Here is a 56148-nt window from a genome sequence, read left to right on the forward strand (position 1 = left end):
GGACGACGAATGATGACGGATGAGATCGACAAGCGCGCGAAGAATTTTCGCCGCGATGGCGCTCACCAGACCGCTTCGCTGTTGCGCCACGCCGGCAGTTCTCGCACACGGTCGAACCACGCCAGCAGATGCGGGTAGTCGTCCAGCGGCAGGCGCGCCCGCTCGCGGTACATCTTCTCCAGGCGATCACGCCGATCGTCGGCACGAAGTGCTGGCAGGCCCAGAACATCCAGCGGTTCACGTCGGCGCGCGCCAGCGGGTCGAGCGGGTAGACGGTCTGGCCCGGCTTGCGCCTCGGGCGAAGGCAGCGGGCAACTTCTAGCGGAGGCGGCGGGAATCGAACCCGCCGCCTGGCACTCCCAGAGCGGGCCCGGAGGAATCTCGTGGGCGCCTGGCGGTAGCGTCCTGGCCTTCTGGGGCGGCGCTCATCCTCAGGCCTTGAGCCGGAGGCGACCCATGAAGTCGAGCTTGCCGATGGGCGTCCCGCGTGAGCGCAGGATGTCGTAGGCGGTCGTGGCGTGGAAATAGAAGTTGGGAAGCGAGAATGAGAGCAGGAACTCCTCCGCGGTGAAGATCCTCGCTCCACGCGGCGTGTTGAAGACGACCTCCTGGCCTTCCCTTGCGTCGATCGCCTCGGCGGGGATGGCCTCGAGCTCGGCGCAGGCGTCCTTCACGAGTTGTTGAAGTTCCTCATAGGTGTGAGCCGGGCGCTGGCCGGGCATGTTGAGCGCGCCGCTCCGGATCGCCTCGATGGCCCCGGTCGAATGGAAGGCGATGGATTGGACCTGGAAGCGGAACGGACGCATGTCCGGCGCGAGCTGGTGCTCGACGATCTCTTCCGGATTGACGCCGCTCTCGCGGGCGTGGGCGAGCCCCTTGTCCAGCACGCCGGACATGGCCCGGAGCGTCTGCAGATAGGTCGGAATGCTTGCGTCGTAGAGTCGGATGGCCATGGCTGTTTCCCCTTCGCCCTCTCCTGAGGCGCAAGGCGGCGAATCTACTCAGGCCGGTCGGCAGTGGCCAATCGCGTCAGGGCGCGAAGTTCTGGGCGAGCACCTCAAGCGGAGCCCGCGGCCATGGGGGCATGCTTCCACGCGCCTGGCGTTGAAGGAACTGCGCGAGCGTACCGTGCCTTCGTCGCGGCGTTCCGAGAGGCGGCGGCTCGGTGGAGGCGGGGAGACTTCTCGGCGCGCTTTCCTCTCTACTCCTTCCCGTCGCGTGTCGTGCCGGGTCGCGTCGCTCGAATTCTTTGACACCCTCTCGGGGCTCATCGGCGACGTGACGGCCGAGGACCTGCGGAAGGTGTGGGAGCACTCCCCGCTGGCCTTTATGTCGGAAATTCTTTCCCTGAAATCCTTGCAGGAGGACGACGACGGCACCTCCTGGCGCCCCCGGGTGTCACTGGTGTCGCCGCTGGTGGACGTGTACCGCACCAGTAAGAGGTGGAAGCTGTAGCTCCGAGTCCCCGGCCTTGGCGAGGAGCCGGTGCAGTCGCTCAGGCCGGGGCGCCGTGTCGTTCATCCAATTCTTCGGCGCGGCGCTGCCACAGGGGACCTGATCCACCGCCTCCCCGCTTGGGTGATTCAGACCTCCTCGAACCGGGCACCCGTCACGCCCAGTCGTTGCATCGCCTCCTTGATGCTTTCCGAGACGATGAGGGCAATCTCCCATCCCCAGGGACGGAAGATCCGGGCGCCTCCGACCTGTGTGGGAGCGATTCTCAAGCCGTACACGGAGAAGTATCGCCCGGTCTTCTCTGGAACTCCGTCTTCGGGCGTCCAGTAATTGACCTCTTCGCAAGCAGCATCATCGATGCACTTCACGATTCGCAGCACATTCAAAAGGCAATATTGCTCGGGATGTGTCTCAACGTTCGCCGGGATGAGCTGGACATCGGCTGGTGCCAGCTCGGCCAGGACCGAGGCCACCTTTGTGTGAACGACCGGCGCTGTATTCGCCAGGGAGAAGTCTAGCGCTCTTCCGGGCTGGAGGAAGGGAACTCGAACAGGCCCGCTGACGCGAAGTGGATGACCCGCGAGAAATACGCCACTCAGCGGCTGGCCCGTCCGTTCATCGGTCGGGGTTCCCAGTATCCATCCACCAGGGACATTCACGTCGTCCATCAGCTGGAAGTAGCGCATTCGCTGGGTGTTCCTATCTTGCTGCTGGAGTCGTAATCCACTGGTTCAGCTTTGTTCCAGGAGTCGAGCACTCCACGCCCAACCGCCCAAGCGCTCTCGTGAGTCGTTCACGGCATTGCGCCACGCCGACGCAGTCATCCGTCGCGAGCATCAGTGCGTCACGAATCTGCCGATGGTACTGCTCGGGATGCGGGCCCCTGTGGCCTTTGACCTTCACCAGGTTGGCAGGGTCGTTCAACGTCATTCCCGCCTTTTCGAAGATCTGTCGGAACCTTGGCGTCCACGGTCCTCCACGGGCGTCGGACATTTCATTCTTATCGGTCGCGATGTGATGGAGGTCTCCGTCCTCCTCCTCGCGCTTGGCGGACTTGGGGGCAGGGGACTTGCTGGCCAGCTCGACTTCCGCCTTGACCTGTTCGGCCGCGCGACCGACTTCCTGGAGTTGCTCTTCCAGCACCCGTTTCTGACGGGATTCGTAGAGCCTGGGATCGTCATCGCTCTGGATGGTGACTAGCGAGAGGAAGATGACCCCCACCCTCCCGAGCACCGAGACCGTGCCTCGGGCCGCCGTAACCTCGCCTTCGGCGGCGAGCGCCTTGGTGCTTGCCGCGGCGCTCGCTTCGGCGGTGGCCAGTGTCCGTCCTGTCTGTGCGACGAGCTGGTCGTAGTCCGCCAGGGCCTTCTCCGCGCCCGCGAGCTTGTCGCTGAGCAGGGCCCACTGCTCCGGCGTGAGCTGGCCACGGGTCGCCGTCAATGCCGCCTTCGCATGGGCCAAACGAGTGGCGATCTCCGCGCTCGTGTCGCCGTAGGTGGGGCTTGCTCCGAGGAGAAGCGCGGCCACCGCGAGCCATGTTCCGATTGCCTTCGCCAACATTCCGGCCTCCTCGTCGTTCTCGAGCGTAGCCGCTCAGTGGGGCTCGGAGCCATTCATCGCCATCGTCCAAGCTGGTGACAGGAGGGCGCGGTGAGCCTGCCCCGGCGCAGGAGGAGACCGAGCCCCACCTCACGCCCCACGGCCTCGTCTACCGGGAGGGCACCGGGCTGGTGTGGGTTCCCAACCTCGCGCCCTGAGGGCGACCCGGGTGGGGCGCGACGAGCGCGGTGAGGAGCGTCTGCGCGAGCCAGGCCTCATACTCCTCGGGGGTGAAGCCGCCTTCGAGCACGAGGAGCCGGTAGACGTCGCGGCTCGTGTACATCCACAAGAGGCGGCGGGCCTTCTCGAGCGAGAGGCCTTCCCGCGCCCTGCCCGCCTCGAAGAGGCGACGGACACGCGCTTCCTGAAGTGCGAAGCGCTTCTCCTCCAGCGTGGCTTCCAGACGCCGGAGCGCGAGTGAGAAGCTGGAGGCCCCCCGAAGCAATCCGAGCTCGGCGGCCTCGCCCTCGTAGATGCTTCGCGCCACGGAGGCCGTCATTCGAATCTGTTCCACGGGATCCACTTCCGCGTCGAGTCGCCCGCTCGCGGCCTGGTAGGCCTGCCCGAAGAGTGCCTCCTGGGTCAGGGCCATCAGGAGCCCTTCCTTCGATTTGAACAGCGCGTAGACCGACGAGCTCGAGACGCCCGCGCGCTCGGCGATTCCAGAGATGGTCACCGCATCGATTCCGCGGCGCGCGAAGAGCGTCCTGGCCGCGTCGAGGACGCGAGACCGGGTGGCGGCCGCTGCATCGTCCCGCTTGGGCGACGCGTAGGCCCGTTTGCGTCGGGTTGCCATATTGGATGGAGTAGACTATATCGAATTCAACATGACCACCCTCGCCGCTCGAGTCGCCGTCGTGGCAGCCGCCGTCGCGCTTCTGTCCCTGCTGCTGCTCCACGTGCTGCGACCGGACCTCGCGCCGGCGTCCCACATGATCAGTGAGTACGCGATCGGCCCTTACGGGGTCGTGATGGGGGTCTCGTTCGGGGCCTTTGCCCTGGCCAGCCTGGCGCTCCTCGTGGCGCTCGTAGGTCCGGCACGGGGTTGGCTCGGCCGGCTGGGGCTCGTCTGCCTCTTTCTGACCGCCGTCGGGCTCGCGCTGGGAGGCGCCTTCCCCATGGACCCGACGACGGCGGATCAGTCCAAGATGTCCTTCTCCGGAAGGATGCACGGCGTGGGGTTCATGATCGGCGTGCCGGGTGAGCTGCTGGCCGTGCTCCTCGTGTCGCTCGCGCTGCGGCGACAGGCGCCCTGGTCCGGGACGCGCCTGCTCCCGTGGGCCGCCGCCGTCTGGTTGAGCATCGCGATCATGGTTCCCCTGCTCATGCAGTTCCGCTACTTCGGGATTCCCAACCGGACGTTCATGCTGGCGTACGGCCTCTGGGTGATTCTCGCCGCGCGGCCACTGACGCGAACGCCCCAGGTCGTGGCTCGGAACGCTACCGGGTGAACGTCACAGCTCGCGCCGAACCCCGGATGGAGAGATCCGTCTCCGCCTCGTCCGAGCACTAGCGGCCGAAGATGGCCTCGGGCTTGTCGAGGCCGCGCGCCTTGGCCAGCGGCAGGAGGATGTCCTCGGGAGGATCATCGGCGGTGAGCAGCAGGGCGCGCACCGCCGTCTCCACCACGTCCTCGGCGCTGGGGCGCACCATGCCCCGGCGCGCGTCCTCCACCTTGCGCTGGCGGTAGACGTCGAAGCGCTCCTTCACGCGCGTGGCGATGGCCACCATGGCCTTGTCGCCCGCCTCCACCCGGAGCTCCGCCTCGCTGCGCAGCTGCACCGGATCCGCCAGCACGCCCACCTTGTCGTAGGCCTTGTTGGCCGAGTCCTCGTGCATCGCCGCGTAGTCCTCGGTGCGCGGCGAGGCGGCGACGGCGTCCTTGGCCAGGTCCACCAGCCGCTCGGTGACGCTGGCGGTGATGGCGAGCCGGTGCAGCTCCACGTCATACGGGTATTCGCTATAGACGGGCTCCTCCACCGTGAGGGGCTCGCGGTAGTAGGCGTCCCGGCCGCGCTGCACCTCGCGCCGCTGGGCCTCGGCGCCCTCCTGGGCGGCCTCCAGCCGGCGCTCCAGCTCCTGCGCGGCGGCGGCCCGCTGCGACAGCGAGCCCTCCTCCCCATCACACTGCGTGTTGCAGCGCGCGGGGTTGCACTCCTGCGGCACCTGCCCGGGCTTGCCCTGGGAGACGGCGCGGGAGCACTCGGACAGGGCGGTGGCACACACCTTGCGCTCGCGCTCGCGGCAGCGGAAGGCCACCTCGCGCGCCTGCACCAGCTCGTCCTGCTTGCGCAGGTAGTCGCGCAGCACGCCCGACAGCTTGCGCTCCACGTCCTCCAGCTTGCGCTCCTGCTCCAGCAGCGCCGTCTCCAGCTCCACCCGGCGCGGGTTGGGCACGGCCTTGTTCGTCACCAGGTAGCGCTGCGTGCGCTGCGCCTGCTCCACGGACTTGTCCGGCCGCACCCGCTCCAGCGCCAGGCCCAGGCGCACGCCCTCGTGGTTCTTCGGCGCCTCGGTGGTGATGACGCGGATGGGCACCTCCTGCGGCAACAGCGCCGACAGCCGCCCGGGCGACAGCCGCTGCACCACGTCCGGCGCCTCCGCCTTGTCCTCCGCGGGCCCGGCCACCACCAGGAAGGCGATCTCATCCTGAAGCTTGCGGCGCACCGCCTCGGCGCGCTCGCGGGCGGGCGTGGCCCCTACCCGCTCCTGGTCCGCGCGCACGTACGCCAGCAGCGCGTTGCCGTGCTTGCCCTCCTCCTCCAGCCGCTGCGCCGTGGTGAACCACCGCCGCGCCCACGCCGTCTGCACCGCATCCACGACCTTGCGCGCCTCGGCGTGCGTGGCGTCCACCGCCAGCACCGCGTCGAGCTCGGCCCGCGCTTCCTGCAGCCGCTCCTCCTTCAACGCCTTCCGCGCCACCTCCACCCGCGCGTCCAGCGTCTGGGTGAGGAGCGCACGGGCCGGATCGTTCTCACCGTCCAGCTCGAGCGCGCGCACCAGCAGCGGCGTGGCCGCGGCCAGGTCGCCCCCGGAGTGCTTCGCCTGCGCGGCCTGGAACACCTCGGCGCTCCACTGCTTGCGCATGGCGCGCAGCTTCACGCGCACCTCCGAGTCCCCCGGCTCCACGGCCAGGGCACGCTGGTAGGCGGCCTCCGCCTCCGCCCACTTGTGCTCGGTGGTGAGCTGGTCGCCTTCCTTCACCGCGCGGGAGAAGGCCGAGCAGCCCGCGAAGGCGAGCAGGGCGAAGAGGGAGAAGGCAATCAGTCCCAGACGGCGGGACGGAGACGATGAGGGGGCGGGCATCGAACGCACGGCCCCATCTTCGGGGAAAGCCGCGCCTGGATGAAGAGATGATTGAAAGTCCGCTTACCAGGCGAGCAGTCTCTGGCAACGGACGGGTCACGACGCTAGAAGCAGGTTCCACCCAACGAGGTGACCCATGTCCGTGCGCATCCGGCTGTACTCGGATTTCGTCTGACCGTTCTGCTTCATCGCGGAGCGGAGCAGCCTGGTCAGGTTGCAAGAAGAGTACGACGTCGAGGTGGAGTGGAAGGGCTTCGAGCTGAACCCGGAGACGCCCCGGGGTGGCGTCTCCCTGGACCGGCTCTTTCCGGGCCGGGGAGAGATGATGCGGGCCCACGCCGAGCAGTTCGGCCGGAGCTTCGGTGTGTCGCTGAAGGTGCCCGCGCGCATGTCCAACACGCGCCGGGTGCTCGCGCTGACGGAGTGGGCGAAGGATCAGGGACGCTTCCAGGCCTTCCACGGCGCGGCCATGGAGGCCTACTGGCAGCGGGGTGAGGACCTCGAGGACCCGGACGTGCTCGCCCGCCTGGCGGAGGAGGCGGGCCTGTCCGGCGAGGGAGCACGCGGCGCCATGGACGCGCCCGAGTACCAGGCCCGCGTGGACACGCTGCGGGACGAAGGCCAACGCGACAGCGTGCGCGGCATCCCCACCTTCTTCATCGGGAATACCCGCGTGGTGGGCTGCCAGCCGTACGAAGTCCTCGTCCAGGCCGTCCAGCAGGCGGGAGCCGGGCGCAGGCGGTGAAGCGCTCGCTCGCCCGGCTGTTGTTCACCCGGAGCGCGCCCCCGCGCTCCCGATTCCCGCTCGGGAATGACGCGACGCACCAGTGGGTATGAATCCAGTCTCCAAGAGGGGGGCCCATATCCGAGAGGGAGTTTCAGCGAATGGCCTGCTCGCCACCGAAGCCAAATCCCACCGAGCTCCGCCTGCCCATGTGGGCGGACCACCATCACGTCGAGGACTACCGCAACGTCCACTGCCGCCACTACGCGATGTGCATCGACGCGGCGGTGCGTGAGGACTGGGAGGGCTTCTCCTGCCAGAAGTGCCCCCTGTTCCACAATGACGCCGCGCCTCGCGCGGAGCAGTACGCGTACGATCAGCCAGCGGACAACGGCCGGCCGTAGTCCCGAAACCGAGCGTCTCTCCTCTGGATGCCCCCCCGGGTGTGTGCCAGCACACGGGCCCACCCGGGTGTGCGTGCACCGGAGCACGCGGGGCTTGTTCCCCCGGACACTGGCCTCCAGACGCATGTAGGTCCCCCTGGCCTTTCGGCAACCGCGACAGCAACTTGACGCGTCATCACGTGCGGACCACCCGCGGGGGGCGCGATGCTGCGACAGCTGCTTCTGTCCGAAACCGGAGCTCGAGCCGACGGTGCGATGCGGACCCTGCCCGGCGCATTCGCCCTGCTCACCGAGGAGTTTCCCACCATCACCGTCCAGCCCCCGGACGCTGCCAGCGACGCGAACGTGTTGCGGCTGGATGCCCAGGAGTGGCGCGCTCCCGGCTTCGACCCGTTCGACTGGGACGAGCGCGTCTTCGGCGCGTCCACCGGGGACGGGGAGGGACACGGTCTCGCCCTGCACCTCACGGGCACGCCACCCGAGGCGCTCGCCGGCACCGCGCTGGAGATCCTCACCCGCTACCAGGGCCTCGTCGGCCGCCGCAACGCCGAGTCCGAGGGGCCCCTCTTCGACGCCATCCTCGCGCGGCACCTGGCGCTGCACGACATGAGCAAGCCGCTCGTCGTCGCGGACCACCGGCACGCGCTGGACACGTGGCAGTGGGTGCTGAGGCTCGCGCCGCACGCCGACCTGGCCCTCCAGGCCGCGGCCCTCTTCCATGACGTGGAGCGCCTGCTGTCCGAGGCGGACAAGCGCGTGGAGCACCACGCCCGGGACTACCAGGCCTTCAAGGACGCCCACGCGGCCCGGGGCGCGGACGTGGCCTGTGGGCTGCTCGCGGAGGTGGGCGTCGACGCGGGCACCCGCGAGCGCGTGCGCTGGCTCATCGGCCGCCACGAGAGGCCCGAGGACGACGTGTGCCTCGCGCTCCTCAACGACGCGGACGCCCTCTCCTTCTTCTCGCTCAACGCCTCCGGCTTCGCCCGCTACTTCCCGCTCGAGCACACCCGCCGCAAGGTGGTCTACACGCTCCGGCGGCTGCGCCCCAGCCAGCGCTGGCGGCTCGCGCGCATCCGGCTCGCTCCCCAGGTGCGGCGCCTCCTCGAAGAGGCCATCGGAGCCATCACCCTCCCCAACACGCAGCAGGAGTCGGCATGAAGTTGGTGATCTTCGGCCTCACGGTCAGTTCCTCGTGGGGCAATGGCCACGCCACCCTCTGGCGCGGGCTCATCTCCGCCCTCACCGCCCGTGGGCACCGCGTGGTCTTCTTCGAGAGGGATCAGCCCTTCTACGCCTCGCACCGGGACCTGCTCGCGCTGCCCCGGGGCGCGGAGCTCATCCTCTACGCCTCGTGGGAGGAGGCGCAGCCGCACGCGCGCCGGCACCTGCGGGACGCGGACGTGGGCATGGTGACGTCCTACTGCGCGGATGGAATCGAAGCGGGCCGCCTCGTGCTGGGCTCGAACGTGCCGGTGAAGTCCTTCTACGACATGGACACGCCCGTCACGCTGGAGCGGGCCGAGCGCGGGGAGCGCGTCGAGTACATCGGCCCGGAGGGCCTGGGGGACTACGACATCGTCCTGAGCTACACGGGTGGCGAGGCCCTCACGGGGCTGCGGCGGCTCTTCGGCGCGCGCCACGCCGTGCCCCTCTATGGCAGCGTGGATCCGCGGGTGCACTACCCGGTGCCGCCGAAGGAGCACTACCAGGGGCACCTGTCGTACCTGGGCACCTACGCCGCCAACCGGCAACAGGCGCTGGAGCGCTTCTTCCTGGAGCCCGCGCGGCGCATGCCCGAGCGGCGCTTCATCATCGGCGGCGCGCAGTACCCGCGGGACTTCGCGTGGACGGACAACCTCTACTTCGTCCAGCACCTGCCGCCCTCGGAGCACCCGTCCTTCTATTGTTCATCCGCGCTCACCCTCAACGTCACCCGTGCCCCCATGGCCGCCATGGGCTGGTGCCCATCGGGCCGCCTCTTCGAGGCCGCGGCGTGCGGCACCCCGGTGCTCAGTGACGCGTGGGAGGGCCTGGCTTCGTTCTTCCGACCGGGCGAGGAGATCCTCATCGCGCATTCCACCGAGGATGCCGTGGAGGCGCTCTCCCTGTCGCCGGAGGAGCTGGCCCGGATGGGCCGACGTGCCCGGGAGCGAGCGCTCACCGAGCACACCGCGGAACGACGCGCGGAGGAGCTGGTGGTGTTGTTGGACGGAGCGCGCGTCTCGAACCATGTGAGGAACTGAGACATGTGGGGACTCATACCTGCGGCGGGAATCGGCAGCCGCATCCAGCCGCTCGCCTTCTCCAAGGAACTGCTCCCCGTGGGAGGCCGTTACGACGGCAAGACGGAGCGGCCTCGCGCCGTGAGCGAATACCTGGTGGATCGCATGCTGCTCGCGGGGGCGGACAAGATCTGCTTCGTCATCTCCCCGGGCAAGTCGGACATCATCGAGTACTACGGCGGCAGGGTGGGCGGAGCGATGGTGTGCTACGCCGTGCAGCCGGAGCCGCTGGGGCTGTGTGATTCGCTCTTCCGCGCCCTGCCCCTCATCCACCCGGACGAGGAGGTGGTGATCGGCCTGCCGGACACCGTCTGGTTCCCCGAGAATGGCCTGTGCAAGCTGCCGGAGGGAGGGCTGTCGTTCCTGTGCTTCCCGGTGGCGCGCCCCGAGCTGTTCGACGCGGTGGTGGCGGACAAGGACGGCACGGTGCGGGAGATCCAGGTGAAGCAGGAGGGCGCCACCAGCCATTGGATCTGGGGGGCCTTCAAGATGACCGGCGCCATCATGCGCGAGTTGCACGAGCTGTGGCTCACACGCGAGCCGAGGGACCCGTACATGGGCACGTTGGTGAACGAGTGGCTGGCGCGAGGCGGCAAGGCCCATGCGGTGCGAGCGGGCGAATCCTACGTGGACGTGGGGACGCTCAACGGTTACCGGGAGGCCATCCAGTTGCTCGGCACCCGTCCGGTCCGCACCACGGTCCTGGACGAGAGCGCCACCACGCCCACCCTGCAGTAAGAGCATCCCCTCTCCCTCTGGGAGAGGGTCAGGGTGAGGGTCTACGGTCGTTTCAGAAGGTAAGGACGGGGAAGGGAGGGGGCGGTGGAAAGAGTTCCGGGAAGGAGGTGCACACATGCGACCTCCTGACGAGTCACCCTGGCTGGAGGAGCAGCAGGCAGAGGACACACGCACCGTGGCGGAGGTCCTCGGGCCGCTGCTACCGCCGCAGGCCCTGCATGGCTCCACATTGATCGTGGCCGCGCACCCGGAGGATGAGGTGCGGGGAGCCGCGTGGCTGCTGCGCCGCAGCCCCGGCTGTCACGTCGTCCACGTCACCGACGGAGCACCCAGGGACATGTCGTCGATCCGGCGCGAGGCCTATGCGCGCCTGCGTGAGGAGGAGTCCTTCGCCGCGCTGGCGCTCGCCGGAGTGCCTCGGCACCACCTGCTCTCGTTGGGGGCGATGGACCAGGAAGCGGCGCTGGACCTCGTCACCCTCACCGAGTACCTCATGGCGCTGTTGAAGGCGCTGCGTCCGGCACTCCTCGTTGTCCATCCGTACGAGGGTGGCCACCCGGATCACGATGCCGCCGCCTTCATCTCGCACGCCGCCGTGGCGCTGATGGCGAGGACGGGACGCACGCCTCCGGCACTGCTGGAGATGGCGTCCTACCACCGCCGCCAGGGGGAGCTCGTCACCGGCGAGTTCCTCCCCGCGCCGGACGGCAGTCCGGTGGCCACGGTGTCCCTCACCGGGTCCGAGCGCGCCCGCAAGCAGCGGATGCTCGCGTGCTACGCATCGGAGGCGAGGGAGCTGGAGTCGTTCCCGATGAAGCAGGAGCGCTACCGGGCCGCGCCCCGCTACGACTTCACCCGTCCGCCACACGAGGGGATGCTTCAATACGAGACCAACGTCTGGAGGATGACGGGCACACGCTGGCGGGAGCTGGCCCGGCAGGCCCTGGAGAGACTGAAGCTGCCGGAGGTTCCATGGCACTGAGCTCCGATCTGGGAACGCCCCGGCTCCAACGGGTCCGGGCCCCCGCGCCCCTCGAGGTGGAAGAGGTCGTCTCCCCGCGTGGCCTGGAGCAGCTTCGAGGCGAGTGGCGCTGGTTGTGGGCCCGCTGTCCCGGGGCCACCACCTTCCAGCGGCCGGAGTGGCTGCTGCCCTGGTACCGGCACTTCGGTCAGGGCTTCTCTCCTCGACCTCCCTGGGTGGTGACGCTGCGGAGCGAGGGCCGGCTGGTGGGGCTCGCGCCACTGGCCGTTCGCGAGGAGCAGGGCGCGCGCGTGGTGAGGCTGCTCGGCGAGGGCCTCTCCGACTCACTCGATGTGCTGATGGATCCGTCCCTGGCCCCGCGGGGTGTGCGGACCCTGTTCGACTGGCTCGCCCGGAATGACGATCGCTGGGACCTGTGCGTCTTCGAGCAGCTCCGGGAGGACTCGCCCCTGCTGGGCACCCCCGTGCCCGCGGGCTGGGGCGAGCACAGCGAGGCGCGAGAGGCCTGTCCCCAGACGGTCCTTCCCTGGGCGGCGGGGAGACGGCTCGCGGCCATCCTGAGCCAGGCGCGTCGCCGCCTGGAGCAGCTGGGCCCGGTGCGCATCGAGGAGGCGAACGAGGGCAACCTGGACACGATGATGGACTCGCTGTTCCGGCTGCGGGGAGTGGAGGATGCCACGCTCCAGGCCTTCCATCGGGAGGTGGCGCGCGGCCTGCTCGCCGCGCGAGCCCTGCGCCTCTACGCCCTGCACGTGAATGAGCGGCCGGTGTCCGTCTTCCACGGCTTCCAGGACGGAGCGCACGTCCGCTATCACCTCGGTGGAGTCGCTCCGGACTTCGAGCGCTACCACGTGGGCAACCTGTTGATCGCGCATGCGCTGGAGGAGGCGGCGCGCTCCGGGGCAACGGTGTTCGACTTCCCGCGTGGCCCCGAGCCCTCCAGGTACCTCTGGGGCGTGAAGGAGACACGCAACCACCGGCGCAGCGTGTGGCACGGCCCCGAGACGAAGATGTGAAGAGACTTCGGGCCCCGGACTCCACACCCATCCGGGGCCCTCTTCTTTCAACGGCCCGTCTCAGCGATTCGTGCCGCCACCCGAGTCGGCACCGGTGTCACCGCCCGTCGAGCCCGAGCCCGTGCCGCCGCTGCCCGCGCCGCCACTGCCCGTGCCGCGCCCCATGTCCTCCTGCTCGCCCGTGTTGTCCATGTCGTTCAGGCTGCCGCCGCTCCCCGAGCCGCCCACGTCACCCGCGCCCTGCGAGCTCCCCGAACCACCGGTCATGCTCCCGGAGCCGCCAGCACCACCACCCTGGGAGCCTCCCTGCATGCCCGCGCCGCCCGTCCCTCCCTGCTGACCCGTCCCTCCCTGCTGGCCCGCGCCGCCCTGCCCACCGCCGCCCTTGCACCCCGCCCCGAAGAGCAGAGCCGCCGCCATCGCTCCAACGAACATGGTCTTCATGTGCCGCATGATCCTTCCTCCCGTGGGACTGCTACCTGGAGGCTAGGGGCCCATCACGCGCCGCGGCATTGGACTCCCGGTTCAGGAGAGGGGCTCGGCGGGGAGTCGGCCCACCCTGCTGACGAGCCGCCGCCACTCACCGGGCCCATCCGCTCGTGGAAGGGCCGTCTCCCCCGCCAGCAGGATCTGGGGTCTGCTTCCCAAGCGGAGAAGCACCTGTCCCACCGGACGGGATTGACCTGGCGGACAGGTGCCTTTCCCGCTGTCTCGTCAACAGATTGTCCGCATGCGGCTCTCCACTGCGCAGTCCCGGCGAGGAACACGTCCATGACCCTGGCGATGCGAATCGAACGTGAGCAGCAGCAGTCGCACCCCGCTCCCCGTCGGAGATGGGTGACGGTGGCGGCGGATGGGAGTGGCTGGTACGTCCGGCTCGAAGGCAATCACCGGGTCGACCGTTACCCCAACGTCACACAGGCCATCCACCGGGGGCGGAAGCTGGCGCACCAGCACAAGCCCTCGGGCCTCGTCGTCCAGTACCTGGATGGAGAGGAGGAAGAACTCCAGTACGAGAGCGCGACCCATCCCTGAAGACCCCGTCACGGGGCCGTGAGGACCTTTCACTACCCGACGTCCCGAGCCCCCATGTAACCGGTGGGGGCACGTGCCAGAACGCCGGGGGCTGCCCATCTTCCGTGCCGTGCAGGAGCGACGCGTCGAGAACTGGGTGGAGTTGCAGGACGCGCTCTTCGCGGGCTCGTGGAACGAGACCCTCAAGCGCTTCCGCCCCACCCTCGCCTTCCGGGGCATGCCGGACTCGGGCCATGACCTGGCCACCAGCCTCAACCGGCGTGGCGGCAACTACTCCCGACAGGAACACGTCATGCTGCGCGCCTTCCGCAAGTACGCGCGCGGCACCACCAACCCCAGCGAGTCCATCTGGGATTGGCTGTCGCTCGCCCAGCACCACGGGCTGCCCACGCGCCTGCTGGACTGGACCTTCAGCCCCTACGTGGCGCTGCACTTCCTCACGGAGAATCCGGAGCAGTACGGCGTGGACGGTGTGGTGTGGTGCGTGGACTACCGCGAGACGAACCGGCTCCTGCCCCGCCCCCTCAAGGCCCAGCTCCACGAAGAGGGCGCCGACGTCTTCAGCGCGGAGATGCTCGCCGAGGTGGCCGGCAACCTCGCCACCTTCGACCGGCTCTCCCGCAGCCCCTTCGTGCTCTTCTTCGAGCCGCCCTCCATCGACGAGCGCATCGTCAACCAGTTCGCCCTCTTCTCGGTGATGAACGACGCCTCGGCGCGGCTGGACGAGTTCCTCGAGCGGCAGAAGAAAGGCGTGCGCCGGCTCATCGTCCCCGCACGCCTCAAGCAGGAGGTGCGGGACAAGCTCGACCAGGCCAACATCACCGAGCGTGTGCTCTTCCCGGGCCTGGACGGGCTCTCCCGCTGGCTGCGGCGCTACTACAACCCGCAGCCCCCCGGCGCCCCTCATCCGCACTAATGGCTGGAGTGGGCCTCCGTCTGTCCGGGCATCCGCTGGTACGGGGTCGCGCGTCCCTCTCGCGCCACGCGCTTGTCGCTGATCCTGCTGATGCCACCGAGAATGATGGTGAGCGCGATGACGAGGAAGAAGAACACGAGGACAGCGAAGAAAAACCCCATGGCGAACATGTCACCCATCGAGCGACCTCCTTTCGCCTCAAGGTAGGGCCGCTGTGGGAGCCCGTGCATGCCCCCTCTCCCTCTGGGAGAGGGCTGGGGTGAGGGTCTGCCTCCCCGCCCGCCCTCCATCCATTGACCGGGCTTGCCGTCTCTCCCGGACCACCAGACCTTGAGTCTCGAATCCAACACACCCATCGCATCGGAGGACGCACGGCATGCCTCGCAAACCCCAGGAAGAGAACCCCACGATGCACGGCGACGCCAAGATGAGCGAGGAGACCCGCAAGGAGGTCTTCGGCAAGTCGGAGAAGGAGAGCGCCCCCGAGGAAGCCGAGGGCAGGCAGCGCGAGTTCAGCGGGCCCTCCGAGGCCAACAGCAAGGACAGCTCGGGGAGCGACAAGCACAGCTGACCCGGGACTCGGGAGGTGGGTGCACGGCGCGGCCCCCTCCCTTCCGGATTCAACCCCCTTCACCAGAGACCCTCACCCCAGCCCTCTCCCGGAGGGAGAGGGAGTGAGCTCGTGCAACAGCCAGTCTCGCACCACGGTGAAGACGCGCTCGGCGGCCTCGTCCAACACGTGCCCCGCTCCCGGAATGAGCTCCAGCACCTTCTTCCCTCGCGCCCTCTCGTGGATGGACCGTGAGCAGCTCGGCGGTAGCACTGTGTCCGACGTGCCGTGGATGAGCAGCAGCGAGCGCGGCGGCAGCTCCGATACGGCCTCGGCCCCGTAGCTCTGCGATGACAGTCCCACCACCGTCGTCACCCAGGGCGACTGCACTCCGGCGGCGATCATCACCGCCCCGCCGAATGAGTGCCCCACCAGCGCCACCCGCTCCAGCCCGTGCTCCACCAGGAACTCCACCCCCGCGAGCACGTCTTGCACCGACTCCGCCAGGTTCGTCGGGTTCCGGTACTTCAGCCGCAGCGTGGACAGGCCCTGCCGCAGCAGCTCCTCTCCCAGCCGCGGGTACAGCCCGAGCGCTGGCGTGTCGAAGCCCCCGCCCACTCCTCCGGCCAGCAAGACGCCCGCCTTCGCTCCGATGGCCTCGTACAGCAGTACATCCACCGCGCCCCGCCTCGTGCGCAACGTATGTGACCGCGGCGCCATACCCACCCCGTCTTGCGGCGTCTCCATCTTGGCTCCGCTCCTGCTCTCGTCCCTCCCCCTTGCACCTAGGGTGGACATGAGCGGCGGGCCGGGAAGGCGTGCGATATCGGGCGGGAGAGCGAAGGGTAGACCCTCACCCTGACCCTCTCCCAGAGGGAGAGGGGATGGACACGGTGGGAATTCGCGAGGGCTCAGGTCTTCGGCGGATGGCGCGGCAGGTTCAGCCAGAAGCAGGTGCCCTCCGCCTCCGTGGAGCGCACCTGCAACGATCCCCCGTGCGCCTTCACGATTTCATGCGTGATGTAGAGCCCCAGCCCCAACCCCGAGCGCGCGCCCGAGCGCGCGCCATCCCGCCCGCGCACGAACGGGTCGAAGATGTGCGGCAACCGCTCCGCGGGAATGGGTGAGCCCCAGTTGTGCACCTCCACCCGCACCCCGTCTCCCTCGTCGCGCGCCAGCACCCGCACCACGCAGTCCTCCGGCGAGTACTGCACCGCGTTGCCCACCAGGTTCGACGCGGCCTGGGCGATCCGGTCCGCGTCCCACTCGCCCCATCCGGTGCCCGACACACCCAGCTCGAAGCGCCGTTGTGGATGCGCTACCTCCAGTTCCTCCACCACCTGCCGCAGCACGTCGTGCACGTTCATCCACGTGCGCTGCAGCGGATAGCCCCCGCCCAGCCGCGTCCGGGTGAAGTCCAGGATGTCGGAGATCATCCGCGCCATCCGGTCCGCGGAGATGGAGATGCGGTTGACGGCCTTGCGCTGGGGCTCGGACAGGCCCCCGTAGCGCAGCAGCAGCGCCGCGTTGCCGGAGATGGCCTGCAGCGGATTGCGCAGGTCGTGCCCGAGGATGCCCAGGAACTGCTCGCGGAACACCGCCGTCTGCCGCGCGGCCTCCTCGCGCTTGAGCCCCTCCTCCGCCCGCTTGCGCTCGATGGCGTAGCGCAGCGCGCGCACCAGCAGCGGCCCCGTCACCTGGCCCTTCACCAGGTAGTCCTGCGCGCCCGCGTGCACCGCCTTCATCGACAGCTGCTCGTCATCCGTGCCGGTGAGCACCACCAGCGGCAGCATGGGCGCCGCCTGCAACATCCGCTCGATGTTGGACAGCCCCTGCCCATCCGGCAGCGACAGGTCCAACAGCACCACGTCCACCCCCGGCTCGCTCACCACCGCGAGCGCCTCCGCCATGCGCGTCACGTGGCGCACCTCGAAGCGCACGGACGGCACCTCCTTCAGTTCCTCCTGCAGGAGCCGGGCGTCCCCGGGGTTGTCTTCCACCAGCAGCAGCCGCAACGGCTGTCCCTCGTTCTGGGTCATGGCTGGCTCACTCCGCCGAGGGCAGCCGCACCACCGACAACCAGAAGTCGTCGATGGAACGCACCACCGAGATGAACTGATCCAGGTCCACCGGCTTGGTGATGTAGCAGTTGGCGTGCAGGTCGTACGTCCGCAGGATGTCCTCCTCCGCCTTCGACGTGGTCAGCACCACCACGGGGATGCGGCGCAGGCTCGAGTCCTCCTTGATCTCCGCCAGCACCTCGCGCCCGTCCTTCTTGGGCAGGTTGAGATCCAACAGGATGAGGTCCGGCCGGGAGGCCTCGGCATGGGGACCCTCGCGGCGCAGGAAGGCCAGCGCCTCCACCCCGTCGCGCGCGACGGAGAGGCGGTTGCGCACCTTGCCCTCCTTGAGGGCCTCGATGGTCAGGCGGACGTCTCCGGGGTTGTCCTCCACCAGGAGGATTTCGATGGGCCGTCCGCGGGTGTCATCACTCATGAAGTAGCACCCTGAGGTGAGGGGGTGGGAATGGCGGGAAGGGTGAACCAGAACGTCGTTCCCTGTCCGGGCTGCGAATCCAGTCCGATGCGGCCACCGTGCCGCTCGACGATCTTCTTGCAGATGGCGAGTCCGATACCCGTACCGGGGTACTCCTCCTTCCCGTGGAGCCGCTGGAAGATGACGAAGATGCGCTCGTAATACTGCGGCTCGATGCCGATGCCATTGTCCTCCACGGTGAAGCGCCACTCGTTGCCCTCGCGCTCGGCTTCCACCAGCACCCGGGGCGGCGTCTTCCCGCGGAACTTCAAGGCGTTGCCCACCAGGTTCTGGAAGAGTTGGATGAGCTGCGTCTCGTCCGCCATGACCATCGGCAGCTTGCCCTGGACGAGCGTGGCCTCCGACTCGTCCACCAGCGCCTTGAGGTTGGCCAGGGACTTCTCCAACGCGCGGCCGGAGTCGATGGGTTTGAACTCGTGGCCGCGGGTGCCCACGCGCGAGTAGGCCAGCAGGTCCTGGATGAGCCGCTGCATGCGGTTCACCCCGTCCACCGCGTAGGCGATGAACTCGTCCGCGTCCGAGTCCAGCTTGCCCTGGTAGCGCCGGGCCAGCAGCTGCGTGTAGCTGGCCACCATGCGCAGCGGCTCCTGCAGATCATGGGAGGCCACGTAGGCGAACTGCTGCAGCTCCTCGTTGGAGCGCGCCAGCTCCCGGGCGTGCTCCTGGAGGGCCAGCTCGGCGCGACGGCGCTCGAGGCCCTGGGCCACCGCGTCCGCCACCGTGGCCAGCGTGGCCAGCGCTTCCTCCTCGAGCGGGCTCCTGCCGAAGACGGAGAGCACGCCCACCAGCTGCCCGCTCACCAGCAACGGGGTGCCCACGAAGGACACCAGTCCCTGGGCCCGCATCCACTCGCGCGCCCGTGCACCGGGGTGTTGCAGCACGTCGTTGACCAACAGGGGCTGGCGGGTCTGCCCCACCGTTCCGGCGAACCCCTCCCCCAGCTCCAGGCGCGTGGGCTGGATGGAGGAAGGAACGGTAAGGCCCGCAGTGCCCTCCAGGACCAGGGCCCGGAACTCCCGGCTCCACCCCCAGACCTGGACCAGCGCCAGCGCCGGCAGGCTGCGCACCATCGCCCCGGCACAGTCCTGCAGCAACCGGGAAGGGGCCTCCTCGCGCGACAACACCTCGCTCACCTTGATGCGCAGGGACTCCAGCTGGCGGGCACGCTGCTCGCTTTCCAGCCGCCGCGAGGACTCCTCGGCGTGACGCTGGGCGGTGATGTCCGTGGTGGTGCCAATCCACTCGCGCGGGGTGCCATCGGCGTTGAAGAGGGGCACCGCGCGGCACAGGGTGACGGCGTAGCGCCCGTCCGGCAGGCGCACGCGCATCTCCACCTCATAGGGCTGCTTGAGCGCCCGCGCCGCCTCCCACCCACGCCGCACCCGCTCCTGGTCCTCCGGGTGGATGGCGGAGAGCCAACCATGGCCCCGGTAGTCCTCGTAGGACTGCCCGGTGAAGGCACGCCAGGAAGGCGAGTCCTCCTCCACGAGCCCATCGGGCCGGCGGACCCACACGGCCTGGGCGCTGGCGGAGACGAGCGAGCGGAAGCGCTCCTCGGCGCGCAGGGCGTTGCCGTAGAGGCGGGCGTTGTCCACGGCGAGCGCGGCGCGGGAGGCCAGTTGCTCGGCGAAGACCACGTCCGTGGGAGTGAAGCGCCGGCCGGACTCGGCGGTGACGAGCGCGAGGGCGCCGAAGGTGCGTCCCCGGGCCGTGAGGGGCACCGTCAGCGCCGAGCGCAGGCCCAGCTCGCGCGCGATGCGCAGGTGCTCCTTGTCCCGGCAGGAGGCCACCAGCAGCGAATCGGAGATGTCCGGGAGCACGGAGGAGCGGCCGGTGCGGATGACCTCGTGGAGGCCGTGGGGATCCTTGGGGTCGGGCGGATAGCGCTTGCGCAGCTCGTGGGCCCACTTCACCTTCGAGGGGTCCACGTGAGCCACCGCGAGCAGGCGCACGACACCATCCTCGCCCTGGATGTCGATGGAGCACCAGTCGGCCAGCTGGGGCACCGCCAGGCGGGTGAGTGCCGCCAGCGTCGTCTCGTAGTCCAGCGAGGAGGCCAGCAGGGCATCGGCCTGGGTGAGGAACCGCAGCGAGTCCGTGACGCGCTTCTGCTCGTCGATGTCGGTGCAGGTGCCGAACCACTTGACGATGCGGCCATCGGCATCGCGCACGGGTTGGGCGCGGCCGAGAAACCAGCGGTACACGCCGTCGTGACGCCGGCAGCGGTACTCCACCTCGTAGGTGTCCCCGGTGCGCAGCGAGTGCTGCCAGCGCGTCTGTGCCTCCGGCACGTCCTCCGGATGGAAGGGCAGGCGCCAACCGTCTCCCTGGGTCACATCGAAGTTCGAGCCGGTGTAGTCGTACCAGCGCTGATTGAAGTAGTCGTGGAATCCATCCGGTCGCGCCGTCCACACGAGCTGGGGGATGGCCTCGGCGAGTTGCCGGAAGGTGGACTCCCCATCAGGGTGACTCAGGGTCTTGCTCAGCAGCGTGTGCACGTCCGGTACGCGTCGCTCGGAGGGATTCATGAAGGGGGACGGGGGACGTTAACAGCGCCGGAACAGTCCGGAGCCGCCCTGCCCATTCCGCTTCCAACGGCTTTCCACCAGCGGACACTCCCGAGAAGGATGTTGGCCACTCTGAAGACGGAGGATGAAGTCCTCGCCAGGCCGCCTGGTCCGCGGAGGGAGGAACGCGTCGCACCACGAGCCATCACCCCCGCTGCTCGTGACGAACAGAAGGAGCCATGGGAGGTGGCGCGGAGCCGTCGGCGGAAGCAGACATGGAGGGAGAGCGGACGCGAGGAGGACACCATGGCGCGGGCGATGTGGAACGGAGCGGTGCTCGCCGAGAGTGACACGTACGAGCTGGTGGAGGGGAACGTGTACTTTCCGAGGGAGTCGGTGAAGCGGGAGGTGCTGAAGGACAGCGGAACGCACACGACATGTCCGTGGAAGGGAGTGGCGAGCTACTACGACGTGGTCGTGGACGGGAAGTCGAACAAGGACGCGGCCTGGTACTACCCGGAGCCGAAGGAAGCGGCTGACAGCATTCGGGGCCATATCGCGTTCTGGAAGGGAGTGCAGGTGGAGCGCTAGCGAACCAGAGCGAGACCGGTGCACACTGTCCCTCTCCCTTCGGGAGAGGGACGGGGTGAGGGTACCCGTCACCCGAGCTCTCAACGAAGAAGGCCCGTGGATGTCCTGGTTCCTCCCCTGCGCGCTGCTCTCCGCCACACTGTCCCAGACTCCGACACCCGAGGAACCATCGCCCGGGCCCCTACCCGAGGCCACCGCTCCTCGGGAAACGACGGTGGTGGCGCCGCGGGTGCCCACGCCGCTGAGCCGAACACCGACGGCCGTGAGCGTGGTGGAGCAGGAAGACATCCAGGAGGGGCGCCCCACGCTGGGCCTGTCCGAGGCACTGGTGGGAGTACCGGGGCTGCTGACGCAGAGCCGGAACAACTACTCACAGGACCTGAGGCTCTCGATTCGAGGCTTCGGGGCACGCTCGGCGTTCGGCATCCGGGGGGTGACGGTGCTGGTGGACGGCTTCCCGGAGACGATGCCGGACGGGCAGACGAACGTGGACAGCCTGGACATGGCATCCACGGCGCGCATCGAGGTGCTGAGGGGGCTGGCCTCGTCGCTGTACGGGAACGCGGCGGGGGGAGTGGTGAGCATCACCACGGAGGAGGGCCCGGACCGGCCCTTCGTGGAGGCGCGGACGCTGCACGGGGACGCGGGCCTGTGGAAGCTGCACGCAAAGGGCGGAGGAAAGAGCGGGGACGTGCGCTGGCTGGTGAGCGCGTCGAGGCTGGAGCAGGGAGGGTGGCGGCGGCAGTCGGGGACGGAGCAGGCGCTGCTGAACGGGAAGGTGGGCTGGACGCCGGATGAGCGCTCACAGCTGACGGCGGTGCTGTCGCTGGTGGATGCACCCGAAGCAGGGGACGCCGGAGGACTGACGCGGCAGGAGGTGGAAGGAGACCCCCGGCAGGCCTCGCCCACCAACCTGGGCGCCCGCGCGGGCGAGTCGGTGAGGCAGGGGCGGCTGGGGCTGACGTACCACCGACGGCTGGACGAGACACAGGAGTTGAACGCGAGCGGCTTCCTGGCGCTGAGGCGCTTCCAGAACGCACTGCCCTCGGTGGTGGTGGCCTTCGACCGGACGTTCGACGGGGTGTCGGTGCGCTACGGCAACCGGGCGCCGCTGTTCGGGCTGCGCAGCCGCTTCACGGTGGGGGCGGAGCTCCAGTCCCAGTCGGACCGGCGGAAGAACTTCGACAACGTGGACGGCCGGCCCGGGAGCACGTTGCAACTGGACCAGGACGAGGACGTGACGTCCCTGGGTGTCTTCGTGCAGGAGGAGTGGGAGCCGCTCGAACGCCTGACGCTGGTGGCGGGGGCGAGGTACGACGTATCGCGCTACGCGGTGGAGGACTTCCTGAAGGAGGACGGGGACGGGACGGGGACGCGGACGTTCCAGCAGCCCACGGGGCGGCTGGGGCTCATCTGGGCACCGAGGCCGGAGGTGTCGGTGTTCGCGAACGTCTCACAGGCCTTCGAGGCGCCGACGACGACGGAGCTGGCGGTGCAGCCGGGGTCGGGCGGAGGACTGTCGAGGGACTTGAAACCGCAGCACTCGGACGGAGTGGAGCTGGGGACGCGAGGACTGCTGTGGGGCCGGCTGCGCTACGACGTGGCGCTGTTCGCGGTGTTCATCCGCGACGGGCTGGTGCGCTTCGAGGACGAGAACGCGAGGGCGTACTACCGCAACACGGGACGTTCGAGGCACGTGGGGGCGGAGGTGGCGTTGGAGACGAAGGTGACGGAGGAGCTGCGGGTGCGCGCGGCGTACAACGCGTTGCAGGCGACGTTCCGCGACTACACGTCACAGGGGAAGCAGCTGCGAGGCAAGTCCATTCCGGGCATTCCGGCGCACCAGGTGAGCGCGGAGGCGGCGTACCAGCACGCGAGCGGAGCGAGGGCGGCGGTGGAGGTGTTCAGCGCGGGAGGGCTGTACGCGGACGACGCGAACACGGTGCGCGAGCACACGGCCTGGGTGATGAACGTGCGGCTGGGACACCACTTCCAGATGGGCATCTTCGAGGTGAGCCCGTTCCTGGGGCTGCAGAACCTGCTGTCGGCGCGCTACAGTGACAACGTGCGGGTGAACGCGGCCCGGGGGCGCTACTTCGAGCCGGCGCCGCCGCTGACGGTGTACGCGGGAGCGGGCCTGTCGCACCGCTGGTGAGGGTTGCTCAGGCCAAGGGCATCGCGGGCACTCCACAAAGCTCGGCAATCGAGCGAACCAACTTGTCGAATGACTCGGAGCGCTCCCGGAGGAAACCGATATCGATGCGCCGCGTCTCCTGGAGCTGGTGCACGGTCGGGGAATAATCCGGGACGAGCTTCCTCATCGTGCCCTTGGCGCCACGCCCCGACACCGGCACGGCCACTCCCGCCGCCAGCAACTCCGCATCCGGCCGGCTGAGCAGGAGCCACGTCTCGTACTCATGAACAGCCATCAAGGCGACGCCAGCCCCCAGACGGCGCATGACACGTGTGGCATCCGGTCCCCATACCGCGGCGCAATCCTCGTCCTCGTCACACAGCAACAGCACGGCATTCCCAGGACGAGGCCGCCGCTGCGCCAGCACCATGGCCTTGACTACCTCGTCCTCGCGGCACGGCCGCCGAGGCCTCGGATGGCGAGCATCCACGAGCGCGGAACGCTTCCGGCGAATGGGCTCGGGATCCACCACCCAGCCCTGGACTCCGAGGTAGGCCATCACCCGGGCACACAGGTTCGGGATGGCAGCGACCTCCCCCTCTCCTTCCACGACACAGACGAGTCGCTTCACGCCAGATCGCGCGGATCCAGCGATTCTGGCTCCTCGCCCTCGATCCGGAGCGGCTCGCTACGCGCGAGCTCCGACAGGCTCAAGAGTCCCTCTCGGACGACCTCCCGCTGGGCCGTGGAGAGAGGCCCGATTCGCGTGGTCCCGTTCCGGTAGCCGCACACGAGGATCTCCTCGTCCTGGGCCGCGTCCAGCAGCTCTGGGCTGTGGGTCGTCACCAGGACGGAGCCCCGCTGCGAGGCGAGCTTCAGCACCTCGAAGAGCAACGCCGCGGCCCCGGGATGGATGGCGACCTCGGGTTCCTCGACGATGAGCAAGCGGGCAAGGGAATAGGGCTCTTCCCTGGAGGGGAGGGTCCGGGCCGCGACAATGATGCCCAGGGCCCGCAGAGCCCCTTCCGACATGTTGGCCGCCGCGAAACGCGCCACTCCCGAAGGCTGTCGCTGACTGAATCGCAGGAGCAGGAACCCGCCCGCCTCCTCGACGGAGATGTCCTCCAGACCGGGGATGAGCCGTCGCATGGACATGACGACGAAATCGAACGCCCTCTTGTCCTGGCTGTGGAGACGTTCCAGCACGCTGGCGATGTTGCTCCCGTTCTCCAAGAGCATCCCCGCTTCGCCGCGAGGCTGGGGCGCGATCATCTCGTCCAGGTCCAGACGCAGCCGCTGCACGTCGATGAACTCCCTGGGAATCAACTGCCGGATGTAGAGCATGATGCTCGTCGTGGGCGGCAGGTGTGGAAACCTGAAAGGGGGCTCACCCATCACGAGCTCCCCCTGACGCGTGAAGTGGAAGAACCGCGTCCCCGCCTTGACGAGCTCGAAGGTCTCGTCCAAGAACCTCCACCTGCCGCCATCCGCTGCGGCCATCGAGAAGAATTGCTCGGAATAGCTCGAAGCAAGCTCCTCCTTGCTTTCGCTGATGCGCATCCTCACCTGGAGCGTGTCGTCTTCCCCGACGCCCCAACGCCGGATGGACGCCAATCCACCCCGCCGCTGGATGGCGGATGCGGCATCGAAGCCCAGCTCACTGGCGAGCACGAGCGCGTCGACGAAGTTGGTCTTGCCGCTACCGTTCGGTCCCACCAGGACCGTGAAAGGCGCCAGCTCCACCTCCGCGCTCTCGATGCTCCGGTAGTTCTTCAGCGCGATCCGCAGCCACATGCGGCGTTCATCCCTTGTCCCACACGCCGAGTCAATCTGTCCGCTTCCTGAGCGTCCACCCTCCTGCACGCCGCGCCTCCATGGCATAACTCTTCCCCATGACCGCCCCCGCCTCGAACCCGCTGCTCTCCGATCGCGACGTGGACTTCCAGCTCTACGAGGTGCTGGACACGGAATCGCTCTGCAAGCTCCCGGCCTTCGCGGACCACTCGCGCGAGACGTTCACGCTCTTCCTGGACAGCACGCGCCGCTTCGCGCGGGACGTGCTCTTCCCCACGTATCGCCTCATGGACGCCGAGCCGCCGGTGTTCCGCGATGGCCGTGTCCACGTCCACCCACTGATGCGCAAGCTGTACCCCCAACTGGTCGAGCTGGGCCTGCTGTCGGCCACGCGGCCCGCCGAGGTGGGAGGCCAGCAGCTGCCGCTCACGGTGTACTCGCTGGCCTCGGCGTACCTGATGGCGGGCAACCTGAGCGCCTACGGCTTCGTCGGCCTCACCACCGGCGCGGCGCACCTCATCGAGGCCTTCGGCAGCCCCTGGCTCAAGGACACGTTCATGTCGCGCATGTACCAGGGCGAGTGGACGGGCACGATGGCCCTCACCGAGCCCCAGGCGGGCAGCAGCCTCGCGGACGTGCGCACCCGGGCCACGCCCGCCGCGGATGGCACGTACCTCATCACCGGCTCGAAGATCTTCATCAGCGGCGGGGACCAGGACTTCACGGAGAACGTGGTGCACCTCACGCTGGCGCGCATCGAGGGCTCGCCGCCGGGAACACGGGGCCTGTCGCTCTTCGCGGTGCCGGCGCGCCGGCCCGAGGGGGGCCGGCTGGTGGACAACGACGTGCGGGTGGCGGGAGCCATCCACAAGATTGGTTGGAAGGGCATCCCCAGCATCGCGCTCAACTACGGCGAGGGCGGGGACTGCCGCGGGTGGATTCTGGGCGAGCCGGGCAGGGGCTTGTCCCAGATGTTCCAGATGATGAACGAGGCACGCATCATGGTGGGCCTCAACGGCGTGGCGACGGCCTCGGTGGCGTACCACGAGGCGCTGGCGTACGCGCGGAACCGTCCCCAGGGGCGCCCCTCCTGGGAGAAGGACGCGACCCGGCCGCAGCACCCCATCATCGAGCACGCGGACGTACGGCGGATGCTGCTGCGGCAGAAGGCCATCGTGGAGGGCGGCCTGTCGCTGCTGGCAACCGCCTCGTGGCAGGCGGACGTGGCGGAGCACGGGAAGACGGAGGAGGAGCGCAAGCGCGCGGGGCTGCTGTTGGATCTGCTCGTGCCGCTGGCCAAGACCTTCCCCGCGGAGAAGGGCTTCGAGGCCAACACGCTCGCGGTGCAGGTGCACGGCGGCTACGGCTACTCGACCGAGTACCTGCCGGAGGCGTGGCTGAGAGATCAGAAGCTCAACAGCATCCACGAGGGCACCACGGGCATCCAGGGTTTGGACCTGCTGGGGCGCAAGGCGATGGCGGCGGGCGGCGCGGCGATGCAGGCGTTCGCCGAGGAGGTGGAGGCCACGGTGGAGCGGGCGCGCCGGGCGGGCGTGGACCCGGCCTGGGGTGATGCGCTGAGCAAGGCCATGCAGCAGGTGGCCGAGCTGACGATGGACCTGGGCGCCGCGGGCATGGCGGGCGAGGTGGAGCGCATGCTGCGCCACAGCGCGCACTACATGGAGCTGTTCTCCATCCTGGCGGTGGCGTGGCGATGGCTGGCGCAGGCGGCGGCGGCTCAAGAGGGCATCGCTCGCGGCGGCGGCGACCGCGGCTTCTACGAGGGCAAGCTGGCCGCGGCACAGTACTGGCTGCACACGGAGCTGCCCCGGGTGTCGACCCTGGTCTCGCTGTGCCGCTCGGGGGAGGACTCGTACACGCGGATGCAGCCCGAGTGGTTCTGACATGTCCGTCTCGTTCCACCTGTGCCAGCCCGGCCGTGGCGCCTCCTGCGGAGCCTGCTGCGGCCTCTACAACTTCCGCGACCACTCGCGCGCCACGCTCACCGAGCGCCTCTCCACGCAGACCGACACCTTCCGCCCGCTCCCCCAGGAGCCCGAGGCCTGGCGCTCCGCCGCTCGCGGCCTGCTGGAGGCCCGCCACGCCACGACGCCTCCCCTCTTCCCCGCCGTGCGCGTCTGCCCCCTGCTGGGCTTCCTCGACGCGGAGCGCACACGCGTGGGCTGCCTCGGCCACCCCAAGGTGACGGGCGGCGCGGACCTGCGCGACTGCGGCGTCTACCGCGCCGACATCTGCGAGACCTTCACCTGCCCCTCCTTCACCTGGCTCTCGGATGCACAGGCCCGGCTCGTCCAGGCAGCATGCGCGGACTGGTACCTGTACGGGCTCGTCATCACCGACGTGGAGCTCGTCCGGGGGTGTCTGCGCCTGCTGGAGTGGGAGCTGGCCGGGCCCGTGGACCCTGACGCCCTCATCGCCAACGGCGACGCGCTCGAGGCCGTGCGCCAGCTCTTCTCCTTGAAGGAGACCGCTCCCGGCCGCGGCTCACACGCCGCCGTGTTCGGCCGGTTTACCCCCGACACCGAGGGTGAGCCCGTTTCGCGCAACCTCGACTACGCCGCGCTCGGTGCTCGCGCCGCACCAGAGGATGAGGTGGTGCTGTGCCTCGGGTATGCGCCCCGGACTTTGGAGGAGCTCACCGCGGCTCGGGAGTTGGTTCGCACGCATGTGCGCGCCGTGGCCCTCGCGCTCACGGTAGGCCCTATACCCTCACCCTAGCCCTCTCCCAGAGGGAGAGGGGATATGCACGGGGGCTCGGTCGGTTGCTCCGTGTGCAGGGGAACCGACGGGCGCCACTTGGTCTCTCCTGGGTCCAGTGTCCATCTGGAGACACATGAGACCCCTCATCCTCTCCGCCGCTCTGTTGGGGCTGCTGCTCGGATCGGGCTGCGCCTCCCTCGCCTCCGCCACCCGCCCCGCTACCCGCGCCATCGGCGAGCTCGTCCTGTCTCCCCAGGACGAGATGCGGCTGGGAAGCCAGCTCGCCGCCCAGGTGAGGCAACAGGAGAAGGTCCTCGACGACCCCCAGGTGCAGAGCTACGTGAACGCCCTTGGACAGCGCCTCGTCTCCCAGGCGCCCAGGCAGGAGCGGCCGTTCGACTTCCACTTCACCGTCATCGACGCGCCCGACAACGTCAACGCCTTCGCCCTGCCCGGTGGCCACATCTTCGTCTACTCGGGCCTCCTTCGCGCGGCCAGCAACGAGGCCGAGCTCGCGGCCGTGCTCGGCCATGAGGTCGCCCACGTCACCTCCGGTCATGCCCGCCAGCAACTCGCCAGCCAGGTGGGACTGGGCACCCTGCAGCAACTCCTGCTCGGCGACAACCCGCACGCCCTCGCCCAGCTCGGCAGCGCCATCGCCGCCCAGGGCTACCTCGCCGCGTACACCCGCGGCATGGAGAGCGAGGCGGACAAACGAGGCCTGCTGTACCTGGATCAATCCGGCTACGACCCGGCCGCGATGGCTCGCTTCTTCGGCAAGCTCGACAAGCTGCAGGGCTCCAGGCCCAACTTCGTGAGCTCCTTCTTCGCCACCCACCCGAACCCCGGCGCACGCGCGCGCGAGGTGAGCTCCCTCATCGAGTCGCGTGGTTACGGTGGTGGGCAGGAAGCCATCGTCAGCAGTGAGTTCCAGAACATCCAGGCCCGGGTCGGTGGGCCGGTGCGCTGAGCCACGCTTGCCGCTCCAACCCCGGCACCCCACCTTCCCCCGGCGGGCGAGCACCGGGAGCGTGGGATGGTCAGATGGGCGATGGGGTTGGGGCTGGTGGGGTGGTGCGTCCTCTGCTCGGCGGGCTGCCGGAAGCCAGCGGGGCCGGAGATGGCGGTGCCCGCCCCGGCCGAATCCCGTCCCAGCCAGAAGACCCTCGACGTCGTCGAGCTGCCAGAGTCCACGCCCCCCACCGCCGTGGCCCGCGAGGCCGCGCCGTCCTCGCTCCCCATCGCCACCACCCAGGTGACGGACGAGGAGCAACCTCCTTCACGGCTGCTGGAGACGGACTCCGAATCCTGGGAGTGGCCGGAGCGTCGAACCGTCCGTGCAACCTCGGAGGATGACGAGGAGCGAGCCTGGTTCCGAGAGGCCGCCGAGGCCGCGCGTGCTGGCAACACGGGCGTCTCCGCCTCAGATCCCGTCGAGGAGGTCATCATCGCCAGCGGCACCGTGGACGGGCGGGTGAAGCGCGTGCGGCCCGGCTCCATCGAGGTGAGCGACAACGAGGGCAACGTCTACGAGCTGCGCATCGACGGCCGCAGCCGGGGCCTGCGCCGGGGCCGCCACATTCCCCTCAAGCGCATCACCGAGGGCACTCCCGTGCGTGCCTCGTTCGACCTCGTGGGCGGCGGAGAGAGCCTCGCGCGCGACATCGAGCTGCGGCGCTGAGGAAAAGACGACGGGCGGTCCCCCCATGAAAAGGACCGCCCGCCATTCACCCATCCTGTACGTCGGGACTACGGAGTGGAGGAGCAAGCGTAGCAGTTGTACGTGTCGCCCGGCTCGTCGTAGTGGGTATCGACGTGTGTGTGACCCACCACCGATTCGCCCTCTCAACATTCGAGAGTGCACGGCATGCTCGAGCCGTGTAGACCGCACTCGAGAGGCTCCGATGGTTTCCAGGATTTTTTCCGCTTCAACGGCTGCAAATGTTGGCTCGAGAGCATTCGTCTCGCGATTCTTCCACCGGGCTCCGGGCGTGCTGGCGCTGGGACTGCTCGCGCTCCTGGCCGCGTGCGCCCGCAACGTGCGTCCCGCGGAGCCCCCGCTCCCACCGCGCGTCACCGTGGAGCAGGCGGCGAAGCTCATTCCCCCGGACGAGAAGGATCGGGAGGGCTGGGCGGAGGACGTGATGGCCGCGCTGGAGGCGCACCGGATGTACCCCTCGGCGGAGGCGGTGTGCTCGGTGCTGGCCGTCATCGAGCAGGAGTCCGGCTTCGAGTCCAACCCGCCCGTGGCGGGACTGGCGCGCATCGTCCAGCAGAAACTGGACGCCTACGCGGACAAGCTGGGTCCCCTGGGGCCGCCCGCGGTGAAGGCACTGCTCGAGGGCAAGGCCCCGGGCCAGAGACAGACGTTCGAGCAGCGTCTCAAGCAGGTGAGGACGGAGCGGGACCTGGACCGCATCTTCCGTGAGATGCTGGAGTACTACGAGACGGAGTACCCGAAGTCGTACGCTGCGGCGCAGCTGGCGAGCACGCTCTTCAAGTCCACGCGGTTGGAGGACCTCAACCCCATCACCACCGCCGGCTCCATGCAGGTGAGCGTGAAGTTCTCGGCGGACCTGGCCGGCGGGGACGAGCAGGCGATGCAGCGGGTGCGTGAGGAGCTCTACACGCGCGGCGGCGGCGTCTACTACGGCACGGCGCGGCTGCTCGGCTACGAGGCCCACTACGACGACCCCATCTACCGCTTCGCGGACTACAACGCGGGCTTCTACGCCTCGCGCAACGCGGCGGTGCAGGCGCAGGTGAGCCGCCTCACTGGCATCAACCTGGTCCCGGATGGAGACCTGCTCGCCTATGACAAGCAGGGCGAGCCCCTGGACCAGGACAGCAACTCGCTCAAGGCGCTGCTCGCCTTCCGGGAGAGATACGCCTCGGATGACCTGAGCGAGCGCCGCGTGCGCAAGGACGCGCTGCTGGAGAAGGAGCTCGCCTTCGAGGAGACGGACACCTGGAACGCCATCAAGCGGGCGTACCAGGAGGTCACGAACGAGACACCAGCCTACGCGCAGCTGCCCACGGTGGTCATCCGCAGCCCGAAGATGAGCTCGGAGCGCTCCACGGCGTGGTTCGCGCAGTCGGTGAACAGGCGCTACCAGAAGTGCATGGCCCGCTACGCGGCACTGCCGAAGTAGCGGACCCCGGACTCAAGAGCCGGTTGCGTCAGCGGCTCAAGGACAACCGGAGCTCACCTCGAGCGCGTCGTACGCCATCCAGCCGTTGCGCTTGGTGCCGGTGGCGGCGATGACGTAGCCGTAGATGAACTTCATCGTCCCCGACTGCTGGCGGTAGCGGCCCGTGCTGTCCTGGACCCAGAGCGGGATGTCGATAGACGGAGCGCCGTTGTCGGTCGGCACGTCCAGGCGCTGGAACTTCGTGCCCGCCGGCCAGTGGTCCACCGCCGGGCCACCCAGACCGAAGCCCGGCACATTGAAGGCGAGGTTGGCCGAGCGCCGGCCATTGGCACGCACCAGGGGCAGGTAGTCGCCCGCGCGCTCGTTGCTCGACGTGGAGTCGTAGACCACCTTCTTCACCTCGAGGTTGGTGTCGTGCCAGTTGCGCACGGCGTAGCAGGCCATCTTGGACAGGCCCGCGCCCAGTGCCGAGACGTGGCCAACCTTCTGCTCGAAGGACGTCCGCCCCAGGATGGCCGACATCGGCAGCCACCCGGCGCTCGAGTTGGAGGTCGACACCGCGAACGCATGGAGCTCGCCGGCGAAGGTGCGCGTCTGACCGTAGTTGAAGGCGGCGCTCGTCCGGGTGTTGGTGCCCACCACGGTGCCGTTGCCGTCACGGATGGGAACGCCCGTCACCAGGCCCCAGTTGTCGTCGGCGGGATCATTGGTGGGGACGCGATTGCCGCCGGACTCCTGCAGCTTGCAGTTGTACGGGCTCTCGAGACAGTACGTCCCGTTCACGCCCGAATAGGCGGCCTGCTCCCGAGTCGAGAGCGCCTCACCCGCCCCCGTGCCCTCATCGGCGGGCAGCTCGCCGCCACACGCGGAGGACACCAGCGCCACAGTACAAATCGTGAATAGCTCGTTTCGCATGACATCATGGAAGACCGTGCTCCTCATGGATGTCAAACGACTCCCAGTGCGCCCCCGTCATCTGACGGGGGCGGGTCTGGGAGGCGGGCGCTGGAGGGGTGTCTACTTCTTCACAGCGGCCCGGGGAGCGAAGTGCGGGTCGGTGATGCTCATCTCGGTGACGGTGCCGTACTTGCGGGCCACGTCACGGATGTCCGCGGCCTTGCCGATGAGCACCACGGTGAGGTCGTCCCCGGAGGGCACCACGCGCTGGATGGCGGCCTGGATGCGGGCCTTGTCCGAGCTGGCCACCTGGGCGGCGAAGTCGTCCACGTCGCTCGCGTCGAGCCCGTAGAAGGCGAGCTCGGACAGCTTGCTGGCGATCTGCAGGCTCGTCTCCAGGGTGGGCGGGAACTGCCCCATCATGTACTCCCTGGCGGAGGCGAGCATCGCGTCATCCATGCCCTTCTGGCGGTAGCTCGCGAGCACCTCCAGCGCCAGGTCCAACGCCTTCCCGGTGGACTCCGTCTTCGTATACGAGGAGACGGCGAACGCGCCCGGCTGCGTGTCGCGCATCACCAGCGAACCGGCGCCGTAGGAGAGGCCGGACTTGATGCGCAGCGCCGTGTTGAGCAGCGAGGTGAAGCGGCCACCGAGCACCGTGTTGGCCAGGGCCACGTCCACGCGAGCGGGGTCCGTGCGCGCGATACCGGTGTTGCCGGCCCAGAAGTAGGTCTGCGTGGCGTCGGGCTTGTCCACCAGCAGCACGCGCCGGCCCTTCGTCGCCTGGGTGGGCGGGGCCACCGGGGCCGGCGTGGACGCGCGCGCCCAGCCACCGAGCGCCGCCTCCAACTGCTTCGCGAGCTTCTTCGCGTCGATGTCGCCCACCACCGAGAGGATGAGCCGGTCACCGCCCAGGTGCGCCTTGGCGTACGCCAGCACGTCCTCGCGCTTGAGCGTGGCCAGCGAGGCCTCGCTGCCGCCCACCGGACGGCCGTACGGGTGCGTCCCGAAGTGGAAGGCCTGGAAGTAGGTACCGATGATGCCGCGCAGGTCGCCATCCTTCACGGCGGCGAGCTCCGACACCATGCGCTCGCGCGTCTTGTCCAGCTCGGCCGGCTCGAAGCGGGGCCGCATCAACAGGTCCGAGAGCAGCTCCACCATGAGCGCGGTGTCGCGCGACATGAACTGCCCGTAGACGTCGAGCCCCTCGCGGCCGGGAGACACCGAGATGGAGCCGCCCACGCTGTCCACCGCCTCGGCGAATTGCCGGGCATCACGCGAGCCAGCACCCTTCTGGAGCATCTCGGCGGTGAGCGCGGCCAGACCCTCCTTGCCCTCCGGATCTCCGAGCGCCCCACCGCGCACCTTCGCGCTGAAGGACACCATCGGCACCTCGCGCTTCTCCACCAGGAGCAGCTTCGCGCCGTTCTTCAGCTCCAGCACGGTGGCCTTGGGCAGCTTCACCGCGTCCCGCACCTGGGCCTGCTGAGCCGCCGGGCGCTGTGCCTTCGCGTCCTGGGCCCCCGCGCTGGAGGCCACCAGCAGCGCCGCGAGCGCCGCCTTCCCCATGAACACCTTCATCGCGCCGCCTCCTTCTTCGCCTCGGCCGCGGCCTCGGGCACCAGCACGCCCACCGTGCGGTTGTTCTTCGTGAACACCTTCTCGGCCACCTTGCGCACCTGCTCGCGCGTCACCGCCTCGTACTGCGTGGGCGCGCTGAAGAGCTTCTGCCAGTCCCCATGGAACACCTCGTAGGTACCGAGCGCCTGCGCCCGGCCGCTGTTGGTCTCCAGGTGGCGCCAGAAGTCCGCCACGACGATGTTCTTCGCCTTGCGCAGCTCCGCGTCGGTGACGCCGCCGGACACCACCTTGCCGAGCTCCTCGTCGAGCAGCGTCTCCGTCTTGCCGAGGTCCCCTCCCGGCGGCAGGTCCACCAGCAGCCACGTGAGGCCCGGGTCGAAGCCGGCCGAGCGGTAGCCCTCCACATGGATGGCCACCTGCTCCTCCTCCACCAGACGCCGGTGCAGCCGCGAGGAGTCCCCCCCCGTGAGGATGCGCACCAGCAGCTCCAGCGCGGGCGCGTCGGGGTTGCTGGCGTTGAAGCCGTGGAAGGCCATCTGCAGCAGCGGGGCCTGCGCCAGCTTGCGCACCACCACCCGGCGCTCGCCCTGCTGCGGCGGCTCCTGGGTGCGCACCGGCTCGGGCGCGGGCTGGGCCGGGATGGGCTCCAGGTACTTCTCCGCGAGCGAGAAGATCTCCTCGGGCGTGACGGCCCCCACCACGATGAGCGTGGCGTTGTTGGGCGCGTAGTAGGTGCGGAAGTAGCGCTCCAGGTCCTCCTGCTTCCAGCTCTCGATGTCCGAGGGCCAGCCGATGGTCGGAATCTGGTACGGGTGGGCCACGAAGGCGGTGGACTGCACCTGCTCCATGAGCAGGCCGGCGTTGTTGTTGTCCACGCTGGAGCGCCGCTCCGAGTAGACGACGCCGCGCTCGCTCTCCACCACCTTGGGGTCGATGGAGAGGTACTGCAGCCGGTCCGCCTCCAGGTCGAAGATGGTCTCCAGCGCCGAGCGCGGGAACCCGTCCATGTACACGGTGACGTCCTCGGAGGTGTAGGCGTTGTTGCGGCCGCCGTGCGCCTCCATGACGCGGTCGAACTCACCGGGGCCGTACTTCTTCGCGCCGTTGAACATCATGTGCTCGAAGAAGTGGGACAGGCCGGTGATGCCGGGGCGCTCGTTGCGGCTGCCCACGCGGAACCAGTTGAAGAGCGAGATGCTGGGGTTGTCCGGGTCCGACCAGACGATGATCTTCAACCCGTTCTTCAGCGTCTTCGTCCGCACGTTGGCGCCGGGCTTCTGCGCGGCGGTGGCGGTGGACGACGTCTCGGTCCGCACGGCGCGACCCTGGGCGCACGCGGCCGAACCGGCCAGCAGCATCAACCCCGTGACGAGCAACTTCTGTCTGAACATCCGCTCTCCCTATGCGAAGGCACCCCTCAACGAGGGGAACTGCGGGTTATTCCCCGGAGAGCTGGCCGTCAAGCCACCGATGCGTACGGGAAGGCCGGGACGGACCCGAGCGACGGAGGTGTCTCCCCGTGCAGGGGCCCGTGGATCCACCCGCGCAGCGCGGCGGTGAGCCAGCTGAGGTGTGAGCCGCGCACCGCGCCGAAGAGGTAGCGGTCCGGGCGGAGGACGGCGATGTCCACCTTGTGCTCGCGGAACCACGCGTCGAGCTTGCCCTCGACGTCCACCGCCTCGCCCGGCTCGGCCACGCCGGAGCGCGGAGGGATGACGCGCACGCAGCGGGCGCCAATGCTGTCGGCGAGCGCCTGCGCGGCCCGGCGCGAGGCCTCCGGAGTATCCGGGTGCACCACCACCGAGAAGCCGGGGCCCAGCAGCTCGTCCAACCGCAGCAGCCCTCCCCCCGGAACGCCCACGCGGGGCTGCGGGAAGTAGGACCCCTCGGGGGCCTGACGGTGGGCGCGCGAGCCCCCCAGCATGAAGCCGCGGGTGATGAGGGGCTGGGGCTTGAACTCGAAGTCGCGGATGAAGCGCTGCGCGCGCGGGATGCGGTGGATCGCCTTGAGGAGGTTGTCGCGCAGGAACGCGACCGGGCGGCTGCCCGTGAGCATGACCTTGCCCAGGTTCACGCTGGTTTCGATCATCGCCTGCGCGTGGGGGCGGCGCTCCTGCTCGTAGGAATCGAGGAGCGGCTCATCGGCGTGGCCCTGGAGGACGGCCGCGAGCTTCCAGGAGAGGTTGGCGGCGTCGCGCAGGCCGGAGCAGAGCCCCTGGCCCAGGAAAGGGGGCATGAGGTGGGCGGCATCGCCGAGCAGGAACATCCGCCCGTCCCGCCAGCGCGAGGCCACGCGGCTGTTGGTGATGTAGGCGGCGGCGCGGAGGATGGTGGCGCGATCCGGGTCCACGTGGGGGGCGATGAACTCGCGGATGCGCTCGGGGCGCAGCAGGTCCTCCTGCTTCTCCTCCGGGCGGATCCGGCACTCGATGCGCATCTCGTTGCCGGCACAGCGGGTGACGAAGATGTGACGGTAGGGGTCGCAGATCATGCGACTGATGGGCGGAGGCGTGTCGTGCAGGAGGAGGGAGATGGCGATGGTGCCCTCCTCGTCGGTGGAGCCCACCATGTCGATGCCGGCGAGCTGGCGCACGGCGCTGCGGCCCCCGTCACAGGCCAGGAGGTAGCGGGCACGCACGATGCGCTCGGCGCCCTGGGGGTCGCGGACGGAGACCGAGATGCGCTCGGCGTCCTGCGTGTAGGACTCGACGCAATGACCGAGCCGGAAGTCGACGTGGGGGAAGCGCGAGAGCCCCTGGCGCAGCACCTGCTCGAGATAAGGCTGGCTGAAGAAGCGGAGGACGGGGAAGCCGAAGCCGAAGTCGAGTCCCTGGGCGACGACGCGGGCGAAGAGCTCGCCCGAGCCCCCGACGAACTCCACCTCGGGGCAGTCGTACATATGGGCATCCAGGACGTTGGCGAGGCCGACGGCCTGGTAGATGCGCATGGCCTCGTCGTCACAGGTGATGGCGCGAGGCTGGCTGTGGGGGGTGAGGTCACGCTCGAGGACGAGCGTCCGCACCCCATACAGACCGAGGAAGTTGGCCGTCAGCGCACCCACCGGGCCGCATCCGGCGATGAGCACGTCCGTCTCTTCGACCTGGGGCGTCATGGAACTCCGAACTCCTGCCTGGGAGACCCCCGGGATGGGGTCCTGGCAGGCGGGAATGTACCGGATGGCGGGCGGCCCACCACAGCCCATGTCGTGGACGCCCCTCCGTAGCTTGCCCGCCCGTCGAGCGGCCATCTCTTCATTCCAGCGATATGACTTCCCAAGTCATATGCGGCCACACTACATTGGCGGTCTTCACCTTGTGCGGTCCACGGGCATGGCGCGTGGACTTCACCTGGAGAGTCAATCATCGAGGGCCAGACCACCCGACTCACTGAATCGACCCGCCGCCCCTTATTTCTGGGTATACCCACCTTGCATCACTCCACCCCCCATGCGCACGGACCTCCATATCATCGCCAGCTGCACCAAGAGGAAGCGGGCTCCGGTCCCCCCGGAGCTGCGCCTGCGGGAGCTGCGCGAGACGACGCCCGACGCCCGGGCCCGGCGCTGGTGGAGCCGACTGCACGAGCATCCGCACCCCCCCCTGCCCGCGGAGTCCCTGTACGCGGGCGAGCACTGGCGTGTCGTCCTGGAGCTGCCCTCCCTGGCCCGTCAGGCCCGGCTCCGGCCGCGGCTGTGGGTGGCTTCGGCCGGCTACGGGCTCATCCCCTCGGATGCTCCCATTCGTCCCTACTCGGCCACCTTCTCCCGGGACGACGAGGACTCCGTCGGAGCCCTGTCACGGCAGTGGTGGATGGCACTCGCCCGGGAGGCGGGTCCCGCCCCCGGAGAGCCCCGGCTCCTCCACCACCTGGCACGCGCCTCCCCCGACGCCCGCATCCTGGTGGTGGCCTCGCCCTCCTATATCGGTGCGCTCGAGGAGGACCTGGCGCTCGCGGCCCGCGCCCTGCACCGCCCCGAGCACCTGCTCGTCATCTCCGCGCCCGGCCCCACCTCCCGGGGCGTGCTCGCGCCCCACTGGGTCCCCTCGAGCGCCCGGCTCCAGGCCGCCATGGGCGGCACCCGGAACGCCCTGAGTGTCCGGATCGCGAAGGACCTGCTGAGGCGCGCGCACAGGGAGGACGTAACGGATTTGGACGCCGCCAGGGTCCAGGGTTATTACGGGCGTCTGATCCACCGCAGCGCGCCTCCTCCGCGCTTGCAGCGGACGCCCATGACGGACGACGAGGTACGGCGGTTCATCGCGCGGGAGATGCGTACGGAGCAACGGACATGGAGCGCCATGCTGCGGCGGCTGCGCGACAGCGGCCTCGCCTGCGAGCAGCAGCGCTTCCGCCGGCTCTTCCACGAGCTCCAGGAGCGCCCATGAGCCGCCTCCCCCCGCTGCCCCTTCCCCACCTCTGGATGCTCGCGTGAAGTTCTTCCTGCCAGACAGCCAGGATCTCGTCGATCCCTCCTTCGACTTCGAGCTGGAGCGCCGCTCGATGACCCGCCAGCGCCAGCGGGACGACCTCTACGCCCACGAGGTCTTCTCCACGCCCGCCTTCGACGGCCTGCTGGTGTCCAAGGGAATCGTCGACGGCTTCGGCGTCCTGGGCAGTCGCTACACCCTGTCCCAGCGCCGGAGGCTCCAGCGCGATGGCGCTCCCCGGTTCTTCCGTCTGGACAACGCCTCCTACCCGCTGGAGATCATGGGCGACTGCGGCGCCTTCACCTACGTGGACGAGGAGGAGCCTCCGTACTCCGTCGACGAGGTGCTCGCCTTCTACGAGAGCTGCCGCTTCCACTACGGCGTGTCGCTCGACCACGTCATCCTCGAGTTCGACCCCGCCGCGGATGCCCCGGGGGCGGAAGAGGACGTCATCCCGCCCGCCATCCGCGCCCGGCAGCAGCTCACCCTCGAGCGCGCCCGGGAGTTCCTGCGCAAGCACAAGGCGGGGGGCCATTGCTTCAAGCCGCTCGGGGTGGCCCAGGGGTGGAGCCCGAAGTCGTATGCCGCCGCGGTGAAGGCGCTCCAGAAGATGGGCTACGACTACATCGCCCTGGGCGGCATGGTGCCCCTCAAGACGCAGGAGATCCGCCTGTGCCTGGAGGAGATTCAAGCGGTCCGCAAGCCGGGCACCCGCCTGCACCTGCTGGGCGTGACGCGCCCCGAGCACCTCCAGGAGTTCTCCCGCCTGGGCATCGCCTCCTTCGACAGCACGTCCCCGCTGCGGCAGGCCTTCAAGGATGCGCGCGACAACTATTACCTGGACGGGCACAAGTACACGGCCATCCGCATCCCGCAGATCGAAGGCAACCCCGACCTGCAGAAGAAGATCTTCGCCGGCCAGGTCTCCCAGGAGCGCGCGCGCCAGCTGGAGCGCGAGTGCCTGGAGTCCATGCGTCTGTTCGATCAGGGCCGGCGCACGGTCCGTCAGACGCTGGAGGTGCTGCTGGAGTACGAGCGGCTCTACGACCCGGACGCGAAGCAGAAGAGAAACGACCACGCCGCCGCCTACGAGCAGACGCTCGAGAATGCTCCCTGGCGCCGCTGTGCGTGCGAGGTGTGCGGGAAATTGAAACACCACGTCATCCTCTTCCGGGGCGCGGAGCGCAACCGGAGGCGCGGCTTCCACAACATCTGGACGCTCTACCGCCAGATGCACGAGCGCGGGCTGGGCGAGGGCTCCCCCTTCCAGGAGGAAACGGGTGCGCGCGCGCGCCGGGCGAAGGCGCGCGCCCACGGGTGAGGGAGAGGGAAGAGACATGCCGAAAGAACTGAAGCTTCCCGCCGTCGAAGTGCGCCAGTCCAAGGGCCGGACGCTGTACTCGTTCGCGGTGGACGGGAAGCTGGTCCATCGCTTCGCCACCATCTCGCGCGTGAGCCGCAGGGAGGGACAGCTGCACGGCTACCAGCGGCCCGAGGCCCTGGCGCACATCGAGGAGATCCGCAACTACCTCGAGAGCCCCTCACCGATGGTGCCCAACGCCGTCATCCTGGCCTTCGACTCGCGCGTGCGCTTCAAGCCGGCGGAGACGAAGCCTCCCTCCAAGGAGGTCTACTCGCGGCCGGGCACCATCATCATTCCGATGGAGGAGCAGCCCGACGAGGACAAGCCGGGCTTCATCGTGGATGGCCAGCAGCGCCTGGCGGCCATCCGGGACGCGGCCATCGACAGCTTCCCCATCTGCGTCACGGCCTTCATCACCGACGACATCGGCCAGCAGGCCGAGCAGTTCATGCTCGTCAATTCGACGAAGCCCCTGTCCAAGGCGCTCCTGTACGAGCTGCTCCCTCAGACCCGCGCCCAGCTCCCCTCGTCCCTCAGCCGCCGCCGGCTCCCGGCCCAGCTCATGGTGCGGCTCAACCAGGATGAGCGCTCTCCATTGAAGGAGATGATCCAGACGGCGACCCATCCCACGGGCATCATCAAGGACAACTCCATCCTCAAGATGCTCGAGCACAGCCTGATCGATGGCGCGCTCTACGAGGTCCGGAAGCGGGGCAACACGGAGGACGGCCTCGAGCCCATGATGGAGCTGCTGCGCAACTACTGGACGGCGGTCTCCCAGGTCTTCAAGGAGGCCTGGGGGAAGCCGCCGAAGAAGTCGCGGCTCATGCATGGCGCGGGGATCATCAGCATGGGCCTGATCATGGACGACGCCAGCGCGCTCCTCATGGAGACGGCGCGCCCTCCGACCGTCCAGCAGTACGCGGCCGCGCTCCAGCCGCTCGAGAAGCTCTGCCATTGGACCTCGGGCACCTGGGACTTCGGCAATGGCCGCACACGCAAGTGGAATGAATTGCAGAACACGCCCAAGGACATCGATCTGCTCGCCAGGTACCTCACCGACCAGTACAGGAGTCTGGTGAAGGACCGGCCGCAGAAGCTGCGCCGGGTCGCCCAGCGCTGAGAGGTGCCACGCTCCCGGGGCCCACGCCCCGTGGCCCCATCTCCTTGGCCAGGAGGGATTCCCCGAGGCCCGGAAAGACGAAAGGCCGATATGCTGTGCGTGCAGAGAGCCACACTGCCGGCCTAATGCGGCATCGGCGGGACTCGCTCGAACTGCTGCACGCCGTCGGCGATATCGTAATAGTCGCCTTTCTCTCCCACGAAGACGTGCACGGCGATGTGCGTGTTCGTGGGCGTGTCGAAGGCGCCCATGGCAAGGCCGATCCAGTCGCGGAACAGCGGATCCCAGAACAGCGAAGAGCCGCAGACCGCACAGAATCCGCGGCGCGCCTTCTCCGACGACTGGTACCAGCTCACATGCTCTTCGCCGTTGATCCGCACGCGGGATCGCGGCACGTCCGTAGACACGAAAACATGACCCGACTGCTTGCGGCATGCGGTGCAATGGCAGGCGTCCGGCGCGGGCAGTTCGCCGTCTACCTCGAAGGTCACAGCGCCGCAGAGACAGCTCCCTTTGTGCATGGTGATCGGCCCCGTTGTTTGCAGGCCGATACTAAACGCCATCCGGTCGGTTGCGGCAACCCGCCGGAGGACAGGAACCGTCCCGTGCGAGGCTACCCAGCACGCGTCCTTCACCCTGGAGTGAAGGCGCGCGCGCGGATCCGGCTCAGGGGTTCACGAGGCGACCGAGGAAGAGCACGCTCTTCGTCTCCACGTCCTCGATGAGGAAGAGGAAGGGGCGGTCCACGACATACGGCTCGGGCATGGACGTCACCGAGCCGACGATCGCGGTGGCGGCGGCCGCCTCGGTCCCCTGCTCGTTCACGGCGATGAAGGCCTGGTGTTGCGCGGCCGAAATGAACAGCGCCTCCTGCCGGCTCACGCCCGACAGGTCGGCGCGCGGCGGAGCGCCAAGCCCAGCGCGTTCACGGCCGGATGGAGCCGCTCCTGCGGCAGGGTGAAGTGGGAAGTCATGTCTTGTTCCTCCAAGGAGTGTTGGCCCGCCCGGAAAGCAAGGAGCGTGCGCGCGATGGAAACGAGAAACCGGCCTGGATTTCGACGAGGCGCTCGCCGCGCCGGACGCCGGAGGTGCCCGGATTACATGGGGTTGGCGCGTGGCCCGGGAATTCTTCCGGGCGAAATGCGCCACCCGGGCCCGGCGTGTGTCCTGGAGTCGATGCCCCCCACGGCCCCATGCACCGAGCGCTCACGCTCCCCGGACGACCCCAGGCGCGAGCTCATGGGGATTGTATTGCCTTTACCTACCCTTTCACGTTCTCCCAGTGAGTCACGCCCCACAGGGTTGTCGCGAGCAATGTCAGACCCAGGTGGGAAGTTTGCTGTCCGGCGAAGCACAGACAAGCCCACCCCAGCCAGAGGAAGTGCGCGCACATGACACTGGACCAACTGAGCGAGGGTCGTTTCGGGCGTCGCGCCTTCGAGGCATTCGAGTCCGAGACCACCGGCGCCGTGGAGCGGCTCCAGGAACTGCGGCGCGAACTGGACCGCGCCGGCTACCGTGAGGAACAAGTCACCGCGCTGCTGGGGCTCCCTCACCTGCTCGCACTGCGGCCGGAGCACTTCCACTACTACGATCGCTGGGTCCTGCCCGCCACGCCCCTCGCGGACCTCGTCCGTCTCTTCCTGCTCGACCTCCCACTCGCGCGGCCCGCGCTGGAGGCGGCGCTGTCTCCGGGCTCCGTGGACCTGCTGGTGGAGCTCGGCGTCCTCGTTCCCTCGGGAGAGCGGTGGCGCTCCCTGGTGCATCTCTTCTGTTTCGGGAAGCTGCTGCTCGCGACGGACACCGGCCGCTACTCGCCCCTCTGGCCCGAGGGCGAGGATCTGTCGGATCGCGTCATGTACATCGGCGCCGACAGCGTCGGGCTGGGCCACGCCGCTCCCCGTTCGCCGAGCCGGCGCACGCTCGACCTCTGCTGCGGCAGCGGCATCCAAGCGCTCGTCGCCTCGCGCTACAGCGAGGAGGTGCTCGGGGTGGACCTCAACCCCCGGGCCGTCCGCTTCTCGCGCTTCAACGCCGCGCTCAACGGCATCCGCAACGCACGCTTCGTCCAGGGAGACCTCTTCGAGCCGGTCCGCGGCGTCAGCTTCGACCGCATCCTCGCGAATCCTCCGTTCGTCCCACAGCCCCCCTCCGTCGCGCGCCTCCTCTACCGCGATGGCGGGCCCACGGGAGAGGACATCCTCCGCCGGCTCTTCCAGGAGGGGCCGCGGCACCTCACCGAGGGGGGGATGCTGTCCATCACCACGGACCTCATCAACCTGGACGGACTGGAGGAGCGCATCCGCACCTGGACCGAGGGCACACCGACACTCGATGTGCTCGTCCTCGTGGAGAAGGCCCTGCCCATCGCGAGCTACGCGGAGGGGCACTCGGGCCACCTGAGGACCCCGAGCGAGCGCCGGGCCCATGTCCGCGCGCTCCTGGACCACTTCCAGGAGGTGGGCATCACCACCCTCCACGGCGGCTACCTCGTCCTCAGGCGCCTGCCGGAAGGCACGCGGGGCTCCTACCACCTGCTGGACACCGCGGAGTCCGTCACGCGCCCCGTGGCCCACCACGTCGAGGAGTACTTCCACACGCGCGAGGCCCTGCGCGGCGGAGCGTGCGCTCGCGCCCGGGTGGGGCTGGCCGAGGGCCTGCACTTCCGGGTCGAGGTCACCAGCGGACCGGAGTCCGAGGAGCAGCGCGTCCAGCTCGTCTGCCCCGGCGATGACTTCTTCCCACCGATGGAGATCAGCGAGGGCGTTCATCAATTGCTGCGCTACTTGAAGAAGAACCGCCCGGCCTGGAGCGCCATCGCCACCGAGAGCAGCCGGCCCGTGGTGGAGGAGCTCCTGCTGCGAGGTGTGCTCCGGCTGCACCCGCGGGAGTGAGGTGCGCGGTGGAAGACTCGCCTCTGGACGCGCGACCCGCGCGAGGTGGACGTGTGCGCGCATGCACTCGCATGTCTGTCTGTGTTTGACCGGCGATTACCTTTTTCACTCGTCTCACCGGGTTGAGGGTCATTTCTTGAAATGATATATAATTGTCACCCCGGAGAGGTTCTGAAGAGCAGCGGCGGCACCCCACCCACCCCGAAGGCAGTGATGAACATGAAGAAGGAAATCGAGCAGGAGAAGCAGAATCAGGAGTCCGAGGCCCCGGCCCGTCCGGTCTCCCGCGCTTCCGCGGCGATCGCGGCGGTGGCGGTGGCTGGCCTGGCGCTGCCCGCGGTGGCCAGCGAGCTGCCGCAGGCCGAGCAGGCCCCGGTGGAGCAGTCCCAGCCGGCCGAGCTGTCCGGTGATGCGCTGGACAACCTCCTCAAGGGCGCCGACCTCAAGGCCGGCAAGAACGTCCGTGTCATCAAGGCCCTGGAGATCCGCCCGGGTGCCGTGATCGCTCGTCAGTACGACCGCTAATCAAAAAAGGTGATGTCCAGTGAGTGTCCGCACGGTGAGAGAGGTTCTCGAGGCATCGACGCAGCGTTGGTCCAACAGGTGGGGTGACTCCGCACGTCGCAAGGCCCCGGTCTATCTCACACTGTGCGGCACCACGGACATCACCCAGCCGTACCACAGTCATTCGTACCTGGCCGGAGCGCTCAACCGCTCCGGCCACTCCTATGCCGTCAGGGATCTGGCCATCGAGTTCTGGCATTACGTCATGTCGCCAGAGGTGATGACGGAGTTGCGCCGCGAGTGCCTGCGGCGGATGGACACGGAGAGCGGTGAGCGGGCCCGGCTGCTGCGGCTGTTCGCCGGCCTGATGGAGAATGGCGACCGGTTCCGCGCCGCCTTCCAGGCGCTGCGCGATCCGCAGTCCTTCCATCACCTGCCCTCGTACCTGGCGGCCATCCGCGAGCTCAACCTGCTGCCGCGGATGCTCACGCTCCTGTCGCGCAAGGCCATCTACCGCACCTTCAGCAGCGCCAGCCCGCCGGGCAGCGAGGAGGACCGCATCAACCTCGTCACGCTCCGCTCCGAGGTCGAGGCGGGCTTCGGCGTCGAGGTGCTCGACTACTTCTACGACTACCACGCGGACCAGATCGCCTCGCTGGCGCCCGGGTTGGTGGGGCTGAGCATCCCCTTCATCTCGCAGCTCGAGCACAGCCTGATGCTGGGCCACCGGCTGCGCAAGCGGGGCGTCAAGGTCGCCATCGGCGGGCCCATCGCCGCCAAGTTCTACAAGTACATCGACGACGTGGAGAAGCTGGACATCCTCTCGTTCGGCATGGACTCCCTCATCACGGGCGAGGGCGAGACACTCATCTGCAAGCTGGCGGATCAGGCGCAGAACGGCGCCAACATCGGACGGCCCGACAACTTCGTGGACCTGCACGACCCCAAGCCGCTGGAGCGCTTCTTCTTCGAGAACGTGGAGGAGCTGCCCTCGCCGGACTACAGCCTCTGGGACTACTCGCTCTATGCCTCGCCGGAGCCTGGTGGACTCTACTCGCCCACGCGGGGCTGCTACTGGAACAAGTGCTCCTTCTGTGACTACGGCCTGGCGATGAACACCCCGACCTCGCCGTGGCGCACGCGCTCGCCGGCCAAGGTCGCCGAGGACCTGACCGCGGCCTCCCAGTACGTGAAGTACTTCTTCTTCGCAGTGGACGTGCTGTCGCCCAGCTACGCGCTCAAGGTGTCGCGCGAGCTCATCGAGCGCGACGTGAAGGTGAAGTGGATGGCGGACTTCCGCCTGGAGTCCACCTTCAAGCTGGAGAACGTGAAGGTGTTCGCCGAGGCCGGCTGCCTCGGCGCCGCGTTCGGCATGGAGAGCACGGACCAGGACGTCCTCGATCTCATCAACAAGGGCACGCGGGTCAACCGGCTGGAGTACCTCGTCGAGTCGTTCGCTGGCGTGGGCATCCCGGTGCAGCTCATGGGCTTCACCGGCCACCCGGGAGAGACCCATCGGCAGGCGAAGACGACGCTCGACACGGCCCGGGCGCTGCTGAAGTCGGCGGCCACGGTGGCCCTGGGCAAGTTCGGCCTGACGCCCGGCGCGGACATCGCCAGGCGGCCCGAGCGCTACGGCATCGACGTGCACTACGACGCCTCGGGGGACACGGCCATCCCGTGGGAGCTGCGCTGGACGCACCGCCGCCCGGTGGACAGCTACCCGGAGGACGACTACCGCGAGTCGCTGCGGCTGGTGCGCGGCTTCCCCTACCCGTTCCTCGGCGCCACGTCGACGCTGCACAGCCTGCTGTACTTCGAGCGCCGGCCCAAGGCCCCCTTCCCCATCCCCCAGTGGGGGTATGAGCTGTCGTGGGGCCGCTTCCACATCATCCCCTTCTTCGTCCAGATGGCCGAGGGGGACGAGGTGACGGTGCAGAGCGGGCTCACCGGCCGCGTCATCCTCCTGCCGCGCGCGGAGGCCGAGACCCTGGAGCGACTCTTCCCCAAGAAGGCCTGGCTGCGCATCGACGCCACCCAGGGCGTCTCGCAGCAGGTGCAGGATCTGCTCGACTTCCTCGTCGAGCACTCCCTGGCCATGTTCATCCCCGAGGACAGCGTATGAGCACCACGCGGCTGCTGGTCATCGTTCCCCCCCATGCGGTGAGCATGGTGAATGGCCCCCCCCTGGCGCCCCTGCTGTTGAAGAACGCGCTGGGTCCCTGCGGTGTCGACGTCCGGCTCTTCGATGCCAACGTGCGCTTCTTCCGCTGGCTGCTGCGGCCGGAGGTGCGCCAGGAGATCACCGGCGAGCTCAAGCGCCTGGTGCAGGAGCAGTTCGCCAAGGAGGTCCTCTCCCAGGACGACCTGACGCGGGTGGGCCGCCTGCTGACGTTCCTCAGCAGCGACTACTGCCAGGGCAAGGACTTCGCCCTGCAGCGCTCGGGCATGGACTGGGGTGGCGCCCACGAGGTGTTCATCAACCCGCCGGACACCGTGCCGGATCCGGCATTCCGCGCGCGCCTGATGGCCCAGGCCATGGACGTGCTGGCCGAGGAGATCGCCGCCCAGTCGCCCGAGCACATCGCCTTCTCGGCGCTGTTCCACACCCAGTGCGAGACCATCGTCGCGCTCTGCAAACGCCTGCGCGCGCGCGGCTTCCAGGGGAAGATCATCCTGGGCGGCGCGGCCATCAAGCTGAGCGATGACCCGTACCTGGGCTTCCTGCTGCGGGAGTCCACCGCCAACCTCGCCTACAAGTTCAACCTGTACCAGGAGTTCCCCACGCTGGCGGACTACCTGGCGGGCCGCATCGGCGTGGAGGGCGTGGCGCACGGCACCTACCTGGATGCCGCGGGGAACATCCAGCACACGGCCACGCAGACGAGCCGGGTGAAGAAGCTCGCCGGTCCCCTGGCCTACGACATCGTCGAGCCGGACAACTACATGGGGGACCTCATCTTCCCGGTGCTGTTGTCCGAGGGCTGCTACTGGGGCAAGTGCGACTTCTGTGACTACCCCTTCCTGGCCTCGCAGAACCCCTTCACCATCTCGGCCATCTTCCGGGACCCGGTACACGTGCTCCAGGACGTGAACAACGTGGTGGAGCGGTTCGGGGTGAAGCGGATCGATCTCATCTCCGACGCGGTGCCCATGGGCTACTTCCCGCGTCTGGCGAAAGCCGGAGGCGAGACGCTGAAGGCGCTCGGCGTGAGGATGGAGTGCTCCGTCCGGGCCGAGCCCAAGGCGCAGCCGCAGCACTTCGAGGCCATGGCCGCCTGCGGCATGGATCTGGTGACCATCGGCGTGGAGTCCGTCTGCGACGAGGTCCTCGAGGGGATGAAGAAGGGCAACACGTACGCGGACATCGTCCGGTGCATGCAGATGGCCCGGCAGCACGGCATCAAGGTGAAGGCCAACCTCATCCACAACCACCCCCGGATGAAGCCCCACCACATCACCGAGACGCTCACCCGCCTCCAGGAGATCATCCCGTACATCGAGTCGCTCGGCGTGCACTCCTTCGGGCTGACGCCGCACGCGCCCATCGCCTACGCGCCGCAGGAGGCCAACCTCGTCATCCTGCCGGACCGGAAGACGACCAACGACCATGGCCAGCACCACCTGCAGTTCGTCCGCGCCGACCTCACCCCGGAGCTCGCCCAGGGCTTCGAGGCGCTGAAGACGGAGGTGGAATCGCTCGCGTTCGAGCTGGAGATGCGCAAGGGCGCGATGAGCGCCGAGCAGAAGGTGCTAAAGCTCCCGTACCGCTGGGCAGGGGACCATGCCCGCCGTGACAGCACCCAGCCGGACCTGATGGTGGAGATCCCCGGCAAGCGCACCCCGTTCTCCTTCTTCGTGGGCGAGTATGCGGGAGCATGAGAAGACGTCCCCGGGTGAGCCCGAGGAGCTGATCGGCTTCGGCGGGGCGGTGGTCCGTTCCATGGAGGAGCTGCCCGAGCAGTCCGGGGGGGCCGCGTGCTTCTTCGGGGTGGACAGCGAGCTGTCGCGGCGCTTCGGTGCCTCCAACGAGGGGGCCGCCGTCTTCATCCGCTCGGCCTCGGCGCGGATGCGTCCGTGGACGCGGCGCGAGCGGCCCGGGGCCACCGACGTGGGCGTGCTACGGGGCTCGCCCGCCCAGGTGATGGAGGAGACACTCTTGATGGGAGCGGGCCTGGCGGCCCGGGGCTTCGTCCCCGTGGCGGTGGGGTGTGATCACACCGTCAGCTACGCCCACGCGCTCGGCGTGTGCCGGGAGCGCCGCACCACGTACGTCTACCTCGATGCGCACCTGGACCTCGGCCTGCACGACGACCGGCGGCAGCCGGACCTCCACAACGGCAACTTCATTGGCGCGTTGGTGCGCAGCGGACGCTTCGAGCAGGTGGTGAACGTGGGCGCGCGCTCCTGGACCACCCATGACGAGGCCTATGAGGCCCAGACCGGCGTCACCATCCTGCGCTCGGCCAGTCTGGATGCGCTGGCCTTCCTGCGGGGCCGTGACGTGTATGTGAGCCTCGACGTGGACGTGCTCGACCCGACCTTCGTTCCCAACATGTGCTGCCGCGAGCCCTTCGGCTTCACACCGCGGGAGCTGCTGAGCATCATGGAATGGCTGCGCCGCCACTGCAACGTGCTGGGCGCCGACGTGTCGGAGCTGGCTCCGGACACACAACACGGGCACACCGCGGAGATCGCGATGCGCTGCGTACACGAGTTGATCGGCCCCCGAGGAGGACCGTGATGACGACCTTGACGTCGCGGCGCGTGGTGTTGCGGCCGCATACCCCCCAGAGCTTCGAGCGCCTCCACCGGTGGAAGAACGACCGGGAGATCCTGGAGCTCAGCTCCGACAGCATGGAGCCCTCCCCCGAGGAGAAGACGCGGCGCACGCTGGAGCGGTGGATGAAGGAGAGCGAGGACATCATCCACTTCGCCATCCACCGCGCGGACACCGACGAGCTCATCGGGTTCCTGCACCTGGCGCTCATCGAGCGGGAGCACCAGCGCTGCAAGCTCGGGCTCGTCATCGGGGAGAAGCAGTACTGGGGTCAGGGGTACGGCACCGAGGCGGTGCGGTGCGCGGTGGACCATGGCTTCTCGCAGCTGGGCCTGAACCGGATCTCCGCCGAGGTGTACGCGACCAACCCGCGCTCGGTGCGGATGTTGGAGCGTGCCGGCTTCCGGCGCGAGGGGGTGCTGCGCGAGAGCATCCTCAAGGACGGCGCCTTCGTCGACGAGTACCCCTACGCGCTGCTGCGCCGCGAGTGGGAGGAGGCCCGCCGATGATCTCCCTCGGCATCAGCGTCTCGGACTACATGCCGGACCGGGGACACATCGACCCGGAGGTGTACGCGCGCGTCGACTACATCGAGTACGGCGGCCACTTTCCCCCGGTGAAGGACCTGGGGGTGGAGCGCATCCGGGCCCTGGGGCATGCCCCGCGGATGACGCGGCACCTGGTGTCGGTGGAGCTGCCGGCGGAGCTGGACGTGGCCGCGGAGGTGGAGAGCATCCGGAACGACCTCGCCGGGGTGCGACCCGAGTACCTCGTGACGGACTTCGGCTACTGGCGCCTGGGCGGGCGGGAGCTGGAGAGCCTCTGGTTCCGGCCCTGTACGCTCTCCGAGGCGGCCGCGAGCCGCATCGCCCACAACGCCGAGGCCCTGGGCGCGGAGCTCGGCATGGCCGTGCACCCCGAGAATCCCTTCTCCCTGAGCTTCGTGGGGGAGTTGAACCTCTCCGACTTCATGCGGGCGCTCGCCGAACGCGGGGCGAAGCTCTGCTTCGACGTGGGCCACTTCTATGCCGTGTGCGTCAACACCGGCACGCCAGTGCACGAGGCCTTCGAGCGCCTGCCCTTCGAGGCGTTCCGGGTGGCGCACATCGCGGGCCTCTCCAGCGTCGAATACGGAGGACAACGCTTCCTGCTCGACAACCACAACGTCCCGCCGCTCCCGGAGTGCGTGGAGCTGCTGGCCGAGGCGGCACGCAGGTCCCCGGGCATGCAGTGGGTGACCTACGAGGCGGAGCTGGCGTCCACGGACGTGCAGCACGCGGGACTCGACGCGATTGCGAGGAAGCTGAGATGAGCACGAAGAATGGTAGCGAGGAGATTCTGGACACGGACTGCTTCCGGCAGCTCGTGCGCACCCCGCCTCCGGCGTCGGACGTCCCAGCGCACCTGGCGTGGGTGCGGCTCATGGCCCAGGTGCTGGCGAGCCTGGAGTCGTGGGCCCCGCACTTCACCACCGCGCTCCTGTCCCACTACCGCTCGCTGGACGGGCTGCGGCCCTTCTGCGAGGCGGGAGAGTACGAGCGCGCGTACCTGGACCGCGTCCCCCACGCGCTCAACTTCCTGCGCTACTTCCTGGGCACGTCCGAGCCCCAGTGGCTCAAGGACCTGGCGCGCTGCGAGACGTGGTCCGCCGCGCTGCGCGGCGGCGTGTCCCCGGAGCTGCGCGGGCGCCTGAAGGAGGTGCTCCGCATCGAGTCGCGAGGCGACAAGGAGTTCGCGCTCGTCTCCCATGACGTGCTGGAGACGCTGCAGCACCTGACGGGCTTCGCCGACACCACGATGAGCCGCACGGGACGGATGCTGTGGCTGCTCGGCGTCCCCCCCATCTACCCCGTCCAGCGCACGGTGGCGCGGCCGGGCCTCGTTCTCTTCCGGAGCTTGGGGGGGGACGTGGAGATGACCTACCTGCCCGCCGGGGAGTCGGCCTCGCGATGAGCTCCGTGAGGATCGGCGTCGGCGTGGAGGCGGCGTGCGACCAATACGCCGAGAGCGCCCTGAGCGAGGCGGGTCTCACCGACTTCGTCGAGTACGGCATCCACGTGGCCAGGGGGGTGCCCGAGTGGGTGCGGGCCGTGCGGGAGCGGCTGGGTGCGCGGCTCAACCTGCACCCGCTCGACCTGAACCTGGGCGGCGGTGACAGCACCACCGATGGGTGGTGCGAGGCGCTGGCGGGGCTGGCCCGGGAGCTGCGTGCGACCGCCCTCGTGAGTGACATGGGCTTCTGGTACCTGGGCCACCGCGGCTCGACGTGGCCCCGGCCACCGAGCATGCCCGCGGCGGCGGCGGCCTGCCGGGACACCGCGGCCCGCATCGCCCGGGCGTGTGGCATCCCGTTCCGCGTGGAGAATCCGCCGCTGGAGTGGGTGCCCGGTCAGCCCTCGCTCTGGCACTTCCTGGAGCAGGCCTCGGCCGAGGACGGCGTGGAGCTCTGCCTCGATCTGTCGCACCTGCTCCAGTTCGAGATGAACGTCCACGGTCGGGCGCCCACCCTGCCGCGCTCGTTCCCCTGGCAGAAGGTCACGGAGCTCCACCTGGCCGGGTTCATCCGGGTCGAGTACCAGGGGCGCCAGCACTACATCGACGAGCACCTCGCGGACATCCCCGACGAGGAGTACCGCCTGCTGTCCCAGGTGCTGGAACTGCGCGGGAGTGGGAGCCCGCTGGAGATCTGCCTGGAGATGGAGCCCCGCGGAGCAGCGGCCTTCGAGGCCGAGGCCAGCCGCCTCCGGGAGGCGCTCGGCGGGAGCGCCCGCCAGGCCCTCGAGCGCCGTAGGCGGTGAGGCGGGTGTGCGTTCGACACCGCGTCCAGCGTTCCGTCCGCGCGCAGGAGCTGCTCCATGGCAACACGCCATACGCTTCGCGGGCAAAAAGAAAGGGCGTCAGACCGGAGTCTGACGCCCTTCAAATTTCGTGAGACTTTGTGCCCAGGGGCGGAATCGAACCACCGACACGGGGATTTTCAGTCCCCTGCTCTACCAACTGAGCTACCTGGGCGTTCTGCTCAACCGCGCGAAGTACGGGCGATTTACGGGGACTCGGCCCTTACGTCAAGCTGGTTCTTCAACTCCACCCCACTTCCTCTCCTTCCCCCTCCCCGCTCGCACGCCCGGCCGCCCTCCTCTCCTCCCGCCCGCACACCCCGTGCGTTTCCGTTAAATCCCCGCCATCTCCCCCGGAGGCCCCTGCGTGAGCTGGCTCAACTACCACCACCTCCTCTACTTCTGGACCGTCGCCCGCGCCGGCTCCATCGCCAAGGCCAGCCAGGAACTCCACCTCGCCCAGCCCACCATCAGTGCCCAACTCAAGCTCCTCGAGGAGTCCCTCGGCCACAAGCTCTTCGAACGCCAGGGCCGCCGCCTCGTCCTCACCGACGTCGGCCGCACCGTCCTCCGCTACGCCGAGGACATCTTCCGCCTCGGCAACGAGCTCAAGAACGTCGTCAACGGCATGCCCTCCGGCCAGGGCCTCCGCGTCGCCGTCGGCGTCACCGACGTCATCCCCAAACTCGTCGCCGAACGCCTCCTCCAGCCCGCCTTCGACGTCTCCCCAGACCTCCGCATCACCTGCCGCGAAGGCCCCCTCCCCCAGCTCCTCGCCTCCCTCGCCCTCCACGAGCTCGACGTCGTCCTCGCCGACTCCCCCTCCCCAGAGCCCGTCAGCGTCCGCTCCTTCAACCACCTGCTCGGCAAGTGCGGCGTCTCCTTCTTCGCCGCCCCCAGGCTCGCTCACCTCTCGAAGGGATTCCCTCGCTCCCTCGACGGGGCTCCCGTCCTCCTGCCCTCCGATGCCTCCTCCGTCCGCCGCTCCCTCGAGATGTGGTTCGACTCCCGCGGCATCCACCCCGTCATCACCGGCGACTTCGACGACTACGCCCTCTTGACCGCCTTCGGTCAGCACGGCCACGGCGTCTTCGCCGCCCCCTCCGTCATCGAGCAGGAGGTGTGTCGACAGTTCAATGTCTCCGTCATCGGGCACACCGCTGACATCGAGACCTGCTTCTACGCCATCTCCGTCGAGCGGCGACTCAGGCACCCCGCCGTCGTCGCCATCGCGGAGACTGCTCGGTCACGGTTGTTCGGGTAGCGAGGGTAGACCCTCACCCCAACCCTCTCCCAGAGGGAGAGGGTGTTGCTTCGCTCAGGGGGAACGGTGCACTTCACGGCCATCCACCACCGTCGCCACCACCTTCGCGTCCACCAGTTTCTTCGGCTCGTCCGTCACCGGATCCACCGATAGCACCGTGAAGTCCGCGTCCATCCCCTCCACCAGACGCCCCCTTCGTCTCTCCGCGAACGACGCCCACGCCGGCCCCACCGTGAAGCCCTCCAGCGCCTCTTCCCCCGTCAGTCGCTCCTGGGGCTGCCAGCCCCCCTCCGGTCTCCCCCCCCCGTCCTGACGCGTCCTCGCCGCATACAGCCCCGCCAGGACGTCCGGGTTCTCGATCGGGAAGTCGCTCCCCAACGCCAGCACCGCCCCCGCCTCCTTCAGGCTCCTCCACGCGTACGCCCCCTTCAGCCTCTCCGCCCCAAGTCTCGCCTCCGCCCACCCCATGTCGCTCGTCGCGTGCGTCGGCTGCACGCTCGCCACCAGCCCCGCCTCCCCCAGCTTCTCGATGTCCTCCGGCCGGAGGATCTGCGCGTGCTCCACCCGGTGCCTCAGCGCCTTCGTCCCCGTCCCCGCCGACGCGCGGATCAGCGTGTCCACCACCAGCGTGTTCGCCCGATCCCCTATCGCGTGGATGCACACCTGGAAGCCCCTCTCCATGAACGCCCACGTCCTCGCCGACAGCTCCTCCGGCTCCATCAGCAACAGCCCCGTCTCCCCTGGCGCGTCGCTGTAGGGCTCGTGCAGCGCCGCCCCTCTCGAGCCCAGCGCCCCGTCCAGCAGGAACTTCACCGCCTTCATCTCCAGCATCCGCCCGCTGTACGTCCCCAGCTCCAGGTACGTCTGCCGGTCCCCTCCCTGCCCATCCGCCATCGCGTACACCCGCACCGGCAGCCGCCCCGCCATGTCCCACATCTGCAGCCGCCGGAACGTCCTCAGGTCCATCCCCGCGTCGTGCACCCCCGTCAGCCCCACCTCCGCGCACCGCGCCAGCGCCGCCGAGAGTCTCGCCTCCAACTGCTCGTCCGTCGGCGGCGGCACCACCCCCGCCACCAGGTCCATCGCGTTGTCCACCAGCACGCCCGTCGGCTCGCCCTTCGTGTCCCTCAGGATCCGCCCTCCCGCCGGATCCGGCGTCTCGCGCGTGATGCCCGCCCGCCGCAGCGCCTCCCCGTTCACCCACGCCGCGTGATGGTCCACCCGCGTCAGGTACACCGGAGTCTTCGCAAAGCGCGCGTCCAGCTCGGCCCGTCCCGGAAAGGCCTTGCCCGGCCACCCGTTCTGGTCCCACCCCTTCCCCACCAGCCAGTCCCCCTGGAAGCTCGTGGACGGTGCCTCCCCCAGGCGCTGGATGACCTCGTCCACCGAGCGCGCTCCCTCCAGCCTCGCCACCGTCAGGCTCCGCCCCAGTCCCGCCAGGTGCGCGTGCGCGTCCACCAGCCCCGGCACCACCACCGCGCTCCCGTAGTCGACGACCCGCGCCCCCTCGCCCGCCGCCTTCAGCACCTCCGCCTTCGTCCCCACCGCCAGCAGCCGCCCCTCGCGCACCGCCAACGCCTGGGCCTCCGGCTTCCTCGCGTCCAGCGTCCGGATCCGGCGTGCCACGTAGACTGTCGTCTCCACTCGCGCTCCCTCGGGCGCCCTCCGGGCGCACCCCAGCCCCAGCGCCAGCACCAGCATCCCCAAGAGGACGCCCCGTGCCGCACCGCGGGCCCGTGTTCCGTGTTCGTGTTGGACCATCCCCGGCTCTAGCTAGCCGAATGCCCCGGCCATTGCATCGAGCTTCTGGGTCCACCCGTCCCCGGTGCGGCTCACGTGGGGCTCACCGCGGCTGTGGAGGGATTCCCGCGTCCGGCTCGGTGATCGGTCCCGCGGGCCCCGGCGGCTCCGAGGGCACGTTCTGCACCGTCTCCCGCTGGGCCGCGTCATCGAGCGGCTCCCGGTTCTCCGTCCCAGGTGGCTGGGTCGTCCGGCAAGCCAGGAAGCCAACGAGCACTCCCATCCCTATCAGTAGCGCACGGCGCATGGGCACCTCCACCTTCCAACGCGTTCCGGCCCACCGTAGGGAGCCCCTCCTTCCACCGCAACGCGCTCCCTCCCACTCCGTCCGCCAGCGGATTCACCCACTCCGCCAGGCACCCTCCTTATCGCCCCCCTCCCCTCCCACCGAGCCTCTCCCTCCCTCCTCCACGCTCGCCACCTCGGCCCCATCCTTCCCGCCAGGAGGTCTCATGCTCGACGTCGTCGACATCGGTGATCGCTCCCTCGAGTCCTACCGGGGCGTCGCTCCCGACGAGCAGCTCGATGAGCTCGTCCGCGTCGCCCGCAACCTGCGCGGCGCCCGCATCCTCCACCTCAACGCCACCTCCTATGGCGGTGGTGTCTCGGAGATCCTCCGCTCCAGCGTCCCCCTCCTCAGGGCCCTCGGCCTCCAGGCCGAGTGGAAGATCATCCGCGGCGACGACGCCTTCTTTCAAATCACCAAGCGTCTCCACAACGGGCTGCAGGGCGCCCCCGGCGAGCTCTCCGACACAGAGAAGGCCCTCTACCTCGGCAATGCCCAGCTCAACGCGCCCCACCTCTCCGAGGGCTATGACTTCGTCATCGTCCACGACCCCCAGCCCGCCGCCATCCCCGGTCTCGTCCACCACCGCGGCCCCAAGTGGATCTGGCGCTGCCACATCGATACCTCCCACCCCAACCCCGCCATCTGGGACTTCCTCCTCCCCTACCTCGGCTCCTACGACGCCGCCGTCTTCACCCTCCAGAGCTTCATCCCTCCCCGCTTCCCCGTCCGCCGCGTCGCCCTCATCCCTCCCGCCATCGACCCCCTCAGCCCCAAGAACCTCTCCCTCCCCGAAGACCTCGCTCGCCACATCCTCGAGTGGATCGGCGTCCGCATCAGCCACCCCCTCGTCACCCAGGTCAGCCGCTTCGACAAGTGGAAGGACCCCCTCGGCGTCGTCGCCGCCTACCGGCTCGTGCGCCAACGCATCCCCCGCCTCCAGCTCGCCCTCCTCAGCTCCATGGCCCAGGACGACCCCGAGGCCTGGGACATCTACGAGAAGGTCCGCGCCGAAACCGCCGGCGATCACCTCATCCACGTGTTCACCAACCTCGTCGGCGTGGGCAACGTCGAGGTCAATGCCTTCCAATCCCTCTCCGACGTCGTCATCCAGAAGTCCCTGCGCGAGGGCTTTGGGCTCGTCGTCTCCGAGGCCCTCTGGAAGGGCACCCCCGTCGTCGCCGGACGCGTGGGGGGCATTCCCATGCAGATGCCCCCGGGCATCGGCGGCATCCTCGTGGACAGCGTCGAGGAGTGCGCCGATGCCATGTTTCATCTCCTGCGCTACCCGCAGCAGGCTCATGCGCTCGGCGCGAGCGGACGAGAGCGCGTCCGCCAGCACTTCCTCATGCCCCGGCTCGTTCTCGATGAGTTGCTTCTGTTGGAGGCGCTCGCTCAGGAGCGGCCCGTAGGTGAGGCCTCGCGGGAGAGCGCGGCGGAGTCCTCGATGGCTGGCGACATGGGGCACTGAGACGGCGGAAGACCCTCACCCCAGCCCTCTCCCAGAGGGAGAGGGGGCATACACGGATTCAACCCGGGGCTCGCGTACCCTCACTCCGTCCCTCTCCCGAAGGGAGAGGGGTGGTTGGGTTCTACGGAAGCAGTGTCCTCTGGCCCAGATGGAATCGCTGGCCCTCCACCAGCGCGTGCTGCACCAGCCCCGACACCGCCAGCCGGTTGTCCCTCATGCGCACCACTCGCGCCTGCGTCGCGTCATAGATGACCACCCACCCCTGCCCCAACACCTCCAGCGTCCCCTCCGGCTTCACCCACGCCGCCGTCGCCTCGTCGATCCCCAGGCCCAGCAGCTCCGGGTTCTCCAGGACCAGGCTCTCCAACCGGCCCTGACGCTTCCTCGCCACGAAGTGCGAGTCCACGATCGTCCCCGGCAACAGCCCGATTCCCCGTGTCGTGACGATGTTCGATGCTC

At 68.9% G+C, this 56148-nt stretch carries 55 protein-coding genes and 1 tRNA gene (1 of these 56 only partly in view); 33 read left to right on the forward strand and 23 right to left on the reverse strand.

The window, feature by feature from the left end:
- Nucleotides 1-431 precede the first annotated feature (431 nt).
- The gene (locus NR810_RS46890) at nt 432-953 is read right to left on the reverse strand and encodes a DUF1993 domain-containing protein (RefSeq protein WP_257462263.1); all 522 of its coding nucleotides are present in this window, start codon (nt 951-953) and stop codon (nt 432-434) included.
- 151 nt (nt 954-1104) lie between these two features.
- Between NR810_RS46890 and NR810_RS46895 the strand changes: the two genes are divergently transcribed.
- Nucleotides 1105-1455 carry a hypothetical protein gene (locus tag NR810_RS46895; protein WP_257462264.1) on the forward strand — a complete coding sequence of 117 codons (351 nt, stop codon included), beginning with the start codon at nt 1105-1107 and terminating at the stop codon, nt 1453-1455.
- A 128-nt stretch (nt 1456-1583) separates the two neighbouring features.
- On the opposite strand, the gene NR810_RS46900 is transcribed toward NR810_RS46895, so the two are convergent.
- The 3 genes from NR810_RS46900 to NR810_RS46910 form a co-directional block, all read right to left on the reverse strand.
- Nucleotides 1584-2141 (reverse strand): imm11 family protein, encoded by a 558-nt coding sequence (locus NR810_RS46900; RefSeq protein ID WP_257462266.1) that lies wholly within the window; start codon nt 2139-2141, stop codon nt 1584-1586.
- A 13-nt stretch (nt 2142-2154) separates the two neighbouring features.
- Nucleotides 2155-3015 carry an AHH domain-containing protein gene (locus NR810_RS46905; RefSeq protein ID WP_257462268.1) on the reverse strand — a complete coding sequence of 287 codons (861 nt, stop codon included), beginning with the start codon at nt 3013-3015 and terminating at the stop codon, nt 2155-2157.
- 148 nt (nt 3016-3163) lie between these two features.
- Entirely contained in the window at nt 3164-3850 is a 687-nt protein-coding gene (locus NR810_RS46910; protein WP_257462270.1) for a TetR/AcrR family transcriptional regulator, read from the reverse strand.
- A gap of 31 nt (nt 3851-3881) precedes the next feature.
- On the opposite strand from NR810_RS46910, the gene NR810_RS46915 reads away from it, so the two are divergent.
- Nucleotides 3882-4505 carry a DUF998 domain-containing protein gene (locus NR810_RS46915; RefSeq protein WP_257462272.1) on the forward strand — a complete coding sequence of 208 codons (624 nt, stop codon included), beginning with the start codon at nt 3882-3884 and terminating at the stop codon, nt 4503-4505.
- A 58-nt stretch (nt 4506-4563) separates the two neighbouring features.
- On the opposite strand, the gene traC is transcribed toward NR810_RS46915, so the two are convergent.
- Entirely contained in the window at nt 4564-6360 is a 1797-nt protein-coding gene (gene traC / locus NR810_RS46920; RefSeq protein WP_257462273.1) for an outer membrane exchange accessory lipoprotein TraC, read from the reverse strand.
- 187 nt (nt 6361-6547) lie between these two features.
- On the opposite strand from traC, the gene NR810_RS46925 reads away from it, so the two are divergent.
- From NR810_RS46925 to NR810_RS46955, 7 genes are all read left to right on the forward strand, one after another.
- Nucleotides 6548-7105 carry a DsbA family oxidoreductase gene (locus NR810_RS46925; protein ID WP_257462366.1) on the forward strand — a complete coding sequence of 186 codons (558 nt, stop codon included), beginning with the start codon at nt 6548-6550 and terminating at the stop codon, nt 7103-7105.
- A 140-nt stretch (nt 7106-7245) separates the two neighbouring features.
- The gene (locus NR810_RS46930; RefSeq protein WP_257462274.1) at nt 7246-7488 is read left to right on the forward strand and encodes a hypothetical protein; all 243 of its coding nucleotides are present in this window, start codon (nt 7246-7248) and stop codon (nt 7486-7488) included.
- Between the two features lie 255 nt (nt 7489-7743).
- Nucleotides 7744-8646: a DUF4202 family protein gene (locus tag NR810_RS46935; RefSeq protein WP_257462275.1), complete on the forward strand. Its 903-nt coding sequence runs from the start codon at nt 7744-7746 to the stop codon at nt 8644-8646.
- On the forward strand, nt 8643-9731 hold the full coding sequence (locus NR810_RS46940) for a CgeB family protein (protein WP_257462276.1): 1089 nt from the start codon (nt 8643-8645) through the stop codon (nt 9729-9731). The genes NR810_RS46935 and NR810_RS46940 overlap by 4 nt, the downstream gene beginning before the upstream one ends.
- A gap of 3 nt (nt 9732-9734) precedes the next feature.
- Nucleotides 9735-10508 (forward strand): sugar phosphate nucleotidyltransferase, encoded by a 774-nt coding sequence (locus tag NR810_RS46945; RefSeq protein WP_257462278.1) that lies wholly within the window; start codon nt 9735-9737, stop codon nt 10506-10508.
- A 115-nt stretch (nt 10509-10623) separates the two neighbouring features.
- Nucleotides 10624-11490, forward strand: coding sequence for a PIG-L deacetylase family protein (locus NR810_RS46950; protein ID WP_257462279.1), 867 nt, complete (start codon nt 10624-10626; stop codon nt 11488-11490).
- Nucleotides 11481-12506, forward strand: coding sequence for a GNAT family N-acetyltransferase (locus NR810_RS46955; RefSeq protein WP_257462280.1), 1026 nt, complete (start codon nt 11481-11483; stop codon nt 12504-12506). The genes NR810_RS46950 and NR810_RS46955 overlap by 10 nt, the downstream gene beginning before the upstream one ends.
- A 60-nt stretch (nt 12507-12566) precedes the next feature.
- Here the strand turns inward: NR810_RS46955 and NR810_RS46960 are convergent, their stop codons facing one another.
- A complete protein-coding gene (locus tag NR810_RS46960) occupies nt 12567-12950 on the reverse strand; it encodes a hypothetical protein (RefSeq protein WP_257462370.1) in 384 nt (127 codons plus the stop codon).
- 327 nt (nt 12951-13277) lie between these two features.
- Between NR810_RS46960 and NR810_RS46965 the strand changes: the two genes are divergently transcribed.
- Together NR810_RS46965 and NR810_RS46970 are read left to right on the forward strand one after the other, a co-directional pair.
- The gene (locus NR810_RS46965) at nt 13278-13541 is read left to right on the forward strand and encodes a DUF2188 domain-containing protein (RefSeq protein ID WP_257462281.1); all 264 of its coding nucleotides are present in this window, start codon (nt 13278-13280) and stop codon (nt 13539-13541) included.
- 109 nt (nt 13542-13650) lie between these two features.
- Entirely contained in the window at nt 13651-14457 is an 807-nt protein-coding gene (locus tag NR810_RS46970; protein ID WP_257462367.1) for an FRG domain-containing protein, read from the forward strand.
- Here NR810_RS46970 and NR810_RS46975 read toward each other — a convergent pair.
- Complete coding sequence (locus NR810_RS46975; RefSeq protein ID WP_257462283.1) at nt 14454-14636, reverse strand: hypothetical protein; 183 nt, start codon at nt 14634-14636, stop codon at nt 14454-14456. The genes NR810_RS46970 and NR810_RS46975 overlap by 4 nt on opposite strands.
- Nucleotides 14637-14833: 197 nt before the next feature.
- Here NR810_RS46975 and NR810_RS46980 point away from each other — a divergent pair, with 197 nt between their 5' ends.
- Nucleotides 14834-15028, forward strand: coding sequence for a hypothetical protein (locus NR810_RS46980; RefSeq protein WP_257462284.1), 195 nt, complete (start codon nt 14834-14836; stop codon nt 15026-15028).
- 72 nt (nt 15029-15100) lie between these two features.
- On the opposite strand, the gene NR810_RS46985 is transcribed toward NR810_RS46980, so the two are convergent.
- From NR810_RS46985 to NR810_RS47000, 4 genes are all read right to left on the reverse strand, one after another.
- Nucleotides 15101-15685 (reverse strand): alpha/beta hydrolase, encoded by a 585-nt coding sequence (locus NR810_RS46985; protein ID WP_257462286.1) that lies wholly within the window; start codon nt 15683-15685, stop codon nt 15101-15103.
- 233 nt (nt 15686-15918) lie between these two features.
- Entirely contained in the window at nt 15919-17046 is a 1128-nt protein-coding gene (locus tag NR810_RS46990; protein ID WP_257462287.1) for an ATP-binding response regulator, read from the reverse strand.
- Nucleotides 17047-17053: 7 nt separating this feature from the next.
- A complete protein-coding gene (locus NR810_RS46995) occupies nt 17054-17503 on the reverse strand; it encodes a response regulator (RefSeq protein ID WP_257462288.1) in 450 nt (149 codons plus the stop codon).
- Nucleotides 17500-20061, reverse strand: coding sequence for a PAS domain-containing protein (locus NR810_RS47000; protein WP_326522552.1), 2562 nt, complete (start codon nt 20059-20061; stop codon nt 17500-17502). The genes NR810_RS46995 and NR810_RS47000 overlap by 4 nt, the downstream gene beginning before the upstream one ends.
- Before the next feature lie 315 nt (nt 20062-20376).
- On the opposite strand from NR810_RS47000, the gene NR810_RS47005 reads away from it, so the two are divergent.
- Both NR810_RS47005 and NR810_RS47010 read left to right on the forward strand, forming a co-directional pair.
- The gene (locus NR810_RS47005; protein WP_257462291.1) at nt 20377-20661 is read left to right on the forward strand and encodes a DUF427 domain-containing protein; all 285 of its coding nucleotides are present in this window, start codon (nt 20377-20379) and stop codon (nt 20659-20661) included.
- A gap of 100 nt (nt 20662-20761) precedes the next feature.
- On the forward strand, nt 20762-22816 hold the full coding sequence (locus NR810_RS47010) for a TonB-dependent receptor family protein (RefSeq protein ID WP_257462292.1): 2055 nt from the start codon (nt 20762-20764) through the stop codon (nt 22814-22816).
- 7 nt (nt 22817-22823) lie between these two features.
- Here NR810_RS47010 and NR810_RS47015 read toward each other — a convergent pair whose 3' ends face one another.
- Both NR810_RS47015 and NR810_RS47020 read right to left on the reverse strand, forming a co-directional pair.
- On the reverse strand, nt 22824-23426 hold the full coding sequence (locus NR810_RS47015; RefSeq protein ID WP_257462294.1) for a DUF4276 family protein: 603 nt from the start codon (nt 23424-23426) through the stop codon (nt 22824-22826).
- Nucleotides 23423-24589 carry an AAA family ATPase gene (locus NR810_RS47020; protein ID WP_257462296.1) on the reverse strand — a complete coding sequence of 389 codons (1167 nt, stop codon included), beginning with the start codon at nt 24587-24589 and terminating at the stop codon, nt 23423-23425. Before NR810_RS47020 ends, NR810_RS47015 begins: the two co-directional genes overlap by 4 nt.
- A gap of 98 nt (nt 24590-24687) precedes the next feature.
- On the opposite strand from NR810_RS47020, the gene NR810_RS47025 reads away from it, so the two are divergent.
- The 5 genes from NR810_RS47025 (at nt 24688) to NR810_RS47045 (ending at nt 30462) form a co-directional block, all read left to right on the forward strand.
- Nucleotides 24688-26493, forward strand: a complete 1806-nt coding sequence (locus tag NR810_RS47025; protein ID WP_257462298.1) for an acyl-CoA dehydrogenase — start codon at nt 24688-24690, stop codon at nt 26491-26493.
- Nucleotide 26494: 1 nt separating this feature from the next.
- Nucleotides 26495-27328, forward strand: coding sequence for a hypothetical protein (locus NR810_RS47030; RefSeq protein ID WP_257462300.1), 834 nt, complete (start codon nt 26495-26497; stop codon nt 27326-27328).
- A 115-nt stretch (nt 27329-27443) separates the two neighbouring features.
- A complete protein-coding gene (locus NR810_RS47035; protein ID WP_257462301.1) occupies nt 27444-28280 on the forward strand; it encodes a M48 family metallopeptidase in 837 nt (278 codons plus the stop codon).
- 66 nt (nt 28281-28346) lie between these two features.
- A complete protein-coding gene (locus tag NR810_RS47040; RefSeq protein ID WP_257462302.1) occupies nt 28347-28991 on the forward strand; it encodes a hypothetical protein in 645 nt (214 codons plus the stop codon).
- Between the two features lie 310 nt (nt 28992-29301).
- Nucleotides 29302-30462, forward strand: coding sequence for a DUF1615 domain-containing protein (locus NR810_RS47045; protein ID WP_257462303.1), 1161 nt, complete (start codon nt 29302-29304; stop codon nt 30460-30462).
- Between the two features lie 36 nt (nt 30463-30498).
- Here the strand turns inward: NR810_RS47045 and NR810_RS47050 are convergent, their stop codons facing one another.
- The 4 genes from NR810_RS47050 to mhpA form a co-directional block, all read right to left on the reverse strand.
- The gene (locus NR810_RS47050; protein ID WP_257462304.1) at nt 30499-31377 is read right to left on the reverse strand and encodes a hypothetical protein; all 879 of its coding nucleotides are present in this window, start codon (nt 31375-31377) and stop codon (nt 30499-30501) included.
- 102 nt (nt 31378-31479) lie between these two features.
- A complete protein-coding gene (locus NR810_RS47055) occupies nt 31480-32940 on the reverse strand; it encodes a M16 family metallopeptidase (RefSeq protein WP_257462305.1) in 1461 nt (486 codons plus the stop codon).
- On the reverse strand, nt 32937-34331 hold the full coding sequence (locus NR810_RS47060; RefSeq protein WP_257462307.1) for a M16 family metallopeptidase: 1395 nt from the start codon (nt 34329-34331) through the stop codon (nt 32937-32939). The genes NR810_RS47055 and NR810_RS47060 overlap by 4 nt, the downstream gene beginning before the upstream one ends.
- Before the next feature lie 68 nt (nt 34332-34399).
- Nucleotides 34400-36052, reverse strand: a complete 1653-nt coding sequence (gene mhpA / locus NR810_RS47065) for a bifunctional 3-(3-hydroxy-phenyl)propionate/3-hydroxycinnamic acid hydroxylase MhpA (RefSeq protein ID WP_257462309.1) — start codon at nt 36050-36052, stop codon at nt 34400-34402.
- A 334-nt stretch (nt 36053-36386) separates the two neighbouring features.
- Here mhpA and NR810_RS47070 point away from each other — a divergent pair, with 334 nt between their 5' ends.
- Genes NR810_RS47070 through dbpB form a run of 3 tightly spaced genes read left to right on the forward strand, consistent with a single transcriptional unit; the run spans nt 36387 to nt 39853 of the window.
- Complete coding sequence (locus NR810_RS47070) at nt 36387-37325, forward strand: hypothetical protein (protein ID WP_257462311.1); 939 nt, start codon at nt 36387-36389, stop codon at nt 37323-37325.
- Nucleotides 37326-37368: 43 nt separating this feature from the next.
- A complete protein-coding gene (gene dpdA, locus NR810_RS47075) occupies nt 37369-38688 on the forward strand; it encodes a tRNA-guanine transglycosylase DpdA (RefSeq protein WP_257462313.1) in 1320 nt (439 codons plus the stop codon).
- A 16-nt stretch (nt 38689-38704) separates the two neighbouring features.
- Nucleotides 38705-39853: a DGQHR domain-containing protein DpdB gene (gene dbpB / locus NR810_RS47080; protein ID WP_257462314.1), complete on the forward strand. Its 1149-nt coding sequence runs from the start codon at nt 38705-38707 to the stop codon at nt 39851-39853.
- Nucleotides 39854-39975: 122 nt separating this feature from the next.
- Here the strand turns inward: dbpB and NR810_RS47085 are convergent, their stop codons facing one another.
- Both NR810_RS47085 and NR810_RS47090 read right to left on the reverse strand, forming a co-directional pair.
- Nucleotides 39976-40416 carry a GFA family protein gene (locus NR810_RS47085; protein WP_257462316.1) on the reverse strand — a complete coding sequence of 147 codons (441 nt, stop codon included), beginning with the start codon at nt 40414-40416 and terminating at the stop codon, nt 39976-39978.
- A gap of 103 nt (nt 40417-40519) precedes the next feature.
- A complete protein-coding gene (locus NR810_RS47090) occupies nt 40520-40735 on the reverse strand; it encodes a serpin family protein (RefSeq protein WP_257462318.1) in 216 nt (71 codons plus the stop codon).
- A gap of 509 nt (nt 40736-41244) precedes the next feature.
- Here NR810_RS47090 and NR810_RS47095 point away from each other — a divergent pair.
- The 9 genes from NR810_RS47095 (at nt 41245) to NR810_RS47135 (ending at nt 50829) form a co-directional block, all read left to right on the forward strand.
- Nucleotides 41245-42747 carry a methyltransferase gene (locus NR810_RS47095; protein WP_257462320.1) on the forward strand — a complete coding sequence of 501 codons (1503 nt, stop codon included), beginning with the start codon at nt 41245-41247 and terminating at the stop codon, nt 42745-42747.
- 219 nt (nt 42748-42966) lie between these two features.
- Nucleotides 42967-43272 (forward strand): hypothetical protein, encoded by a 306-nt coding sequence (locus NR810_RS47100; protein ID WP_257462322.1) that lies wholly within the window; start codon nt 42967-42969, stop codon nt 43270-43272.
- Nucleotides 43273-43306: 34 nt separating this feature from the next.
- The gene (locus NR810_RS52705; RefSeq protein ID WP_257462323.1) at nt 43307-45376 is read left to right on the forward strand and encodes a B12-binding domain-containing radical SAM protein; all 2070 of its coding nucleotides are present in this window, start codon (nt 43307-43309) and stop codon (nt 45374-45376) included.
- On the forward strand, nt 45373-47133 hold the full coding sequence (locus NR810_RS47110) for a B12-binding domain-containing radical SAM protein (RefSeq protein WP_257462326.1): 1761 nt from the start codon (nt 45373-45375) through the stop codon (nt 47131-47133). The genes NR810_RS52705 and NR810_RS47110 overlap by 4 nt, the downstream gene beginning before the upstream one ends.
- Nucleotides 47120-47995, forward strand: coding sequence for an arginase family protein (locus NR810_RS47115; RefSeq protein ID WP_257462328.1), 876 nt, complete (start codon nt 47120-47122; stop codon nt 47993-47995). The genes NR810_RS47110 and NR810_RS47115 overlap by 14 nt, the downstream gene beginning before the upstream one ends.
- Nucleotides 47995-48540 (forward strand): GNAT family N-acetyltransferase, encoded by a 546-nt coding sequence (locus tag NR810_RS47120; RefSeq protein ID WP_257462330.1) that lies wholly within the window; start codon nt 47995-47997, stop codon nt 48538-48540. The genes NR810_RS47115 and NR810_RS47120 overlap by 1 nt, the downstream gene beginning before the upstream one ends.
- A complete protein-coding gene (locus NR810_RS47125; protein ID WP_257462332.1) occupies nt 48537-49343 on the forward strand; it encodes a multinuclear nonheme iron-dependent oxidase in 807 nt (268 codons plus the stop codon). The genes NR810_RS47120 and NR810_RS47125 overlap by 4 nt, the downstream gene beginning before the upstream one ends.
- Complete coding sequence (locus NR810_RS47130; protein ID WP_257462334.1) at nt 49340-49984, forward strand: hypothetical protein; 645 nt, start codon at nt 49340-49342, stop codon at nt 49982-49984. The genes NR810_RS47125 and NR810_RS47130 overlap by 4 nt, the downstream gene beginning before the upstream one ends.
- Complete coding sequence (locus tag NR810_RS47135; RefSeq protein ID WP_257462336.1) at nt 49981-50829, forward strand: DUF692 domain-containing protein; 849 nt, start codon at nt 49981-49983, stop codon at nt 50827-50829. The genes NR810_RS47130 and NR810_RS47135 overlap by 4 nt, the downstream gene beginning before the upstream one ends.
- A 141-nt stretch (nt 50830-50970) precedes the next feature.
- Here the strand turns inward: NR810_RS47135 and NR810_RS47140 are convergent.
- Nucleotides 50971-51043, reverse strand: a tRNA-Phe gene (locus tag NR810_RS47140).
- A gap of 192 nt (nt 51044-51235) precedes the next feature.
- On the opposite strand from NR810_RS47140, the gene nhaR reads away from it, so the two are divergent.
- Entirely contained in the window at nt 51236-52132 is an 897-nt protein-coding gene (gene nhaR, locus NR810_RS47145) for a transcriptional activator NhaR (RefSeq protein ID WP_257462338.1), read from the forward strand.
- Nucleotides 52133-52186: 54 nt separating this feature from the next.
- Here nhaR and NR810_RS47150 read toward each other — a convergent pair whose 3' ends face one another.
- Complete coding sequence (locus tag NR810_RS47150) at nt 52187-53833, reverse strand: amidohydrolase (protein ID WP_257462368.1); 1647 nt, start codon at nt 53831-53833, stop codon at nt 52187-52189.
- Between the two features lie 142 nt (nt 53834-53975).
- Nucleotides 53976-54179: a hypothetical protein gene (locus tag NR810_RS47155; RefSeq protein WP_257462340.1), complete on the reverse strand. Its 204-nt coding sequence runs from the start codon at nt 54177-54179 to the stop codon at nt 53976-53978.
- 205 nt (nt 54180-54384) lie between these two features.
- Between NR810_RS47155 and NR810_RS47160 the strand changes: the two genes are divergently transcribed.
- Nucleotides 54385-55689 (forward strand): glycosyltransferase, encoded by a 1305-nt coding sequence (locus NR810_RS47160; RefSeq protein WP_257462341.1) that lies wholly within the window; start codon nt 54385-54387, stop codon nt 55687-55689.
- 121 nt (nt 55690-55810) lie between these two features.
- Here the strand turns inward: NR810_RS47160 and NR810_RS47165 are convergent, their stop codons facing one another.
- On the reverse strand, nt 55811-56148 hold the final stretch of the coding sequence (locus tag NR810_RS47165) for a cyanophycinase (protein WP_257462343.1). It continues 553 nt past the right edge of the window; the window shows 338 of its 891 coding nt (coding positions 554-891); its start codon lies beyond the right edge, outside the window; its stop codon occupies nt 55811-55813.

It is taken from the genome of Archangium lipolyticum, from assembly GCF_024623785.1.
Lineage (GTDB): Bacteria > Myxococcota > Myxococcia > Myxococcales > Myxococcaceae > Archangium > Archangium lipolyticum.

Coding starts and splice junctions, on each gene's coding strand:
- NR810_RS46945 (WP_257462278.1), top strand. CDS start 9,735: ATGTGGGGACTCATACCTGCGGCGGGAATCGGCAGCCGCATCCAGCCG.
- NR810_RS47050 (WP_257462304.1), bottom strand. CDS start 31,377: ATGCGAAACGAGCTATTCACGATTTGTACTGTGGCGCTGGTGTCCTCC.
- NR810_RS47125 (WP_257462332.1), top strand. CDS start 48,537: ATGATCTCCCTCGGCATCAGCGTCTCGGACTACATGCCGGACCGGGGA.
- NR810_RS47030 (WP_257462300.1), top strand. CDS start 26,495: ATGTCCGTCTCGTTCCACCTGTGCCAGCCCGGCCGTGGCGCCTCCTGC.
- NR810_RS46955 (WP_257462280.1), top strand. CDS start 11,481: ATGGCACTGAGCTCCGATCTGGGAACGCCCCGGCTCCAACGGGTCCGG.
- NR810_RS47115 (WP_257462328.1), top strand. CDS start 47,120: ATGCGGGAGCATGAGAAGACGTCCCCGGGTGAGCCCGAGGAGCTGATC.
- NR810_RS46910 (WP_257462270.1), bottom strand. CDS start 3,850: ATGGCAACCCGACGCAAACGGGCCTACGCGTCGCCCAAGCGGGACGAT.
- NR810_RS46965 (WP_257462281.1), top strand. CDS start 13,278: ATGACCCTGGCGATGCGAATCGAACGTGAGCAGCAGCAGTCGCACCCC.
- NR810_RS47110 (WP_257462326.1), top strand. CDS start 45,373: ATGAGCACCACGCGGCTGCTGGTCATCGTTCCCCCCCATGCGGTGAGC.
- NR810_RS46915 (WP_257462272.1), top strand. CDS start 3,882: ATGACCACCCTCGCCGCTCGAGTCGCCGTCGTGGCAGCCGCCGTCGCG.
- dbpB (WP_257462314.1), top strand. CDS start 38,705: ATGCCGAAAGAACTGAAGCTTCCCGCCGTCGAAGTGCGCCAGTCCAAG.
- NR810_RS46935 (WP_257462275.1), top strand. CDS start 7,744: ATGCGGACCCTGCCCGGCGCATTCGCCCTGCTCACCGAGGAGTTTCCC.
- NR810_RS46990 (WP_257462287.1), bottom strand. CDS start 17,046: ATGACCCAGAACGAGGGACAGCCGTTGCGGCTGCTGCTGGTGGAAGAC.
- NR810_RS46940 (WP_257462276.1), top strand. CDS start 8,643: ATGAAGTTGGTGATCTTCGGCCTCACGGTCAGTTCCTCGTGGGGCAAT.
- NR810_RS47160 (WP_257462341.1), top strand. CDS start 54,385: ATGCTCGACGTCGTCGACATCGGTGATCGCTCCCTCGAGTCCTACCGG.
- NR810_RS47120 (WP_257462330.1), top strand. CDS start 47,995: ATGACGACCTTGACGTCGCGGCGCGTGGTGTTGCGGCCGCATACCCCC.
- NR810_RS47020 (WP_257462296.1), bottom strand. CDS start 24,589: ATGTGGCTGCGGATCGCGCTGAAGAACTACCGGAGCATCGAGAGCGCG.
- NR810_RS47095 (WP_257462320.1), top strand. CDS start 41,245: ATGACACTGGACCAACTGAGCGAGGGTCGTTTCGGGCGTCGCGCCTTC.
- NR810_RS47025 (WP_257462298.1), top strand. CDS start 24,688: ATGACCGCCCCCGCCTCGAACCCGCTGCTCTCCGATCGCGACGTGGAC.
- NR810_RS47035 (WP_257462301.1), top strand. CDS start 27,444: ATGAGACCCCTCATCCTCTCCGCCGCTCTGTTGGGGCTGCTGCTCGGA.
- NR810_RS47130 (WP_257462334.1), top strand. CDS start 49,340: ATGAGCACGAAGAATGGTAGCGAGGAGATTCTGGACACGGACTGCTTC.
- NR810_RS46930 (WP_257462274.1), top strand. CDS start 7,246: ATGGCCTGCTCGCCACCGAAGCCAAATCCCACCGAGCTCCGCCTGCCC.
- NR810_RS46900 (WP_257462266.1), bottom strand. CDS start 2,141: ATGCGCTACTTCCAGCTGATGGACGACGTGAATGTCCCTGGTGGATGG.
- mhpA (WP_257462309.1), bottom strand. CDS start 36,052: ATGACGCCCCAGGTCGAAGAGACGGACGTGCTCATCGCCGGATGCGGC.
- NR810_RS47055 (WP_257462305.1), bottom strand. CDS start 32,940: ATGAAGGTGTTCATGGGGAAGGCGGCGCTCGCGGCGCTGCTGGTGGCC.
- NR810_RS46950 (WP_257462279.1), top strand. CDS start 10,624: ATGCGACCTCCTGACGAGTCACCCTGGCTGGAGGAGCAGCAGGCAGAG.
- NR810_RS46980 (WP_257462284.1), top strand. CDS start 14,834: ATGCCTCGCAAACCCCAGGAAGAGAACCCCACGATGCACGGCGACGCC.
- NR810_RS47010 (WP_257462292.1), top strand. CDS start 20,762: ATGTCCTGGTTCCTCCCCTGCGCGCTGCTCTCCGCCACACTGTCCCAG.
- NR810_RS46975 (WP_257462283.1), bottom strand. CDS start 14,636: ATGGGTGACATGTTCGCCATGGGGTTTTTCTTCGCTGTCCTCGTGTTC.
- NR810_RS46890 (WP_257462263.1), bottom strand. CDS start 953: ATGGCCATCCGACTCTACGACGCAAGCATTCCGACCTATCTGCAGACG.
- NR810_RS47155 (WP_257462340.1), bottom strand. CDS start 54,179: ATGCGCCGTGCGCTACTGATAGGGATGGGAGTGCTCGTTGGCTTCCTG.
- NR810_RS47040 (WP_257462302.1), top strand. CDS start 28,347: ATGGTCAGATGGGCGATGGGGTTGGGGCTGGTGGGGTGGTGCGTCCTC.
- NR810_RS47100 (WP_257462322.1), top strand. CDS start 42,967: ATGAAGAAGGAAATCGAGCAGGAGAAGCAGAATCAGGAGTCCGAGGCC.
- NR810_RS47150 (WP_257462368.1), bottom strand. CDS start 53,833: ATGCTGGTGCTGGCGCTGGGGCTGGGGTGCGCCCGGAGGGCGCCCGAG.
- NR810_RS47060 (WP_257462307.1), bottom strand. CDS start 34,331: ATGTTCAGACAGAAGTTGCTCGTCACGGGGTTGATGCTGCTGGCCGGT.
- NR810_RS47005 (WP_257462291.1), top strand. CDS start 20,377: ATGGCGCGGGCGATGTGGAACGGAGCGGTGCTCGCCGAGAGTGACACG.
- NR810_RS46905 (WP_257462268.1), bottom strand. CDS start 3,015: ATGTTGGCGAAGGCAATCGGAACATGGCTCGCGGTGGCCGCGCTTCTC.
- NR810_RS47085 (WP_257462316.1), bottom strand. CDS start 40,416: ATGGCGTTTAGTATCGGCCTGCAAACAACGGGGCCGATCACCATGCAC.
- NR810_RS46960 (WP_257462370.1), bottom strand. CDS start 12,950: ATGAAGACCATGTTCGTTGGAGCGATGGCGGCGGCTCTGCTCTTCGGG.
- NR810_RS47135 (WP_257462336.1), top strand. CDS start 49,981: ATGAGCTCCGTGAGGATCGGCGTCGGCGTGGAGGCGGCGTGCGACCAA.
- NR810_RS47070 (WP_257462311.1), top strand. CDS start 36,387: ATGCGCACGGACCTCCATATCATCGCCAGCTGCACCAAGAGGAAGCGG.
- NR810_RS46995 (WP_257462288.1), bottom strand. CDS start 17,503: ATGAGTGATGACACCCGCGGACGGCCCATCGAAATCCTCCTGGTGGAG.
- traC (WP_257462273.1), bottom strand. CDS start 6,360: ATGCCCGCCCCCTCATCGTCTCCGTCCCGCCGTCTGGGACTGATTGCC.